The 53,467-nt window shown below is 63.8% G+C and carries 63 protein-coding genes and 1 pseudogene; 36 read left to right on the top strand and 28 right to left on the bottom strand.

The genetic code is table 11. The features are described 5' to 3' along the window. The first annotated feature begins 23 nt into the window (after positions 1 to 23). Both XB14_RS33715 and XB14_RS05350 read left to right on the top strand, forming a co-directional pair. The gene (locus tag XB14_RS33715; RefSeq protein WP_268802267.1) at positions 24 to 146 is read left to right on the top strand and encodes a hypothetical protein; all 123 of its coding nucleotides are present in this window, start codon (positions 24 to 26) and stop codon (positions 144 to 146) included. A gap of 174 nt (positions 147 to 320) precedes the next feature. Continuing rightward, entirely contained in the window at positions 321 to 1,235 is a 915-nt protein-coding gene (locus XB14_RS05350; protein ID WP_077960628.1) for a pyridoxal-phosphate dependent enzyme, read from the top strand. 51 nt (positions 1,236 to 1,286) lie between these two features. On the opposite strand, the gene XB14_RS05345 is transcribed toward XB14_RS05350, so the two are convergent. The 4 genes from XB14_RS05345 to XB14_RS05330 form a co-directional block, all read right to left on the bottom strand. Beyond that, positions 1,287 to 1,904, bottom strand: a complete 618-nt coding sequence (locus XB14_RS05345) for a hypothetical protein (protein ID WP_143348236.1) — start codon at positions 1,902 to 1,904, stop codon at positions 1,287 to 1,289. A 31-nt stretch (positions 1,905 to 1,935) separates the two neighbouring features. Next, positions 1,936 to 2,565: a hypothetical protein gene (locus XB14_RS05340; RefSeq protein WP_077960626.1), complete on the bottom strand. Its 630-nt coding sequence runs from the start codon at positions 2,563 to 2,565 to the stop codon at positions 1,936 to 1,938. Positions 2,566 to 2,952: 387 nt separating this feature from the next. Then, positions 2,953 to 3,972 carry a ketol-acid reductoisomerase gene (ilvC, locus tag XB14_RS05335; RefSeq protein WP_077960625.1) on the bottom strand — a complete coding sequence of 340 codons (1,020 nt, stop codon included), beginning with the start codon at positions 3,970 to 3,972 and terminating at the stop codon, positions 2,953 to 2,955. Positions 3,973 to 4,026: 54 nt separating this feature from the next. Beyond that, positions 4,027 to 4,674: a TetR/AcrR family transcriptional regulator C-terminal domain-containing protein gene (locus XB14_RS05330; protein WP_077960624.1), complete on the bottom strand. Its 648-nt coding sequence runs from the start codon at positions 4,672 to 4,674 to the stop codon at positions 4,027 to 4,029. A gap of 62 nt (positions 4,675 to 4,736) precedes the next feature. Between XB14_RS05330 and XB14_RS05325 the strand changes: the two genes are divergently transcribed. After that, positions 4,737 to 5,015, top strand: a complete 279-nt coding sequence (locus XB14_RS05325; protein ID WP_143348235.1) for a disulfide bond formation protein B — start codon at positions 4,737 to 4,739, stop codon at positions 5,013 to 5,015. Positions 5,016 to 5,085: 70 nt separating this feature from the next. Here the strand turns inward: XB14_RS05325 and XB14_RS05320 are convergent, their stop codons facing one another. Beyond that, positions 5,086 to 5,556 (bottom strand): hypothetical protein, encoded by a 471-nt coding sequence (locus XB14_RS05320; protein ID WP_234803966.1) that lies wholly within the window; start codon positions 5,554 to 5,556, stop codon positions 5,086 to 5,088. A 353-nt stretch (positions 5,557 to 5,909) separates the two neighbouring features. Between XB14_RS05320 and ubiA the strand changes: the two genes are divergently transcribed. Then, a complete protein-coding gene (ubiA, locus tag XB14_RS05315) occupies positions 5,910 to 6,824 on the top strand; it encodes a 4-hydroxybenzoate octaprenyltransferase (protein ID WP_077960622.1) in 915 nt (304 codons plus the stop codon). Between the two features lie 637 nt (positions 6,825 to 7,461). Here ubiA and XB14_RS05305 read toward each other — a convergent pair. After that, positions 7,462 to 8,307 (bottom strand): LysR family transcriptional regulator, encoded by an 846-nt coding sequence (locus tag XB14_RS05305; protein ID WP_077960621.1) that lies wholly within the window; start codon positions 8,305 to 8,307, stop codon positions 7,462 to 7,464. Positions 8,308 to 8,433: 126 nt separating this feature from the next. Between XB14_RS05305 and XB14_RS05300 the strand changes: the two genes are divergently transcribed. From XB14_RS05300 to XB14_RS05260, 9 genes are all read left to right on the top strand, one after another. Further along, entirely contained in the window at positions 8,434 to 9,090 is a 657-nt protein-coding gene (locus XB14_RS05300) for a cysteine hydrolase family protein (RefSeq protein WP_077960620.1), read from the top strand. A gap of 161 nt (positions 9,091 to 9,251) precedes the next feature. After that, positions 9,252 to 9,488 carry a type II CAAX prenyl endopeptidase Rce1 family protein gene (locus tag XB14_RS05295; protein ID WP_143348234.1) on the top strand — a complete coding sequence of 79 codons (237 nt, stop codon included), beginning with the start codon at positions 9,252 to 9,254 and terminating at the stop codon, positions 9,486 to 9,488. A 164-nt stretch (positions 9,489 to 9,652) separates the two neighbouring features. Continuing rightward, entirely contained in the window at positions 9,653 to 10,990 is a 1,338-nt protein-coding gene (locus tag XB14_RS05290; protein WP_077960618.1) for an efflux RND transporter periplasmic adaptor subunit, read from the top strand. An 8-nt stretch (positions 10,991 to 10,998) separates the two neighbouring features. After that, positions 10,999 to 12,942: a MacB family efflux pump subunit gene (locus tag XB14_RS05285; protein ID WP_077961886.1), complete on the top strand. Its 1,944-nt coding sequence runs from the start codon at positions 10,999 to 11,001 to the stop codon at positions 12,940 to 12,942. A 92-nt stretch (positions 12,943 to 13,034) separates the two neighbouring features. Further along, positions 13,035 to 13,460, top strand: a complete 426-nt coding sequence (locus XB14_RS05280) for a hypothetical protein (RefSeq protein ID WP_077960617.1) — start codon at positions 13,035 to 13,037, stop codon at positions 13,458 to 13,460. A gap of 161 nt (positions 13,461 to 13,621) precedes the next feature. Beyond that, entirely contained in the window at positions 13,622 to 14,017 is a 396-nt protein-coding gene (locus XB14_RS05275; RefSeq protein ID WP_077960616.1) for a hypothetical protein, read from the top strand. 231 nt (positions 14,018 to 14,248) lie between these two features. After that, positions 14,249 to 14,554 (top strand): hypothetical protein, encoded by a 306-nt coding sequence (locus XB14_RS05270; RefSeq protein ID WP_143348233.1) that lies wholly within the window; start codon positions 14,249 to 14,251, stop codon positions 14,552 to 14,554. Positions 14,555 to 14,596: 42 nt separating this feature from the next. After that, positions 14,597 to 15,295, top strand: coding sequence for a Type 1 glutamine amidotransferase-like domain-containing protein (locus XB14_RS05265; protein WP_077960614.1), 699 nt, complete (start codon positions 14,597 to 14,599; stop codon positions 15,293 to 15,295). 51 nt (positions 15,296 to 15,346) lie between these two features. After that, positions 15,347 to 15,940 carry a nucleotidyltransferase family protein gene (locus XB14_RS05260; RefSeq protein WP_234803965.1) on the top strand — a complete coding sequence of 198 codons (594 nt, stop codon included), beginning with the start codon at positions 15,347 to 15,349 and terminating at the stop codon, positions 15,938 to 15,940. 25 nt (positions 15,941 to 15,965) lie between these two features. On the opposite strand, the gene XB14_RS05255 is transcribed toward XB14_RS05260, so the two are convergent. After that, positions 15,966 to 16,190, bottom strand: a complete 225-nt coding sequence (locus XB14_RS05255) for a DUF1127 domain-containing protein (protein ID WP_077960612.1) — start codon at positions 16,188 to 16,190, stop codon at positions 15,966 to 15,968. A gap of 93 nt (positions 16,191 to 16,283) precedes the next feature. Between XB14_RS05255 and XB14_RS05250 the strand changes: the two genes are divergently transcribed. Further along, positions 16,284 to 17,201 (top strand): LysR family transcriptional regulator, encoded by a 918-nt coding sequence (locus XB14_RS05250; RefSeq protein ID WP_077960611.1) that lies wholly within the window; start codon positions 16,284 to 16,286, stop codon positions 17,199 to 17,201. Positions 17,202 to 17,204: 3 nt separating this feature from the next. On the opposite strand, the pseudogene XB14_RS33900 reads toward XB14_RS05250, so the two are convergent. Continuing rightward, positions 17,205 to 17,293, bottom strand: a pseudogene (locus XB14_RS33900) (DUF2280 domain-containing protein); the annotation flags it as partial. Positions 17,294 to 17,337: 44 nt separating this feature from the next. Here XB14_RS33900 and XB14_RS05245 point away from each other — a divergent pair. Beyond that, the gene (locus XB14_RS05245; protein ID WP_077960610.1) at positions 17,338 to 17,529 is read left to right on the top strand and encodes a hypothetical protein; all 192 of its coding nucleotides are present in this window, start codon (positions 17,338 to 17,340) and stop codon (positions 17,527 to 17,529) included. On the opposite strand, the gene XB14_RS33495 is transcribed toward XB14_RS05245, so the two are convergent. Further along, the gene (locus XB14_RS33495) at positions 17,526 to 17,687 is read right to left on the bottom strand and encodes a putative metallopeptidase (protein WP_234804027.1); all 162 of its coding nucleotides are present in this window, start codon (positions 17,685 to 17,687) and stop codon (positions 17,526 to 17,528) included. The genes XB14_RS05245 and XB14_RS33495 overlap by 4 nt on opposite strands. A 40-nt stretch (positions 17,688 to 17,727) precedes the next feature. Further along, the gene (locus XB14_RS33080) at positions 17,728 to 17,883 is read right to left on the bottom strand and encodes a hypothetical protein (RefSeq protein WP_179119531.1); all 156 of its coding nucleotides are present in this window, start codon (positions 17,881 to 17,883) and stop codon (positions 17,728 to 17,730) included. A 163-nt stretch (positions 17,884 to 18,046) separates the two neighbouring features. Between XB14_RS33080 and XB14_RS05235 the strand changes: the two genes are divergently transcribed. Together XB14_RS05235 and XB14_RS05230 are read left to right on the top strand one after the other, a co-directional pair. Further along, the gene (locus tag XB14_RS05235; protein ID WP_077960609.1) at positions 18,047 to 18,796 is read left to right on the top strand and encodes an SDR family oxidoreductase; all 750 of its coding nucleotides are present in this window, start codon (positions 18,047 to 18,049) and stop codon (positions 18,794 to 18,796) included. Positions 18,797 to 18,935: 139 nt separating this feature from the next. Further along, entirely contained in the window at positions 18,936 to 19,253 is a 318-nt protein-coding gene (locus XB14_RS05230; protein ID WP_077960608.1) for a DUF6966 domain-containing protein, read from the top strand. A gap of 48 nt (positions 19,254 to 19,301) precedes the next feature. On the opposite strand, the gene XB14_RS05225 is transcribed toward XB14_RS05230, so the two are convergent. After that, positions 19,302 to 19,757: an Lrp/AsnC family transcriptional regulator gene (locus tag XB14_RS05225; RefSeq protein ID WP_077960607.1), complete on the bottom strand. Its 456-nt coding sequence runs from the start codon at positions 19,755 to 19,757 to the stop codon at positions 19,302 to 19,304. A 115-nt stretch (positions 19,758 to 19,872) separates the two neighbouring features. Here XB14_RS05225 and XB14_RS05220 point away from each other — a divergent pair, with 115 nt between their 5' ends. Beyond that, positions 19,873 to 20,856, top strand: coding sequence for a nucleoside recognition domain-containing protein (locus XB14_RS05220; RefSeq protein WP_077960606.1), 984 nt, complete (start codon positions 19,873 to 19,875; stop codon positions 20,854 to 20,856). 29 nt (positions 20,857 to 20,885) lie between these two features. Here the strand turns inward: XB14_RS05220 and ftrA are convergent, their stop codons facing one another. After that, positions 20,886 to 21,908: a transcriptional regulator FtrA gene (ftrA, locus tag XB14_RS05215; RefSeq protein WP_077961885.1), complete on the bottom strand. Its 1,023-nt coding sequence runs from the start codon at positions 21,906 to 21,908 to the stop codon at positions 20,886 to 20,888. 97 nt (positions 21,909 to 22,005) lie between these two features. Here ftrA and XB14_RS05210 point away from each other — a divergent pair, with 97 nt between their 5' ends. Further along, a complete protein-coding gene (locus tag XB14_RS05210) occupies positions 22,006 to 22,437 on the top strand; it encodes a rhodanese-like domain-containing protein (RefSeq protein WP_077960605.1) in 432 nt (143 codons plus the stop codon). A 187-nt stretch (positions 22,438 to 22,624) separates the two neighbouring features. Further along, the gene (locus XB14_RS05205) at positions 22,625 to 23,122 is read left to right on the top strand and encodes a GNAT family N-acetyltransferase (protein WP_077960604.1); all 498 of its coding nucleotides are present in this window, start codon (positions 22,625 to 22,627) and stop codon (positions 23,120 to 23,122) included. A 554-nt stretch (positions 23,123 to 23,676) separates the two neighbouring features. Here XB14_RS05205 and XB14_RS05200 read toward each other — a convergent pair. Together XB14_RS05200 and XB14_RS05195 are read right to left on the bottom strand one after the other, a co-directional pair. Next, the gene (locus XB14_RS05200; RefSeq protein WP_077960603.1) at positions 23,677 to 24,909 is read right to left on the bottom strand and encodes an HlyD family secretion protein; all 1,233 of its coding nucleotides are present in this window, start codon (positions 24,907 to 24,909) and stop codon (positions 23,677 to 23,679) included. A 3-nt stretch (positions 24,910 to 24,912) separates the two neighbouring features. Beyond that, positions 24,913 to 25,386: a hypothetical protein gene (locus XB14_RS05195; protein ID WP_077960602.1), complete on the bottom strand. Its 474-nt coding sequence runs from the start codon at positions 25,384 to 25,386 to the stop codon at positions 24,913 to 24,915. Positions 25,387 to 25,678: 292 nt separating this feature from the next. On the opposite strand from XB14_RS05195, the gene XB14_RS05190 reads away from it, so the two are divergent. Together XB14_RS05190 and XB14_RS05185 are read left to right on the top strand one after the other, a co-directional pair. After that, positions 25,679 to 26,404, top strand: a complete 726-nt coding sequence (locus XB14_RS05190; RefSeq protein WP_077960601.1) for a class I SAM-dependent methyltransferase — start codon at positions 25,679 to 25,681, stop codon at positions 26,402 to 26,404. Positions 26,405 to 26,508: 104 nt separating this feature from the next. After that, a complete protein-coding gene (locus XB14_RS05185) occupies positions 26,509 to 27,057 on the top strand; it encodes a tetratricopeptide repeat protein (RefSeq protein WP_179119530.1) in 549 nt (182 codons plus the stop codon). Positions 27,058 to 27,141: 84 nt separating this feature from the next. Here XB14_RS05185 and XB14_RS05180 read toward each other — a convergent pair whose 3' ends face one another. Then, positions 27,142 to 28,410, bottom strand: a complete 1,269-nt coding sequence (locus XB14_RS05180) for an NAD(P)/FAD-dependent oxidoreductase (RefSeq protein WP_077960599.1) — start codon at positions 28,408 to 28,410, stop codon at positions 27,142 to 27,144. Positions 28,411 to 28,633: 223 nt separating this feature from the next. On the opposite strand from XB14_RS05180, the gene XB14_RS05175 reads away from it, so the two are divergent. Then, a complete protein-coding gene (locus tag XB14_RS05175) occupies positions 28,634 to 30,124 on the top strand; it encodes a hypothetical protein (RefSeq protein ID WP_077960598.1) in 1,491 nt (496 codons plus the stop codon). A 63-nt stretch (positions 30,125 to 30,187) separates the two neighbouring features. On the opposite strand, the gene XB14_RS05170 is transcribed toward XB14_RS05175, so the two are convergent. After that, positions 30,188 to 30,760: an isochorismatase family protein gene (locus XB14_RS05170; protein ID WP_234803964.1), complete on the bottom strand. Its 573-nt coding sequence runs from the start codon at positions 30,758 to 30,760 to the stop codon at positions 30,188 to 30,190. A 21-nt stretch (positions 30,761 to 30,781) separates the two neighbouring features. Beyond that, entirely contained in the window at positions 30,782 to 31,246 is a 465-nt protein-coding gene (locus tag XB14_RS05165) for an Lrp/AsnC family transcriptional regulator (protein ID WP_043622517.1), read from the bottom strand. A gap of 189 nt (positions 31,247 to 31,435) precedes the next feature. On the opposite strand from XB14_RS05165, the gene XB14_RS05160 reads away from it, so the two are divergent. Continuing rightward, positions 31,436 to 32,155 (top strand): aspartate/glutamate racemase family protein, encoded by a 720-nt coding sequence (locus XB14_RS05160; protein ID WP_077960596.1) that lies wholly within the window; start codon positions 31,436 to 31,438, stop codon positions 32,153 to 32,155. Positions 32,156 to 32,521: 366 nt separating this feature from the next. On the opposite strand, the gene XB14_RS33830 is transcribed toward XB14_RS05160, so the two are convergent. The 4 genes from XB14_RS33830 to XB14_RS05140 form a co-directional block, all read right to left on the bottom strand. After that, positions 32,522 to 33,412 (bottom strand): GrpB family protein, encoded by an 891-nt coding sequence (locus XB14_RS33830; RefSeq protein WP_077960595.1) that lies wholly within the window; start codon positions 33,410 to 33,412, stop codon positions 32,522 to 32,524. Next, positions 33,413 to 33,805 (bottom strand): glyoxalase/bleomycin resistance/dioxygenase family protein, encoded by a 393-nt coding sequence (locus XB14_RS05150; protein ID WP_077960594.1) that lies wholly within the window; start codon positions 33,803 to 33,805, stop codon positions 33,413 to 33,415. Between the two features lie 53 nt (positions 33,806 to 33,858). Then, positions 33,859 to 35,139 (bottom strand): FAD-dependent oxidoreductase, encoded by a 1,281-nt coding sequence (locus XB14_RS05145; RefSeq protein ID WP_077960593.1) that lies wholly within the window; start codon positions 35,137 to 35,139, stop codon positions 33,859 to 33,861. 438 nt (positions 35,140 to 35,577) lie between these two features. Next, positions 35,578 to 35,982 (bottom strand): winged helix-turn-helix transcriptional regulator, encoded by a 405-nt coding sequence (locus XB14_RS05140; protein ID WP_077960592.1) that lies wholly within the window; start codon positions 35,980 to 35,982, stop codon positions 35,578 to 35,580. Positions 35,983 to 36,164: 182 nt separating this feature from the next. Between XB14_RS05140 and XB14_RS05135 the strand changes: the two genes are divergently transcribed. Both XB14_RS05135 and XB14_RS05130 read left to right on the top strand, forming a co-directional pair. Further along, a complete protein-coding gene (locus tag XB14_RS05135) occupies positions 36,165 to 37,049 on the top strand; it encodes an SDR family oxidoreductase (protein ID WP_077960591.1) in 885 nt (294 codons plus the stop codon). Positions 37,050 to 37,240: 191 nt separating this feature from the next. Next, positions 37,241 to 37,624: a VOC family protein gene (locus tag XB14_RS05130; RefSeq protein WP_077960590.1), complete on the top strand. Its 384-nt coding sequence runs from the start codon at positions 37,241 to 37,243 to the stop codon at positions 37,622 to 37,624. A gap of 210 nt (positions 37,625 to 37,834) precedes the next feature. Here XB14_RS05130 and XB14_RS05125 read toward each other — a convergent pair whose 3' ends face one another. From XB14_RS05125 to XB14_RS05110, 4 genes are all read right to left on the bottom strand, one after another. Next, the gene (locus tag XB14_RS05125; RefSeq protein ID WP_077960589.1) at positions 37,835 to 39,049 is read right to left on the bottom strand and encodes a multidrug effflux MFS transporter; all 1,215 of its coding nucleotides are present in this window, start codon (positions 39,047 to 39,049) and stop codon (positions 37,835 to 37,837) included. A gap of 262 nt (positions 39,050 to 39,311) precedes the next feature. After that, a complete protein-coding gene (locus XB14_RS05120) occupies positions 39,312 to 40,106 on the bottom strand; it encodes a class I SAM-dependent methyltransferase (protein ID WP_077960588.1) in 795 nt (264 codons plus the stop codon). A gap of 98 nt (positions 40,107 to 40,204) precedes the next feature. Then, positions 40,205 to 40,861, bottom strand: coding sequence for a histidine phosphatase family protein (locus XB14_RS05115; protein WP_077960587.1), 657 nt, complete (start codon positions 40,859 to 40,861; stop codon positions 40,205 to 40,207). A gap of 13 nt (positions 40,862 to 40,874) precedes the next feature. Further along, positions 40,875 to 41,627: a pyridoxine 5'-phosphate synthase gene (locus XB14_RS05110; RefSeq protein ID WP_077960586.1), complete on the bottom strand. Its 753-nt coding sequence runs from the start codon at positions 41,625 to 41,627 to the stop codon at positions 40,875 to 40,877. A 472-nt stretch (positions 41,628 to 42,099) separates the two neighbouring features. Here XB14_RS05110 and XB14_RS05105 point away from each other — a divergent pair, with 472 nt between their 5' ends. The 3 genes from XB14_RS05105 to XB14_RS05095 all read left to right on the top strand — a co-directional run bounded on the left by XB14_RS05105 (position 42,100) and on the right by XB14_RS05095 (position 45,307). Beyond that, positions 42,100 to 43,212, top strand: coding sequence for a hypothetical protein (locus XB14_RS05105; RefSeq protein WP_077960585.1), 1,113 nt, complete (start codon positions 42,100 to 42,102; stop codon positions 43,210 to 43,212). A 501-nt stretch (positions 43,213 to 43,713) separates the two neighbouring features. Beyond that, a complete protein-coding gene (locus XB14_RS05100) occupies positions 43,714 to 44,388 on the top strand; it encodes a MerR family transcriptional regulator (protein ID WP_077960584.1) in 675 nt (224 codons plus the stop codon). 244 nt (positions 44,389 to 44,632) lie between these two features. After that, positions 44,633 to 45,307 (top strand): hypothetical protein, encoded by a 675-nt coding sequence (locus XB14_RS05095; RefSeq protein ID WP_077960583.1) that lies wholly within the window; start codon positions 44,633 to 44,635, stop codon positions 45,305 to 45,307. A 65-nt stretch (positions 45,308 to 45,372) separates the two neighbouring features. Here XB14_RS05095 and XB14_RS05090 read toward each other — a convergent pair whose 3' ends face one another. Both XB14_RS05090 and XB14_RS05085 read right to left on the bottom strand, forming a co-directional pair. Then, positions 45,373 to 45,732, bottom strand: coding sequence for a VOC family protein (locus tag XB14_RS05090; RefSeq protein ID WP_077960582.1), 360 nt, complete (start codon positions 45,730 to 45,732; stop codon positions 45,373 to 45,375). Between the two features lie 32 nt (positions 45,733 to 45,764). Then, complete coding sequence (locus XB14_RS05085) at positions 45,765 to 46,892, bottom strand: ATP-dependent DNA helicase (RefSeq protein ID WP_077960581.1); 1,128 nt, start codon at positions 46,890 to 46,892, stop codon at positions 45,765 to 45,767. A gap of 402 nt (positions 46,893 to 47,294) precedes the next feature. Between XB14_RS05085 and XB14_RS05080 the strand changes: the two genes are divergently transcribed. The 5 genes from XB14_RS05080 to XB14_RS05060 all read left to right on the top strand — a co-directional run bounded on the left by XB14_RS05080 (position 47,295) and on the right by XB14_RS05060 (position 50,929). Then, positions 47,295 to 48,383 (top strand): AbrB family transcriptional regulator, encoded by a 1,089-nt coding sequence (locus XB14_RS05080; protein ID WP_143348232.1) that lies wholly within the window; start codon positions 47,295 to 47,297, stop codon positions 48,381 to 48,383. Between the two features lie 64 nt (positions 48,384 to 48,447). Further along, complete coding sequence (locus tag XB14_RS05075; protein ID WP_077960579.1) at positions 48,448 to 48,888, top strand: hypothetical protein; 441 nt, start codon at positions 48,448 to 48,450, stop codon at positions 48,886 to 48,888. 301 nt (positions 48,889 to 49,189) lie between these two features. Next, positions 49,190 to 49,564 (top strand): hypothetical protein, encoded by a 375-nt coding sequence (locus tag XB14_RS05070; protein WP_077960578.1) that lies wholly within the window; start codon positions 49,190 to 49,192, stop codon positions 49,562 to 49,564. Then, positions 49,548 to 50,099, top strand: coding sequence for an RNA polymerase sigma factor (locus XB14_RS05065; RefSeq protein ID WP_077960577.1), 552 nt, complete (start codon positions 49,548 to 49,550; stop codon positions 50,097 to 50,099). Before XB14_RS05070 ends, XB14_RS05065 begins: the two co-directional genes overlap by 17 nt. Beyond that, entirely contained in the window at positions 50,096 to 50,929 is an 834-nt protein-coding gene (locus XB14_RS05060; protein ID WP_077960576.1) for an anti-sigma factor family protein, read from the top strand. The genes XB14_RS05065 and XB14_RS05060 overlap by 4 nt, the downstream gene beginning before the upstream one ends. Before the next feature lie 145 nt (positions 50,930 to 51,074). Here the strand turns inward: XB14_RS05060 and XB14_RS05055 are convergent, their stop codons facing one another. Then, complete coding sequence (locus XB14_RS05055; protein ID WP_077961884.1) at positions 51,075 to 51,710, bottom strand: TetR family transcriptional regulator; 636 nt, start codon at positions 51,708 to 51,710, stop codon at positions 51,075 to 51,077. Positions 51,711 to 51,801: 91 nt separating this feature from the next. Here XB14_RS05055 and XB14_RS05050 point away from each other — a divergent pair, with 91 nt between their 5' ends. Then, the gene (locus tag XB14_RS05050; protein WP_077960575.1) at positions 51,802 to 52,455 is read left to right on the top strand and encodes an O-methyltransferase; all 654 of its coding nucleotides are present in this window, start codon (positions 51,802 to 51,804) and stop codon (positions 52,453 to 52,455) included. A 70-nt stretch (positions 52,456 to 52,525) separates the two neighbouring features. Beyond that, on the top strand, positions 52,526 to 53,419 hold the full coding sequence (locus XB14_RS05045) for an SDR family oxidoreductase (protein WP_077960574.1): 894 nt from the start codon (positions 52,526 to 52,528) through the stop codon (positions 53,417 to 53,419). The last annotated feature ends 48 nt before the right edge of the window (positions 53,420 to 53,467 follow it).

Genomic DNA, 53,467 nt, shown 5'->3' with positions numbered 1-53,467 from the left:
CTCTTTGACGATTGGAGGAACCCATGTTCCACACGGTCACACGCAGACTTCGCCGATACGACTATACCCTGGCAGCGATCAAGGCGTCGCTCGTCCTCTCCCTGCTCTTCGTCGCGCTCATGACGCTGAGCGGCCTCCTGTGGTGACGGCCGCCGCAAATCCATCCTGTTCCGTGACATGACACCTGGCCAACGCGGCGAGACGCTTCTCCCGAGTTGCGCCGAGGTGGCGATCGGGGGCAAATTGCCTCACGATTCGCCCTGAGGCTCGGTCACATCAGCCGGGCATCCATCGGCATCGCGCACGCAACGGAACATCCCATGCCACTTCATCTCGAAACGCCGCTCATTCAATCCCTTCCGCTTGGCCTTGCCGCGGGGCTCCCCGTCTGGCTGAAGATGGAGGCGCTGCAGCCGCCCGGGTCGTTCAAGATCCGCGGCGTGGGCGCGGCCTGCGAACACCATGCGCGCGCCTGCAAGCGGCGCTTCGTCTCCTCCTCCGGCGGCAATGCCGGCATGGCCGTCGCCTATGCCGGGCGAAAGCTCTCGATCCCGGTTTCGGTCTACGTTCCGGAAACGACGACGGAAAGGGCAAAGACCCTCATCCGCCAGGAAGGGGCAGAGGTCATCGTGCACGGTGCGGCCTGGGATGAGGCCAACGCTCAGGCGCTCGCCTCGCTCGATGCCGAATCCGCCTTCATCCACCCCTTCGACGACCCGCTGCTGTGGACAGGTCACGCGACCATGATCGACGAGGTTGCGAACGCAGGCCTCGCCTTCGATGCAGTGGTGCTGTCGGTCGGCGGCGGCGGCCTCTTTGCCGGCGTTGCCGAAGGGCTGAAACGCAACGGCCTTGGCGACGTGCCGATCCTTGCCGTCGAGACGGAAGGAACCGCATCGCTCGCCGCTTCCGTCGATGCGCGGCAACTGGTGGCGCTTCCCGCCGTCAGCGGCATCGCCACCTCGCTCGGCGCAAGGCAGGTGAGCACGCACGCCTTCGAGCTCAGCCAGACGCGCCCGGTCGAAAGCATCGTCGTCAGCGACGCGGATGCCGCCCAGGCCTGCATCCGCTTTCTCGACGACCACCGCGTGCTGGTCGAACCCGCATGCGGGGCTGCGCTTGCGGTCGCCTATGCCCACGCCGACCGGCTGGCGCGCTTCGAGCGCGTCCTGATGATCGTCTGCGGCGGCGCGACGACGACGGCCGAACGGCTGCAGGCCTGGCAGGAGTTTTGAACATTTTGGCCGCCATCGCGGAGGCCGTCGACCAGGTCGTTGGCGGCAATCTCAAGACGTAACGACAACGTCGATAAATGCCATCAGCATGCGGGGGATCCTGGATGAGGCATCGATCAGGGACGACAGGTCAGCGTCGGTTCCCTGGCCGGCCGCGATGCGGTCCGCTGCCTTCTTCGCCTCTATTGTGAGCGCCAGCAGCTGCTCGAGAAGATCGTTCTGCGTGCGCGGATCAGTAAACAACTGCGTTTGGATCAGCCACTTGAGGTTTTTTTCACTGATCTTCTTCGAAAAGCGCTTGTTTGTCGTCAGCAATGTGAGCGCGTCGATGGCGGTTTTGTAGCTGGAAGCCGCTGATTTCATCGCGCGAAGCAGCTCTTCATTTCCGCCCTGGACGATCGCCACCAGGGCTTTGCCGACCTCACAATTGCCTTCAGCAAGACCGCCTGACGCTTTCCCGATCTCGTTTCCTTCGTCGACCTTTCCCCGTTCCACTTGGAATTTTTCGCGTTTGGACCCGATGGTGTCGAACTGGTCCTTTGCCGTCTCCTCCTTGGTGGCCTCCTGCGCGAAGGCAAAACGAGGATCCGGCAACGAGGAAAAGGTCATACAGAACAAAAACGTGACGCAGCACAGCGACCACGCTCTTCCGGAGCTAAGGCTGCTCATGATTCCCCTCCCCTTAAGAAGCTGGGCGCGATTATTGGGTGTTTCTCTCACAAATGCTTCGTGTGTCCGCGAGCGGGTCGTCGTCGGCTTTATAAAAATTCTTGTCCTTCAACGGTCCGCAATATCTGTCGATGAACTCTTGCCATCCCCTCACAAAACCACCGTCCTCATGCAGGTCGTTGGCGATCACGAACGCACTGTTGAAATCAAACAATCTGTTTGTCACCTCGTCTGCGGGCGCCGACGCGGTTTCTGTAAGCTTGTTTGCCACCAGAATCTGAACCTCATACCGGTTCTTCGCATCGGTGGCGGCTATCGAGCTGGACAGTTGATCGCTCGCAACTCTCGCCGACCACACAGTCAATCCAGTCGCGACGCAGGCGGCAAGCGCGGATATGGCGGCTGTCATGGTCGCCGCCTTCACATGCCACATGGATGGCTTGACCTCGTTCAGCTCGGCACGGGTCGCGCTCAGCTCCGAACGCAGCGTGCCAAGTTGCCTCAACTCGCCTTCTACGGTGAACAATTGATCAAGCGTATCGGCCGCAACCGTTTCGCCCGCCGTGCTCGGCTGGACGTCCAGTTTGTACTTGGAAATAAGCGCCCTGACCTCGCCCTCACTGCGATTTGCCGCGTATTCCCTGATCGGTACGCGTGCCATCTGCCCTGCCCCCAAGGATGTACCAAGATCACTCCGCCAACATATCAGCACTCACGAATATTCACCATTCCTAATTGATCTATGCCGATTTGCACGCCGCCGCAGGACGAACCGGCGCCATGTGCGCGCGCCTTGCACATGAACAGACGTAGGGTCGATGGGCCGAGGATCGTCATGGTCGGCAGCTCCCAGCAGGCGATCAACTGCGAGGGGCCCTTGCTCCGCCAAACGAAAAAAGCCGGAGCGTGCGCCCCGGCTTTCTTCATTCAACCATTCGCGACAGCGCCGCGCGTCGGAAATGACGCGCAAAGGACGCTGTAACGCGTTGGACTTGCTGCATAATTTTATCCTCAAATCGATTCCGATTAAGGAATTATGCAGTAAGGCTTAGTTCTTCGCCTTGTCGACCAGCTTGTTCTTGCCGATCCAGGGCATCATGCCGCGCAGCTTCGCACCGACTTCTTCGATCTGGTGGGCGTCGTTGACGCGGCGGATGCCCTTGAAGCGGGCCGCACCCGACTTGTATTCCTGCATCCATTCCGAGGTGAACTTGCCGGTCTGGATGTCCTTGAGGACGCGCTTCATCTCGGCCTTGGTTTCTTCGGTGATGATGCGCGGACCGGTGACGTATTCGCCCCACTCGGCGGTGTTGGAGATCGAGTAGTTCATGTTGGCGATGCCGCCTTCATAGATCAGGTCGACGATCAGCTTCACTTCGTGCAGGCACTCGAAATAGGCCATTTCCGGAGCGTAGCCGCCTTCGACCAGCGTTTCGAAGCCGGCGCGGATGAGCTCGACGAGACCGCCGCACAGAACGACCTGTTCGCCGAAGAGGTCGGTTTCGCACTCTTCCTTGAAGTTGGTTTCGATGATGCCCGAACGGCCGCCGCCAACGCCGCAGGCGTAGGAGAGCGCGAGGTCAAGAGCGTTGCCCGAGGCGTCCTGGTGAACGGCAACGAGGCAGGGAACGCCGCCGCCCTTCTGGTATTCGCCGCGAACCGTGTGGCCCGGGCCCTTCGGCGCGATCATGACGACGTCGAGCGAAGCCTTCGGCTCGATGAGGCCGAAGTGAACGTTGAGGCCGTGGGCAAAGGCGATCGCAGCGCCGTCACGGATGTTGCCGGCGATGTCGGCCTTGTAGATTTCGGCCTGCAGTTCGTCCGGGGTCGCCATCATGATGAGGTCGGCCCACTTGGCAGCTTCGGCAACCGAAAGAACCTGGAGACCGTCGGCCTCGACCTTGGCAGCCGTTGCCGAACCCGGCTTCAGCGCGATGCGGATTTCCTTGGCGCCGGAATCCTTGAGGTTCAGCGCATGGGCGCGGCCCTGGCTGCCGTAGCCGACGATGGCGACCTTCTTCGACTTGATCAGGTTGATATCGGCATCACGATCGTAATAGACGCGCATTGTTGTGGTCCTTCCCGTTGTTTGTCAGTCGTTTAAGCGGGGTTTCCCCCGCCGTTACCTTTTCGTGCCGTAAAGCGAAAGGAAGGCTGAGACCGCCTGCTCCGCCTTGCGGCCAAAACCCTTTTTCATCTCGCCGGCCTCTTCGCCGAGCAGCATCTTCAGATGCCAGTCGGAGACGATGAGCCCGTAGAGCGCACCATAGGCCTCGTCGGCATCGTCGAACGTCAACAGTCCCGCCTTGCGGCCGGCTTCCAGCAGCGCCGCGGCCCGGCGGCCGATCTGCCGGCGCCCGCGCTCCTGCAGCATGTGGCCGAGCTTGGAGCCGTCGCGGCTCGCCTGGCCGATCGCCAGACGATTGAGCGCCAGCGAGACGTCACCGGCGAGAACCTCGAGCAGATCCTTGGCAAACACGATCAGATGGCGCTTCAGGCTCTCGGCATCGAGCGCCCGGGCGGCGACGTCCTGCGTGCGCACCTTGCTCGCCTGGAAGCCGATCATCGCCGAAATCAGGCCGTCGCGATCGCCGAACCACTTGTAGAGGCTTTCCTTGGAGCAATTGGCCGCGCGCGCGATGCCGGCGGTCGTCAGCGCCTTTTCGCCGCCGTCGACGAGAAGCCGCAATGCCTGCTCGAGAACGGCGCCCTGACGTTCCGTCAGCCCCTCCCCGGCATTCGCCTCCCTCATCGCCACAGCCATCTGCACGTTGCCTCGCTCCCGATCAGTACCGTACGGTACGGTTCGCATTCTTCTAGTGAAGCGTCCCCTTGGCGTCAAGACGATTCTCAAGAAGCGGCAAAATTTCGGCGGTGGCGGAGAAAGACGAGCGCCATAAGCTGAAGAAGCAGACTGGAGAGAGGTCGACGGTGCCGCCGCATCAAAAGGCATACATTCTTGTTGTCGTGGTTTTCTTCATCGCCGCCTGCATCAACCCGGTAAAGCGTTTCCGGCGCGAAAGAGACGCGATCGCTGCGTGGTTCTGGGGGATTGTCGGCGCAGGCGGCGCACTTGTTCTCGCCCGGTTTGTTTACGTCGCCTGGGGATGACGGTCCTGCAACTCATCCTCCCGCGCGCTCTGGCAACTCTGCGCCACCTGCGGTCATCGAAAACGAACCCTCACGGTTCGGTACGAGTAAGTTCGGTCACCAATTCTGGAAATTTCGTATAAATACAACTGCCTAACGAAAAGTATTCCACTCCCGGCCCCAGTTCCTGGCGCGATAGCTCCACCTCGAAGGTGTCTTCCTCGCCCAATCCGAATGTGGCCGCCATGAGAACCAGTTCCCTGATCGGCCCGGGGGGAAACACGCCGCCATAAAGGATTGCCTCCTTTTTCGGAAACTTGCCTTTGATGACCCTCTTAATCTCCAATTCCGCGCGCACCATCCTCGTCGGAACGCCCTCCTCCACCAAAAAGCCCGAGTCTCCGATTGAAAACGACCTAACACGCGCCTCGACCACAATCTTGGCGTTCGAAAGCAGTTGACCGTTTGGAGGGCATGGCTGCATCGCCCCCGCCGGGCGAAGGCAGACAACGAGCGAAAGCAGGGCAAGCAGCGCAGCCAGTTTGAGCGCCGATAGGTTCATGAGCCTCGCAGAAGCGGCTCTATCGTTTGGTCGTAAAATCGAAGCCATCTCTATAATCTCGTAGGTTTCGGTCGGCCGACAGCGAATGCTTCGCGAAAGTGCCGAAAGCGAAGCTACACGGCAAGGTAGAGGAGCGAACCGTCCTGTGGTTATCAACGCTCATCTGCACCGGCGAAATTTCGGCGGGACTGCGGAGAACGAGCGCCATAGGCTCCAGGCGGCCCAAATTGTGGCGGCTTGCCCTTCGACCGGGTGCGACAGTTTCCGCCTTACCTGCCGCCGCACTCGCCCCTATAGTGCCGCCGTCTTGCGGCAGCGACAGGAGCTGGCCGCGTCTTTGGATTGTCCGCCACATGACCGCAGCGAGCCGCCCCGATCTGACAGACATTCACAGGGGCGACTGGGTGGACCGGCGATTGCCGCAGGCGATGCGGCCCTATACCCGTCTTGCGCGGCTGGATCGGCCGGTTGGCATCTGGCTGACGCTCTTTCCCTGTTGGGCAGCCCTTTTTCAGGCCGCACATGGCCTTCCCGGGCTTCGCGATCTTCTGGTGTTCACGCTCGGCGCGTTGCTCATGCGCAGTGCCGGCTCCACCATCAACGACATTGCCGACCGCAAGTTCGACGGGCATGTCGAGCGAACGCGGTTCCGTCCCCTCGCCAATGGGGAGATTGGCCTGCCGCGGGCGATACTCTTCCTGATCGTGCAATTTGCGCTGGCCGCTTCGCTCCTTGTCTTTCTGACCCCCGATACCCGCCTTCTGGCCGTCTGCGTCGTGCCGCTCGTCCTCGTTTACCCCTTCTGCAAGCGCTTCACCCATTGGCCGCAGGCGGTTCTGGGCGCTGCCTTCAACTGGGGCATGCTGATGGCGTGGACGCAGGTTGCCGGACATGTTCCCATCGGCGCCGTACTGATGTGGGCAGGCGCCGTCGCGTGGCAGATCGGCTATGACACGGCCTATGCCTATGTCGATGTGCGCGACGACCAGCGCCTCGGTCTGAAATCGACCGCAATCCTGTTCGGCGCACACGGCAAGGCCCTGATCGCCCTGTTCTACGGTCTGACCGTGGCCGCCTGGTCCGTTGGCGGCTGGATGCTCGGGATGTCGAACCTCTATGCCATCGGCATGGTGGCGATAGCCGCCCATCTCGCATGGCAAGCCTGGCGCTTCGACCTCGATCGCCCCGAGATCAGCTATCGCCTGTTTCTGGCGAACATCCTGACCGGCGTGCTTCTCGCCGTTGCCGCTCTCGCCGGAACTTGGTGAGCACACATGCGGCCTGTCGGATTGCTGGCCTCGGCGCTTTGATAAGCGCGCTTTCGGCTGCCTGGGGTTCAATGACCTCATCCGCACGGTGAGGGAATCCCCCTCATCCGCGCGGTGAGGGAAGCCCTCATCCGCCTGGGCAAAGCGGGTGGCGCTGCGATCAGGAACGCTTGGCGGTCACGTCGATCAGCAGGAAGGCGGTCACGACTGCCAGTCCCGCCGCCGTCGGCCACGACCGGCTGTAGAGCGGCGAGAAGCCTTCGATCAGGAACGTCAGAACAGGGCAGAGCTGCCATCGTCACCATCACCGTGTAGGGATCGCAGCGGCCGATGCCGATTTGCAGGAGGTAGAGTGGCGCAAGCACACCGACCACCGAGACCACGACAAGGGCAAGGGCCAGGGAGCCGGTCCAGGTCACCGTGCTGAGGTCCGCCCCCCATGTCATCGCCAGAGAAGCCGGGAGGATGAGGTAGAAACGGTGCGCGAGGAAGGCTCCGTTCGGCACCGACGCGTCCGCCGGCAACTCTCCACCTGGAAGCCCAGCCGTCGCCCACACCCTCTCTCCCCGCCAGCGGGGAACAGGCCCGGCTGAGGGGCGAAACTTGCACGCCACCGCCTATTCCCGAACACTCCGAGCTACTTCCACCCTCGCATCGTCTCCTCGATGAACGCGGCCACCGCCGCCACGCTCGGCACGCGCGCCCGCTCCGGATGCATCATCAGGTAGACCGGGCGCTCGGCTGCCGTCTCCGGCTCGTCCACCGCCTCGAAGCGCGGATCGCGCAAGCCCGAGACGTCAGGCAGCATCAGCTCGGCGCCGAGCGCAAGCGCTGCCTCCATCAGGATCTCCAGCTTGTCGGCCGTCAGCGCCACGCGCGCATCCGGCCGCAGCCGGTCGAGCACCTGCATCTCCGGCACATGGGCAAGAGCCGGGCCGTAGCGGACGATGGGGGAAGGTCTCAACCCCTGCCCCTTCGGCCGGAACAGGCGGAAGCGCAGCGTGCCGAGGCTCTTCACCCGCACGCTGTCCTCGCCGGTGCGCGCCATGCGGATGGCGATATCGGCCTCGCGCCGCTCGATGCTGAGCATCTGGTTGTCGGCGACGAGATCGAGCGTCAGGCCCGGGTGCCGCTGTTCGAGGCGGGAAAGCGCCGGCGCAAGGATCGCGCTCAGGACGAAGCCGATGCTGGTCACCCGGACCTGCCCTTTAAGCTCCGCCGTGGTTCGCAACAGCGTCGCAAGCGACAGCGACGCCTCCTCGGATATCGTGCGCAGCCGATCGACGACAGGGATGAGCACCGGCGTCGGCGTCAGCCGACCGTCGATGCGGTCGAACAGCGCCGCTCCTACCCGCCGCTCCAGCGCCGCAAGCCGGCGGGAAACCGTCGTCTGGTCGACGCCGAGCGTGCGCGCCGCCTGGCTGAGCGTCGCGCCGCGCACCAGATGATCCAGCAGTTCGAGATCCGCCCATCCTGCATTCATGCAGATTGTCCTCCGAAAATCTCGGATCACTCTGCGTCGATGCAGTCGATAGGATCAACCCCATAGACAGACCGCTTCGACGACGCCAGCCCAGGCAATGACCAGAAACCCACCGCCTGGCGAGGGTTGGCCCCCACCGACCCGCCTTCCGCAACCCATCTCGACACCCCCGTCCGCACCGCTTCCGCACCCGCCGCAACCCTCTTCACACTTGCCGGCGTTACGCTCGCCCCGCCGCCGCTTGGCGAAGCGACGCTGGTCCTGATCGATTATCAGAACGAGTATCTGGCTGGTCCCTTGCGTCTCGCCGAACCGGAAGCGGCGATCGAAAAGGCGCGGCAACTGCTGGCCGCGGCCCGCAAAACCGGCGCGAAGATCATCCACGTCGCCCACAAGGGGGCCGCCGGCGGCATGTTCGACCGGACGGCACATCGCGGCGCGATCGTCGACGCTCTGGCGCCGATTGCGGGCGAAACGATCGTCGAAAAGACCCGGCCCAATGGCTTCTCGGACACCAACCTTGCCGAAGCCGTCGGCCCGGCCGGCACACCGGTGATCTTCGCCGGCTTCATGACCCACAATTGCGTCTCGTCGACCGCCCGCGCCGCCAAGGATCTCGGCTACGGCATCACGATAGCGGCCGATGCCTGCACCACCCGCGACCTGCCGTCAGCATCAGGCACGATTGCCGCCCGCGCGCTGCACGAGGCCGAACTTGCCGGCCTTGCCGACCACCACGGCGCGGTCGTCGATGTCGCCGTACTCACCGCAGCGCGGAGCTGACGCGAGGTCTCGACCGAAGACAAGGAACGACGCGCGCCCGTGACTTGCGGGCGCGCCTCCCATTTGCCGAGCCCGTCGATGGGGACCCGTTCTACTGCTCCTTAAGGACGTGCGTTTCGACCCATGCGTTCAACGCATCCTGCGGTCCGCTGCCACTTGCGATGACCACCGCCATCCGTTTCGGCCGCACCTATGCCTGGGTGCTGAACGGCCTTCATTGGACGGCCTTTCACTGGTTCTGGTTCCACGTGCTGCCGGCCATCCTGCCGACGAGCCTGCTGCTCGCCTGGATCACGCTCCGTCGCCAAAGCACCTGGTGCGCCATCATCGGCCACGGCATGCAGAACGGACTGGCGGTAATCGGCACCTTTCTGACGGTCGCGGGCATCAGGGGTTAGCGGGTCCTTTCCCCGCATCGGCAGGCACCGGCCAGGTGCCGCAGGGGCGCTGCCCTCGTCACATTACGAAAATATAATGATCTCAATGCTTTTCGCCGGGTCCATTCGCTTCTATTTTTGAACCTATCCATTTTGGCATCGGCGATGCCGGTTAGGCGCAAGCGATGAACAAGACAGCCAAGACGGCGCGAGCCGACACCACGCCCCGAGACGATGCGGCGCCCAATATCACCTTCATTCCCGGTGCGGTGAAGACGGTGAAGCGCAGGCGCCGCTCGCGAGCCTGGCTGTGGCTGCCCGTCATCCTCGCCGTCGCCGGCGCCGGCTATTACGGCTGGACGCGCTATGGAGAGAACCCGGCCTCGACCGCAATGGTGACCGAGGTGGTGACCCGCGGCGACATCGAAAACAGCGTCACCGCCGTCGGCACGCTCGATGCCGTCAATTCCGTCGATGCCGGCGCCCAGGTCTCCGGCCAGCTGAAGGCGCTGCATGTGACGATCGGCGACAAGGTCACCCAGAATGAACTCGTCGCCGAAATCGACCCGGCCACCATCGAAAACCGCATCGAGATCGACCAGGCGGAGCTTGCTAACCTCCGGGCCCAGCTGATTTCCAAGAAGGCCCAGCTCGTGCTGAAGCAGGCCAATATCGACCGCCAGCGCAATCTCGTCGAAACCAGGAGCGTGGCGCAATCGACGCTCGACCAGGCGATCGCCGACCTCGCAGCCGCCGAAGCCGACGTCAACGCCATCGAGGCGCAGATCCGCAAGCAGCAGGCGACGCTTGCCGGCGACAAGGTCGATCTCGGCTACACCAAGATCTACGCGCCGATCTCCGGCACCATCGTCGCCAACCCGGCCAAGGCCGGCCAGACGCTGAACGCCAACCAGACGACGCCGACCATCGTCACCATCGCCGACCTCTCGACCATGACCGTCAAGGCGCAGGTGTCGGAAGCCGATGTCACCCGGCTGAAGATCGGCATGGACGCCTATTTCACCCTGCTCGGCCAGCCCGGAAAACGCTTCGCCGGCAAGCTCCGGCAGATCCAGCCGATGCCCGACACGACCAACAACGTCGTGCTCTATTACGCACTCTTCGACGTGCCCAATCCCGAGGGCGAACTGATGATGTCGATGAGCGCCCAGGTGTTCTTCGTGCAGGCTGCCGCCAAGGATGTGCTGATCGTGCCGAGCGGCGCCTTGAGCCATCCGGACAAGGGCAGCGGCGATGCCGCCGGCCAGGGCGACGGCCGGCGTGACGGCCAGAGAAACGGCCAACGTGGCGAAGGCGGCAAGGCGCAGGTGACCGTCGTTACCGCCTCCGGCGCGCTCGAAACCCGCGACGTCGAGGTCGGCATTCGCAACCGCGTCAGCGCCGAAATCAAGAGTGGCCTCGAAGAGGGCGAGAAGGTGGTCGTCAGCACCGGATCCACAGGCGGCGGCACCGCCCGCGACAACCGAAACCAGCGCGGCATGCGCATGCCGCCGATGTTCTGATGTCGGCCATGACCCCGCTTCTCTCGCTCAGGCACGTCAGCAAGACCTATTTCAACGGCGATCTCGCCGTCGAGGTGCTGCATGGCCTGTCGCTCGATATCGAGGCGGGCGAATTCGTGGCGATCGTCGGCCAGTCGGGTTCCGGCAAGTCGACGCTGATGAACATTCTCGGCTGCCTCGACCAGCCGACCGGCGGCGACTACCTGATCGACGGCGAGAGCGTCGCTACCCTCGACAGCGACGAGCTCGCGGCGCTGCGCCGCCGCACCTTCGGCTTCGTCTTCCAGAGCTACAACCTCATCCCGACAGCAAGCGCCAAGGAAAATGTCGAGGTGCCGGCCGTCTATGCCGGCATGTCGGCCCGCGACCGCCACGACCGCGCCGAGGCGCTGTTGGAAGCGCTGAAGCTCGGCGAGCGCCTCGACCACCGGCCGGGCCAGTTGTCTGGCGGCCAGCAGCAACGCGTCTCCATTGCCCGCGCGCTGATGAACGGCGGCCGGGTGATCCTTGCCGACGAGCCGACCGGCGCGCTTGACAGCCAGAGCGGCTCGGACGTGATGGCGCTGCTCCGCGACATGAACCAGCAGGGTCACACGGTCATCGTCATCACCCACTCGCGCGAGGTCGCCGAACAGGCCGACCGGCTGATCGAGATCCATGACGGCCGCATCGTCGCCGACCGTGCCAAGAAAACCCGTGTGAATGCCGAGGGGGCAGCCGCCCTCGCCCGCCATGTCAGCGAAGGCTCGGCCGCGATCGCCGATGTCACCGAAGCGATGAAGATGGCGTTCCGGGCGCTGAAGGCCAATCTGTTCCGCACGATCCTGACCCTGCTCGGCATCGTCATCGGCGTCGGTTCGGTCGTCGCCATGCTGGCGATCGGCACGGGCGCGCAGGATTCGGTCTTGAGCCGCATCTCCTCCATGGGCTCCGACCTCTTGGTGGTACGCCCGAGCATGGCGAATTTCCGCGGCAGCGCCGGCGGCAGCAACGTGACGCTGGTGCCTGCGGACGCCGACGCGATCCTCGAAGTGCCGAATGTCGCCTTCGCCGTGCCGGAGATGACCAGCTCCGTCACGCTTCGCCGCGGCAATGTCGATTATCAGACGACCGCCAACGGCACCGTGCCGCAGTTCACCACGGCAAAATCCTGGAAGATGGCCAAGGGCGAGTTCATCAACCAGAACGACATGGACACCTACGCACCGGTGGCCGTGCTCGGCCAGACGGTGGTGAAGACCCTCTTTCCCGACGGCAACAATCCGATCGGCCAATATGTGCTCGTCAACAAGATCCCCTTCCAGGTGATCGGCGTGATGGCGGAGATGGGCGCCACCTCCTTCGGCAACGACCAGGACGACGTGGTGCTGGTGCCGCTTTCGACCGGCAGCATCCGCCTCTTCGGCCAGCGCAACATCCGCACCATCACCGTCCAGGTGAAGGACGGCTCGGCGATCGACATCACCCAGCAGACGATCCAGTCGCTGCTCGACCAGCGCCACAAGCGCCAGGACACGCAGATCACCAACATGTCGTCCGTGCGCGAGGCCTTCACCGAGACCTCGAACACGCTGAAACTGTTCCTCGCCTCGGTCGCCGCGATCTCGCTCTTGGTCGGCGGCATCGGCGTCATGAACATCATGCTGGTTTCGGTCAGCGAGCGCACCCGCGAGATCGGCGTACGCATGGCGACCGGCGCCCGCCAGCGCGACATCCTGCTGCAGTTCATCATCGAGGCGCTGGTCGTCTCGGCGATCGGCGGCACGCTCGGCGTCGCGCTCGGGCTCGGCACCGGGGCGCTCGCCGGTCAGTTCGGCATGCCGGTCTCCTTCACCATCGGCCCCGTCGCGCTCGCCTTTGCCTGCGCCTTCCTGACCGGCCTCATCTTCGGCTTCCTCCCCGCCCGCAACGCCTCGCGACTGCAGCCGGCGGTGGCGCTGAGCGCGGACTAGGCAAGAGCGACGCTCCTGCCCGCCAGACGGTAGACAAGTGTCGCGACACGACCCAAGATGGCAGGCACTGCACGCTTGGGGGACGATTCGCGATGTGGAAGGCGTTTGCCGTTCTCTACGGGCTGATTTTCATTTTCGGGCTGTCATTGGCTTTCGTCACGCTGTCCCCTGAAATCGCGGTGCAGCTGTCTTCCGCCGACCGAGCCCTGTTCTATGCGGGCCTGGCCGTGGAATTTGCGGCCATGATAGGCGTCTTTGCCTACGCCTTCGACCTGAGAGTCCCGCCCTCGTCATTTTGGCGGCCATTCAGCTGGGCTCTTGCAGGCTGGTGTCTCTACACGTCGCTGGACAAGGCCTGGGACGTCGCCATGCTCATCACCAGCCCGAAACCCGGAGACGAAGGCTTGGTGTCAGCCGTCTTCGGCCTGCTGCTCCTGCTTCTTCTCAACTATTTCGCCTGGCTCGGCGTCTGGCGTTATGGCCGCCGAACAGAGCAGCAGCCGGCCCCCACTGGCTAAGGGTGGAACGCCGGCACGCCACGCACTCCGGGGAACGAATGCGACAGCCGGCGGCATGCAGGCCGGGTGTAAGGCCTTGCGACCATCTCGCCCGTAGAACGATAGACAAGGCGCTCTTCACCACCCAAGCTGGCACCAGCGCAGATACAGGATGATTCGCGATGTGGAAGGCATTCGCAATTTTCTACGTGCTCAGCCTTGCTTTCGGCCTGGTCATAGGCGCGACGCTGCTCCTGGGCTTGTGGGACGAGATGGCATACGGGATCAAGATCCTCGGCAGCGTCAGCCTGGTCATGGCGCTGGCAACGGCGATCGGCCTTGTTGCCTATGCCTTCAACCTGCACGTCCCGCCCTTCGGGCTCTGGCGGCCGTATAGCTGGTTTCTCGGCATCCTGCTCGGCGCCCTGTCGGTCATCAGCGTGGTGCGGTTTGCCGCTCAGTACGAAGGGGGCGATGATCTCGTCACCCTGCTCTGGCTTTCTCTGTCTCTCCTCGTCAATTATTTCAGCTGGCTCGGCGTCTGGCGTTACGGCCGCCGGATGAAGGCCACCGCATAGTTCGCCTTGGGTTCATTCATGGGGCATCTTTCCGCCCGCAAGTGATTCCACTTGAAGGCAGGATGCTCTAGCGTCGACGAGGTGCACCCACCCAGTTTGGCACTCTGCTGCCAGGAGATATGATTGCCGATGTGGAAGATCTTTGCTGTTCTGACATGCGGGCTGACCATAGCCGCCTTCATTTGGTTCGCGCTCATTGTTTCCGAACAGGCCCCAGGCGAAATCAACGTAATGGACCTGATCAGCCTGGTCATATCGGTGCCGGCATCCATCGGCATCGTCTGCTACGCCTTTGACAAAGACCTTCTGCCAACGGCCTTCTGGCCACCTTTCGCAAAAATCCTGACCTTCTGGACCGCTCTCTATCTCGTCGGCGCGGCCTGGATGGACCTGTCCCTCGGCGTCGCCAACTCTGCGTGGAGTGAACTGGCCGCCATGGCGGCACTCTATGCCGCCTCCTTGGCACTTGCCTATTATGGCTGGCTTGGCGTCTGGCGCTATGCCGCCCGCGTGAAGCAGCATCCTTCGTCAAGCTGAGGCCGTCAGCCTGCGAACGATCCTCGAAGGCAAAAAAGCGTAATGCTCAACCTAATCCTCTACAGTGACCAGCTTGTCCCCGACTGCTCGGCGATCGATCAGAGGCTCGCGGAGATGCTGAGGGCACGCGGCGGCGGAAACCGCATCGCCTATGTGGCCTCCGGCCCGGAGCCGGACCGCAGCTTCTTCCTCGCTGCCCGGTCCTATTATGGTCGTTACGGCCTCGACCTCGGCCTGTTCTTCGATCTCGACGAACCGCATCCTGAAGAAGCGGTCGCCGCCCTCTTCGCCTCGGACGCCATCCACCTCTCGGGCGGCCACACCGGCGGCTTTCTCGAACGGCTGAAGCGCAGCGGCATGCGCGCGCCGCTGCGCGATTTTGCGCTCTCCGGCGGTGTCCTCATCGGCGTCAGCGCCGGTGCCATTCTCATGGCCCCGACGATCGCGACCGACGCGCTCTTCATCGGTGAACGGCCCGAGGACATCACAGACGGCGCGGCACTCGACCTCACGCCGTTCGAATTCTTCCCGCATCTCGGCGACGACGAAAGCTACCTGCCCGCACTGCTGCGCTACAGCCTGTCGACCTCGCGGCCGATCCTTGCCTGCAACGATGGCGACGGCATCGTCGTTTCGGGCGGGCGGATCGAGTGTTTTGGAGAGCCCCTGTGGATCTCAGGTGGCGCCGTGCGGACACCGGACGACGTCAACCTTGACGGCTTCTCGTTATCCAAGGCGTGACATGGCCACCCAGTCGCCCGCCCCGAACTCCCAAGGCTTCGAAGGTGTCATTTGACCCGCTACCAGCACATGGAATTGCAAGCGATCATCCGGAAAAGCCCGCTTCTTTCTCCGGTCCTCGATCATTGGAACGAGGTGGCTCTGCCAGATGCCTGGCTTGCGGCCGGCGCAATCACGCAGAGCGTCTGGAACCATGCGTTCGCAATGCCGCCGACGCATGGCATCGGCGACATCGACATCGTCTATTTCGACGGCGAGGACCTCTCCGAAGAGACGGAAGCCCGGCACGCAGCCCGGATCAAAAGCCTGCTCGTGGACCTGCCCGTGCGGATCGACGTCAAGAACGAGGCGCGCGTCCACCTCTGGTACGAAGAGAAGTTCGGCAGTCCGATCAGCCCCTATGTCTCGACGCCGGCGGCGATCGCGACTTTCCCGACGACGGCAACCGCCATCGGCATACGCCCGTCCCGCGACGGGCCAGAAATCTGCGGGCTCGAGATCTGCGCGCCTTTCGGCCTTGCCGACCTCCTGTCGCTCGTGGTGCGCCCCAACAAAAGCCAGATCACGCGCGAGATATACGAGCGCAAGGTCGATCGCTGGCGCGCCCTTTGGCCGGGCCTGACGATCGAGAGCTGGGACCTGTAGCCGGCGGGCGCCCGAACCGACAACGTCACATCGCCCCTGCCCGCGCGGCTTCGGCATGCCGTACGGCGGCCCTGTCCTCGCGCGCCGGAAGCGGCGCGGCCCTGCGCCTTCCAAGCGCAGCCTCTCCGGAGGTCACGCCGATATCGGCCAGGTGCTCCGCATCGAGTTCGCGCAGCTGCTGCAACTGCCAGTACCGCGAGCGCGGCGAGGCGACGAGATAGAGACCGAGTTCCCGGATCATGTCGAACATCCATGTTTCGTTTAACCATGGACACAGTCTGCGCCTCGACAATTCCTAAAAGAAGCTTAGCATTCCTATTCCAAGCATAAGAGAAACTTTGGCATGGGCGCGCTCGATCTCGACTATCTCAAAACCTTTACGCTGGTCGCCGAACTCGGCAGTTTCTCGGCCGCTGCCGAGCGCCTGGGGCTGACGCAGCCGGCGATCAGCCTGCAGGTGCGGGCGCTGGAAAAACAGCTCGGCGTGCGCCTCGTCGAACGGGTCGGCCGCACGGCAAGGCCGAGTGCCGCCGGCGAGGAACTGCTTGCCCATGCCGGCAGCATCGAAGCCGCAACCAGCCGGGCGATCGAGGCTGTTGCGCGCCATGCCAGGGGCGTTCTCGGTCGCGTGCGCATCGGCACCGGCGCCACGCCTTGCGCCTTCCTGCTGCCGCCGCTCCTGGCCGACCTCAAGCGCCGCTTTCCCGACCTCGACATCACGGTGACGACAGGCAACAGCGCCGACATTGTGCGCGCGGTGGACGAGAACCTCATCGACATCGGCCTCGTCAGCCTGCCCGTCTCCGGCCGCATCTTCGAAATCACGCCGCTCTTCGACGAGCGCTTCGTGGCGATTGCGCCGCTCGGGACCGCCCTGCCCGATGCCGTCACGCCCGCGATCCTGGCTGAACGGCCGCTGATCCTCTACGAGCCAGGCGCCAACACGCGAAGGATCACCGACGAATGGCTGGCCACCACAGGCACGACCGTCAAGCCGGTGATGGCGCTCGGCAGCGTCGACGCGATCAAGGAGATGGTCGCCGTCGGCCTTGGCGCCGCCCTCGTTCCGGAAATCGCCCTTCGCCCCGGGGACCGGGAACGCCTGGTGGTGCGACCCGTCACCCCAACGCTCTTCCGCCGCTTCGCCCTGGTGCTTCGAAGCGACAAGCGGCTCGACAGGGCGCTGCGCGAAACGCTCGCCGCGCTGAAGACAACGGCGACTGGACTAGATACGCCCGAGGGCCGGACGCAGGGCCGCTAAAGACGCCGCAGCGACGACGGGCGGGCTGTCGAAGCATGCCAGAGCCTGCACGATGTAGTCTTGACCTCATCGTTTAGTTTTGGTTTGGCCATTGATCAGTCAAAGTGCAGTCAAAGTGCAGTCAAAGGAGCAAGCAGTGACGAAGTACGATCCCGATAGATTGAAACTCCGCATTCAGGGACGCGGCCTGAACACGTGGAACTGGCAGCTACTGCTTGATGGCAAGCAGCTCATAAAATCCGGAACCATCTCGGGCTCAAGACGCAATGCCGAAGTCGCGGCTGAGGCAGTCTTGCGCGATATGTCAACTGCGTCGGATAAAGACTAAGCGACTAGAAGCTGGCAGGTGCCGCATGCATGCGCGATCTGCACTCTGGCGATCTCGGGTTTCTGGTTGGCTGCATCGACCATGGCCCGGACGCCGGCAGCATCTGCACCATAACGTCTGACCACTCCGGCGAACGCCTCGACGTCGTGTGCACGGATGACGAAGACTGGGCGGCCGGGTTGCGGCCGCGATAGTCGGTCAGTGCCGCCTCCCGGCGATCAGCCGGAAGGCGTCGGGCTTCGCCACCACCGACCAGAGCCGCATCTTCACGCAGGCCGTGCAGTTGCATTTCTCCGTGCCGGCGCTGAAGTCGAGGTCCGTCTCGATCCGCACCGCAATGGCGGCTGCCGCCATAGGTCTTCATCATCCCTTCTTCCCTGCCCTCGTTGTCGGCCCGGACTATGCCACCGGGACGATTGAGAATCTGCGCCGTCACAATCACCGATCGGAAATCGGGTGGGCGCTGCCCCGCGCCGGCAGTAGTCAGGGCGCCTCAATCAAGAGAAGGAAAAAGTCCATGACTATGCTGCAAGACAAGATCGTGATCGTCACCGGCGCCTCCTCCGGCATAGGCCGCGCGGTCGCCAGGCTCTTTGCCGCCGAGGGTGCGAAGATCGTCGCCAACGCCCGCGGCGAAGAGCAGCTCGACGCCGTCGTCGAGGCGATCCGCGAGGACGGCGGCGAAGCGATCGCGGTTGGCGGCGACGTCACCGCGGAAGAAACCCATATCCGGCTGGTGGAAGCGGCGCTCAAGCATTTCGGCGGCCTCGATATCGCCGTCAACAATGCCGGCGCGGTCAACGTCATGAAGCCGGTCGCCGAAATCACGCTCGCGGAATGGCAGCAATCGCTTGCCACCAACCTCACCTCCGCGTTCCTCGGCGCCCGCCACCAGATCCCGGCCATGCTTTCCCGTGGCGGCGGCGCACTGGTCTTCACCTCGACCTTCGTCGGCACCAGCGTCGGCATTCCCGGCATGGCGGCCTATGGCGCCCCCAAGGCCGGGCTGATGGGCCTCGTCAAGGGCATCACCGCCGACTATGGCGCAAAGGGCATCCGCGCCAATGCGCTTCTGCCGGGCGGCGTCGACACGCCGGCAGCCGGCAGCAAGGAGAACAAGGAATGGGCGGCCGGCCTTCACGCGATGAAGCGCATCGCCCAGCCGGAAGAGATCGCCCAGGCCGCCCTCTTCCTCTCCAGCCCGATGGCAAGCTTCGTCTCGGGCGCAGCCCTCTTTGCCGACGGCGGCAATGCTGCGGTGAAGTGATTGGGCCGACAGTCACCGCTTGCGCCGGGTAGGTTTGCCCCGGCGCAAGCTCAACCAATCACTCCAGCAGCCGGGCCTGCCAACCGACACGAGCTTTCGCTCGCTTGTGTTGCACCACACCGGACCATAAGATCACAGGATGCAACTGCATCCCGAAATCGCCGACCTTGCCGATCTCCTGCGCAACGTTGAGGACCATTTGGCAAAGCACGACGAAACGGGCTGGGCGGGCATGGTCGGCCGGTGTCGCGTTGCGGTGGAAAAGTCTGACGCCTGGGGATTGCACCGCTTCCTTGCGATGTTCGCCGGCATGGGCTCGCTCAATGATTTGGTTCTTCAACGTGACGGCACGATGCTGACGACGGAGAACGATGCGCTCCGCGAAATGCTGACAAAGGCTTGGACGCTAGCCACGAAACTGCAACGAGACGACGTCGCGCAAGCGCGCGGTGAATGACCACGTTCGTCTGTCCCACGCATTCACGGCCGGCCACACGGCTAGTGCCTACCCCACCGGGATCTCCGTCGTCTCCTTGCCCGTGCGGATCACGAAGGCGGTGTAGTAGCGCGCGACATTGGTCTCCTCGCGGAAAAGCCGTTCGGTGAGCGCGTCGAGCTCGTCCATGTCCTTCAGCCGCAGCATCAAAATGGCGTCGGTCTCGCCGCTGACGCTATAGGCCTGGATCACCGCCGGCTCCCTGGTCGCCATGTCGAGGAAGCGGCGGATATATTGTTCGCCGTGGCGCTCGAGCTCGACGGTGATGATCGCCTTCATGGTCCGGCCGGCCTTGGCCGGATTGAGGATGGCAACGATCCGGTCGATCACTCCCGCTTCATGCAGCCGCCGGATGCGACGCAGGCAGCTCGACGGCGAAAGGCCGACTTCGGCCGCGAGCTCGGGATTGGTGCGCGACGCATCCTGCTGCAGGAGCCTCAAGAGCTTGCTGTCGATCTTGTCCATGTTCGTCCCCGTTTCGCCGCCATGCAATTTTATTGCACAGAAGTGCATATTTTGACCACAACTGCGAACGGCCTCGCGCTAGTCCTTGGACAACCAATTCAAGGAGAGACCAACCATGGCCGTTCTGATCATCCTTTACCGCAAGACGCTCGCGACCCTCGAAGTCTACTGGGATCTCGTGCGCATCATCGTTCCCGTCACCATCGCCACCCATGTGCTGCAGGAGCTTGGCGTCATCCGCGCCGTCGCCCCGGCCTTCGAGCCGCTGATGACGATCGTCGGCTTGCCGCCCGAGCTTGCCTTTGCCTGGCTGACCGGCCTGCTCGTCGGCATCTGGGGGGCGGTCGTCGTCGTCTTTGCGCTGGTGCCGGTCTCGGAGCTGACGACCGCCGACATGACGGTCTTTTCGGCGCTGATGCTGGTGGCGCATGCGATCCCGATCGAGCAGCGCATCATCCAGAAGGCAGGCCCGAGCTTTCTCGCCACCGCTGCGATCCGGATCGGTGGCGGCCTGATCTTCGCAGCGCTTTTGCACCAGGTCTTTGCGCTGACCGGATGGCTTTCGACGCCGCTTGCGCCCAGCTGGATACCGGCGAACGAAACCGCCACCTGGACCGGCTTTGCGCTCAGCACGCTGAAGACGCTTGCCACCATGCTCGTCGTGCTGCTCGCGCTGAGCTGGCTGATCGAGATCCTAAAGCTCGTCGGCATTCTCGGCTGGCTCAACCGGGGCATGGCGCCGCTCTTTCGGCTTGCCGGCGTCAAGACCGAGACCGTGCCCTTTGCCGCCGTCGGCGTGTTGCTCGGCATCTCCTATGGCGGCGCACTGCTGATCCGCGAGGCGCGCGAGGCCAAGGTCGAGCCGCGCCAGGTATTCCTCGCCTGCGTCTTCATGGGTTTCGGCCACAGCCTCATCGAGGACACGCTGGTGGTCGTCGCACTCGGCGCGGATTTCACCAGCGTCTTCTTCGGCCGGCTCGTCTTTGCCATCATCGCCACGGCCATCGTCGCCCGGGTTGTCGCCTCCGCGCCCGACGCCGTGTTCTTCCGCTCCTTCTTCCGCAAGGACGGCGGCGAGCCGGCCCTGTCGGAAGCTTGAAGCCTAACGGATGGAAGCGCGCCGCGGCGTTACTCCGCCGCGGCCGCTGCGGCCAGTGCCGGACCCGCCATCCGCCCGAAGGCGGCGCGGTAGGCGGCGGGCGTCGTCGAAAGCTGCTGGCGGAAATGGTGGCGCAGCGTCTGGGTCGAGCCGAAGCCCGAGGCTTCCGCCACCTGCTCCATGCCAAGTGCGGTTTCCTCCAGCAATTGCCGGGCGCGCGAAAGCCTTTCCCCAAGCAGCCAACGCGCCGGCGTCGTGCCGGTCGCCGCCTCGAAGCGGCGCAGGAAGGTGCGCTCGCTCATGCCGGCGGCCTTTGAAAGTGCCGCGATCGAGAAGTCCTCGCCCAGCCGCGCGCGCATGCGGTCAAGCAGCGGCCCGAGCCTCGCGCTCTCGTGCACATCAGGCACGGCTCGCTCGATAAACTGCGCCTGGCCGCCGTCGCGATGCGGCGGCACGACGAGGCGGCGGGCCACGCGGTTGGCCGCCTCGCTGCCGAAATCGCGGCGGATCAGATGCAGGCAGAGGTCGATGCCGGCGGCACTGCCAGCCGAGGTCAGAACCTGGCCGCCATCGACATAGAGCACGTCCGGCACCACCTCGATGTCTGGATAAAGCACTTTCAGCTTGTCCGTATAGCGCCAGTGGGTCGTCGCCCGCCGGCCGGAAAGCAGCCCTGCAGCCGCCAGCACGAAGACGCCGGAACAGATGGAAAGAACGCGCGCGCCGCGGGCGTGGGCCTGCCGCAGCGGCTCACAGACCGGCTCCGGCACGGGCTGATCGGCGCCGCGCCAGCCGGGCACGATGATCGTCCCGGCTTGGCCTAAAAGCTCGATGCCGCCGTCGGCGACAAAGCGAACGCCGCCGGTCGCCCTGAGTTCGCCGGGATCGACCGAGGCGACGGCGAAACGATACCAGCCCTCGCCCATTTCCGGCCGCGGCAGGCCGAACATCTCGACGGCGACTCCGAACTCGAAGGTGCAGAGTCCGTCATAGGCAAGCGCCACGACGAGCGGGTTCAGGAGCGGCTGGGCGGCGGAAAACGACTTTGGCATGATCTTGAGCATATATGGCAAAACTGCCAACTGCCAGCGCTTTCGAAACGTTGCTACACATCTCCTCGTCAACCGCACGAACCCGAGGAGAGCCCCGATGAGCTACGTCACCGACACCCCCGCCGCGTCCCCCGAAGTCGCTATTGCCCACTTCGCCGGACGCCTCAGCGTCGAGACCGATTGCGCCGACGTCGCCCAGGCGCTGAAGAGCGGCGACCAGGATTTCGTGCTCCTGCACGTGGTCGGCTCGGATGCCGCCTATGCCCGCCGCCACGTGCCGGGCGCGATCCACCTGCCCCACCGCCAGATCAGCGCCGAGCGCGTGGCCGAGTGGGCCGCAGACACCCTGTTCGTCGTCTACTGCGCCGGCCCGCATTGCAACGGTGCCGACCAGGCGGCACTCAAGCTCGCCCGCCTCGGCCGGCCGGTAAAGCTCATGATCGGCGGCATCACCGGCTGGGAGGACGAAGGCCTCGCTTTTGCCACCGGCGCGGCCCCCGGCGAGGCACAGGCGCTGCTCGCCGCTTGAGCAGGCGCGAAGCCCCTTTTGCAGTGCCGCGCGCCTTGCGGAGCGCGCGGCACTGCAGCATTTTTGATCGCGTTTGATTTCGCCCTGAAATCGATCGCGATTGAGGCAGATGATGCGGTTCGGCCGCCCTCTTTCCGGCCTGTCGTAGTCATGCCGGCCCGCTAACCCCTTTGCACGAGTTATCGACATGCCCGTATCACCCCTGACCGTCAGACCCTTTGCGCAGCGTGACGTCGCCGACGTGCTGCGGCTGATGCGTAATCTCGCAGTGTTCGAAGGCTATATCGACAAGTTCCGCGTGACCGAGATGGACCTGATCGAGCACGGGCTTGGCGACAACCCGCGCTTCGGCGTGCTGGTCGCAGACCTCGGCGGCCGCGTCGTCGGCATTGCCGTGCATTACGTCATTCCCTGGACCTACGACCTGAAGCCGACGCTGGTGCTGAAGGAACTTTTCGTCGATGAAACAGCGCGTTCCCTCGGCGCCGGCGCGGCGCTCATCGAAGCCTTGAAACGCCACGCCGCAGCGATCGGCACGCCGCGCATCGAGTGGTCGGTGCTTGCGAGCAATGAAGCTGCAAAGCGCTTCTACGGGCGCCAGGGCGCGATACTGGACGCGATCTGGGAACCCTGGACGCTGCTGATCCAAACAGAGGACGACGGGAAGGAAGCGTCCGGCGTCTGACTTGTCCCTGCGGGCTACCGTCAGGAAAATCCTGACCCGATTGGGTGAAAAAGCTGGGGATTTTCCCGTAACCCAAATTGACTATTAAAATCCCCTTAAAATCCATTGCTTTCAGGCCACGCTTTTGCCACACTGTACTTGCGATTGCGCCACGGAAGTATGCAATCCCCGGAAGAGTATGCATGCTTGCGTTTATATTGCGGTGCAGTTGCTTTATTAATTTGATTGCGCGCTTGAGCCTCCGTCACAACGGGGGCTCAATCATTTTTGGACACCCCATTCCCTGCCTACGACGGGCCGGTGCAGTTGCGCAGCCTGAGCGAAGATGCGCTGCCGCGCATCGCAATTCGTCGGCACATGCGCGCGCTTCAACCGTCAGGATGCCCGCACGGGCTTTAGCGCTGGAGGATCGGGCCGGTCGGCAAGGACAGGGCTGAGCGTTTGCGGGCCGATCGGACGAGGCTGAAGGAAGCCGTGGCCCACCTCAAGGGGAAGATCTGCGCGCGATAGGCGCGCCGGCCGGGATGCAGAACCCCGGCCGGATGTGTTTTGATTCAGTGTCCGCCGAGCACCAGCGTCTGCACCGGCAGCATCAGCGCCTGGATGCGCAGGATCGCCGCATGCACGAGGCCGACCGCATCGACGCCGTGCAGATAGGCCCATTGCAGCGTGCTGATCCCGGGTTCGTCCAGTTGGTCGTGGTTGCTGGTATAGGCGTTGGCGATGCAGCTGCTGCCCGGCGGGACGTCGTCGAGCACGCCGGGATAAAGCGGCTCCATGACCACCGTCAGCGTGCCCGGCTGCGAGATCTGCGTTACGTCGATCAACTGGTCGCTGGCGCGCACCTGGCCGGAAGCAATCACCTCCTGAACCTCGGTGACGACGAGCGGAATGATGGTGAACGGCTTGCCGACGCAGGTCGCCTCGCCGATCATGCCGGGCTTCATCACCTGGGCCTCGATCTGCCCGAAGCCGGCCACCAGCCGCGCGCGGCCCGCGTCTTCCGGCACGAGCACGCCCGCCGGCCTCAACAGCGGGTTGACGATTTCGCCGACCCGAAGCGTGAACTGCTGCAGCGTGCCGGACACGCCGGCGAGGACGGTGGTCTTCGATATATCGACCTCCGCCTGCTTCAGCGCCGCTTCGGCGCTGGCCTTCTGCGACGGCAGCAGCGACGAAAGCTTGGTCTCCAGCGTCTGCTTGTTGGACTGAGCCGCCGTCAGCGCGCCCTTGCGTCCTTCGAGCGCCACCTGGCGGCGTTCGATCTCGCGGCGGGCGACGACATTGGGATTGAGCCTGTTGAGCTCGACCTGGGTGTCGTATTCGTCCTGCGCCTGCTGGACAGCCGCCTGCGCCTGGACGATCACGCCATCGGCGGCAACGAGCTCGGTGCGCGCGACAGTCAACTCGGCGTCAACTTCGGCGATCTGGCGGCGGGCGACCTCGGCGGCGGCTTCCTCCTCCGAGCTGTCGAGCTTGAACAGCGGCTGGCCGGCCTTCACCTTCTCAAAGCGCGTGGCGTAAATCTCCGTGACACGACCATTGGTCTCCGGCAGCACGGCGACGGTCCGGAAGGCCGCGGTCACGTTCTTCGTCGACGGATGGAAGTAGAAGATCAGCGTGATCAGCGAGATCGTCAGCACGATGCAGGCGGTGATGCCCCAGCGCAGTTCGAACCAGACCGAATAGATGGTAATCTCGCGCCCGATCCGCTTTCCCTGGCCGTAACGGCGGAAGAGATAGTCGGGCAGGATGGTCAGCATCGAGCAAAGGATGAACTCGAACATGGTTTATGCCTTCCCTTCGATCGACGGCTGAGCGGGCGATGCGTGGCCGTGGCCGGGCAACGCGTGCGGCTGTGGCTGGCTTGCTACCGGCTCGGCCTCCACGTCCCCTGCCTCCGGTACGGTCGGCTGGTCCACCTTGCCGGCAATCCGCTCCAGCGAGCCGGCGATCGACGATAGCGGCGAGGAGAAATCGGGAAGGTCGATCAGTGCCAGAAGCAGGGCAGCCCCCCACAGGATGTTGTTGTGGGTGAGCAGCGACAGGAGCGCCAGGACCGCGACCAGTTCGAGCTGGATCTTGTTGGTCTTGTGCGCCATGACCTCCGGCAGCGAGTGAAGCCGGAGATAGAGCGTGCCGAGCGCGAAGATCGCGACAATGAGGAAGACAGCGACGGCATTGAGCAGCCAATCGGACTGGCCCGGGGCCGTGATAAACCCCGGAAGATGGTGAATGGCAGCAGGATGGATGGCTTCGGACATTACGCCTCCGCAAATCGGACTGGACCACGAGAATCGAACATTAGCACCCCTCAAGAAAAACGAAATAGAAGCTTGTACGTCTAGCCACAACTTGACCTTGCACCACCGGGCGCCCTATCAAATCGGCTCGCCGGCACCTTGAAGTGCCGCCGGTTTCGAGCAGGATCGAAAGGCACATGCTGTTCCCGCGGTAACGGCATCGCATGACCGCTCGCCCTAACGCGCGCAGGCACCCGCGTCGCCCGGCGCGGCAGGAGCCTGCCCACGCATGACCGCCAGAAGGAGACCGCCCATGGCCCAGAACGTATACGACCAACCGGAATTCTTCGAAGGTTACAGCCAGCTCGGGCGCTCGGTTCATGGTCTTGCAGGCGCCGCGGAATGGCCGGCGATTCGCGCGCTTTTGCCGGATCTTTCAGGAAAGAGCGTCGTCGATCTCGGCTGTGGCTATGGCTGGTTTTCGCGCCATGCTCGCGAGGCTGGCGCTGCCCAGGTGCTCGGGCTCGACCTCTCCGAAAAGATGATCGCCCGCGCCAGGGCCGACACGTCGGATGCGGCGATCGAACACAAGATCGCCGATCTCGACCAGCTGGAGCTGCCCGAAGAGAGTTTCGACTTCGCCTACAGCTCGCTCGCCTTCCACTATGTCGAGGATTTTGGCCGGCTGGTGGCCACCATCCACAAGGCGCTGGTACCCGGCGCCCATTTCGTCTTCACCATCGAGCACCCGATCTACATGGCCTCGCACGATCCCGGCTGGCGCATCGAGAATGGCGAGCGCACCTGGCCGGTCGACCACTATTCCGAGGAGGGACCGCGCACGACGGACTGGCTGGCGAAAGGCGTCATCAAGCACCACCGCACGATCGGCACCACGCTCAACACACTGATCGCAACGGGCTTTGCCATCCGCCACGTCGAGGAGTGGCGGCCGACGCAAGAGCAGATCGCGGAGATACCGGCACTGGCCGAAGAAGTCGACCGGCCGATGATCCTGATCATGAAGGTTGAGAAGTAGGCGCTGCCAACTGCCGGCGCTGTGGCCACCGCCCCATCTTAGAGATGAAACGAATCTCTCACACCGATTTGGTTGCAACTGTTCAACATAGGCATGATAAGCGAATGCGAAACTTCAGGAAGATAGCGATCAGAGCACCACTCATAGTCGTGACGCTGTCCATCGGGTTGAACCTTTCTAGCGGCTTTGCGGCTGCCGAAATGAAAGACGCGCAAGAAGCGTTCATGCGTGCGGATTATCAAGAAGCATATCGCCAGTCCCTGCCGGAGGCAGAGCGTGGCAATGCTGCGGCGCAGAGCATGATCGGATCGCTATACGCTTATGGCCGGGGCGTGCCGAAGGACGACTCTCAGGCGTTTCACTGGTTCAAACGTGCAGCTGATCAAGGCGACCTGAGCGCGCAGTATGCCGTTTCCCAACTGTATGAAACCGGCCGAGGCGTTGAGCGAGATACCCAAGCGGCGGTTCACTGGCTGAAGAAGGCCGCAGAAGGTGGGTTCTCGGTCGCGCAACTGTCTCTTGCGCATCACTACCGCGAAGGCGTGGGTGTGCCACAGGATCGGGAACAGGCGTCGTACTGGGAAGCGAAGAGCGCGCAGGACCCTGCCAATGGAATAGTCGAGGGAGCGTTAGATCGCGCTGCCGAAGACTGAGCAGCATGCCCCAAGCTCATCGGAGCATGCCGGGTCAAGACCAAACACCACTCTGGGGAAGGTTCCGGGCCAGCTTTGCCCCGCTCACCCCTTCTCCTTCAGCGTCTCCTTCTGGGTGATCAGCCGGGCACTGTGCTGTCCGCTCAGATAGGTCCAGAACCAGCTCCAGGCGACGGCGAAGCGGCTGCGGGTGCCGATCAGGAAGTAGATGTGGGCGATGCCCCAGATCCACCAGGCAAGTGCGCCCTTGAGCTTGAAGCGGCCGAAATCGATGATCGCGGCGCGCCTACCGATGGTGGCGAGACTGCCCTGGTGGCGATAGCGAAAATCTCCAGGCGGTTTGCCGCCTGAAAGCCGCGCGCGGATGACGTCGGCCACATAGACGCCCTGCTGCTTGGCGGCGGGCGCAATGCCCGGCACCGGCTTGCCGCCGTCATAGGTGACCGAAGCGGTATCGCCGATGACGAAGACATCGGGATGGCCGGGAGCCGTGAGATCGGTCCCGACGATCGCCCGGCCGGCGCGGTCGGCCGGGATATCCAGCCAGCGGGCGGCAGGCGATGCCTGCACACCGGCTGCCCAGACGAGCGTGCGGCTGCCGACGAACTCGTCGCCGATCATCACCCCCTCTTCGGTGCAGGATGTCACCGGCGTGCCGGTGCGCACCTCGACGCCGAGCCGCTGCAGCTCCTTGACCGCATAGGTCGAAAGATCTTCGCTGAACGCGGCGAGGATACGCGGGCCGGCCTCGACCAGGATCACCCGCGCCTTGCGCGTGTCGATACGGCGGAACTCTTCGGGAAGCGTGCTGTGCGCCATCTCGGCGATGATGCCGGCAAGCTCGACCCCGGTCGGGCCGGCACCGATGATGGTGAATGTCAGAAGCGCATCACGGACATCGGGATCCTCTTCCAGCTCCGCCCGCTCGAAGGCGAGCAGAACCCGGCGGCGGATCGTCGTCGCGTCTTCCAGCGTCTTCAGGCCGGGGGCGAAGGGTTCCCATTCGTCATGGCCGAAATAGGCATGCGTCGCCCCGGTCGCCAGCACCAGCGTGTCGTAGCCGATCCGCTGGCCGTCCCTGAGCAACACGGCCTTTCCGGCCTCGTCGACATCGCTCACCTCGCCAAGCAGCGTCGTAACCTCCGGCCGGTCGCGCCAGAGGCTGCGGATCGGCCAGGCGATCTCCGACGTCGCGATCAGCGTCGTTGCGACCTGGTAGAGCAAGGGCTGGAAGAGATGATGGTTGCGCCGGTCGATGAGAGTGATCCTGACCGGCGCGCCGGCAAGCCGCTTGACGAGCTGCAATCCGCCGAACCCGCCGCCGACAACGACCACGTGATGCCTGTCCTGCATGTTCTTTCCAGTCGGCTTTGCGACCGGCCTTCCGTTGGACGTGCCACAACATTGGGGTTGTGACGGCCAAGGACAAGCGCAACCACCTCATGTCACCCTTGCAAAAAGTCAAGAACAGCGCGATCGCAGGCGCCCATTGACGCCAGAACTTCTAGTCGAGCTTGAGACGCCGCATTTTTGATGGCTAACTAACAGCTGGGCACGCATCCAACCGGCTGGGAAGATGGCGATCAAGATAGCTCCGTATGATCCGGACACGGTCTCGGACATGACCATTATCGATGTTCTCGAGCGCGCGATCGGCCTTCCATCGTCGGACTGGACGCCTCGAGCCCTTGGCGCGCTCTCTAGAGCTGAGTGGGCCGAGGTCTATTATGCCGTCGAGAGCCTCTATGCATGGGTCGGCGGCTACAAATGGATCCGGAACAAATTCACGCCCTTTCGAAAGAACATTCACGTCCCACATATCGATTTTGAGGCAAACGGCGTCTACCTCAACACCTTGAGCCGCACACGGGAATCGCTGATAGCCAGGATCAAGAAATGCCTGCTCTTCTATGAAAAGATCTACCTGGAAGAACCAATCTCGCAGCTGAGATTTGGCCATGGATACGCGCCCGTAGCATCCGGAGAGGAAGAACCGGAAGTCTATCGAATGGCGATGGACACATGGGACGTCGATCTCGACAACCTCCCGGTTTTCCACGCCGACAACGAGAAGAGACGCAAACAATTTGACTATCTGATCCACTATGAGCGCATCCAATACTGGGCCGAGTTTTACGCTCAGATCGCGCCGCTGATCCGCCTGGGGATCGTCGTTCCGGTCTGCAATCATGGCGACCTGTATCAGCTATACCTCCATACCTATCCGTACCTTCATAGCGAGTGCGCCTTCGACAAGGAGGATGGCTTCCGAAACACCGAAGATGCCATTTTATCCAATGCGATCAATCACGTGTACCGCCCCAAGCGCGTCGAGAAGCTTTACCGGAAGCACTATCGGGAAGTCGCCGGCAATCACACACAGCTGCGATATGTCGAGCTCATGCTCGATGAGCTGATCCTCAGGCAGCTCGGGCCCAACCTGATACCGGCGCTGGATCTGTCCAACGGCAAGGTTGCCTTCGAGATCCTGAAGGATCAGCTTGCAACCTATCACAATGCCGACTTCGACGATCACGCGGTGGAAGCAAGGCTGATCGCAAACCATGTGCCAAATCCCGACGCCATCGACCTGCGCGATCTGATGGCGATACGGGACGAGGACGAGATCTTTGCGCGCTGGCGAGCCTGCATTGCGATGGCCGCCAGGCGATCGCGAGCGGTGACATCATCCGCTCAGGCGGACGAGTTCGCAGCCGAGATGCGCGACACTCGCTTGGCATGGAACGCCGACCTCGACACCTATCTGTCGAAAAGCAGCAACCTTGGGAGCGTGTTCAAGTCGACGCTCACCAAGGTTGTCATCGGCATCGCCGCTGCCTCGGGCGTGGCAACCTTCAGCGAAAACCCGCTTGCAGCGGCCGCGACCGGGGCGGCAAGCACAATAGCCTATGACGCTCTCACGACGATCAATGAGCAGCTGGAAAAGCGCAAGACGAGGAAGCTGCGCTTCCAGCTGCAAAGACTGTACGGCGCGTTTGAGGAAGGGCCCGCACGGGAGCCCAACGACGACGACCAGGCACGCCGCAAGCGCAAGCGGCGAAAATAGTCGGGCGCGGCGGGGCAAGCCGCCCGCGCGCCTCACCTTCATGGAGTAAGCACCAGCGCTCGATCATGCCGATGCGGCAAATGGAATCCCCTCGGCCGCATCGACCAGCACCACTTCGTCGCCGAGCGACCATTCGGCCGCGCGCGCGGCAAGGCGCGCCGGTACCATCGGCGAGCGACCGGGACCGGGCGGCACGTCGTAGGTCGCGTGCGCGTCGTTGGCGAGGATCACGGTGAAATCCTTCGCCATCGCCGTGCGCGCCGTCGCCGCCAGGCACATTTCCGAAAGCATGCCGCAGATCGCGATCGTCTCGACCTTGCGCGCCCGAAGCTGGTCTTCGAGATCGGTGCCGTCGAAGCCGTCGTCCTTCCGTTTGCGAACGACCACCTCGCCTGCCTTGGCAGGAAAGAACAGCTGCCAGCCATCGGTCTCCGGTTCGTCGACGGCGCCCTCGGGCCCATCGTTCTGCAGGAAGATCACCGGCACGCCGGCCGCGCGGGCATTCTCCAAAAGCAGACCAACGGCCCGTTGCAGGTCGACATGGCCGGGCACGGCTTCGGGCCCGGAAATGAAGGCCCGCTGCACATCGACAACCACCAGCGCATCGGCAAGGTCATGGCCTAACGTCTTGCTCACTGCATCATTCGTCATTTCGCCTCACACCGCATAATCGACCGGCACCGCCGTGCCGCTCTTCAGGATTTCCATCGAGATCGAGGCGGAGACATCGAAGAGCTCGACCTTGCGCACGATCTGCTTGTAGACCACGTCGTAATGCTCGACACGCGGCAGCACGACCTTGACGATATAGTCATGATTTCCGGTCAGACGATGGGCCTCGACGATTTCGGGGATATCGCTGATCGCCCGGCGGAAGGTTTCGATCCATTCGTCCGAGTGGTGCGCCGTCTTGATCAGCGCAAAAACGGTGGTCGGCACGCCCATGCGCTCGCGATCGAGCACGACGATGCGCCTGGCGATATAGCCCGCCTCCTCCAGCCGCTGGATGCGGCGCGAACAGGCCGACAGCGACAGGTTCACCCGCTCCGCCAGTTCGCCGACGGCCACACTTGCATCCTGCTGCAGCAGCGCCAAAAGCTTCCTGTCCCTATCGTCGAGCACGCCGATTCCTCCCATGATCTGAAAATCAAACGCCTCATAATTGCACATTCATCAGCACATGCGCAAATTGTTCGCGCAAATGATTGCTTTGGCTCCCATCAAAGCGAACCATTGCCGCCGCCCCTGAGGCATAGTTCTTCTCATCAAACGGCGGTCGCGACGGACGGCGGCGCCAGCGGACAGAGAGGAATGGTTATGCGCAAGATCGGTCTTATCGGCGGTATGAGCTTCGAAAGCTCGGCGGTCTACTATCGCATGGTCAACGAGGCCGTTCGCGAGCACCTGGGCGGCCTGCATTCGGCCGAGGTGCTGCTGCACTCCGTCGACTTCCAATCGATCGTCGACCTGCAGAAGGCCGGTCGCTGGGAGGACGCCGCCAAGCGGCTTGCCGATGTCGCCCGCGGTCTTGAAGCGGCGGGCGCGGACTGCGTGCTGATCTGCACCAACACCATGCACCTGATCGCCGATCAGGTTCAGGCAGCGATCGACATCCCCCTCCTCAACATCATCGACGAGACGGCAGCGCGCCTGAAGGCCGCCGGCAGCCGCCGGCCGCTGCTGCTTGCCACCCGCTACACCATGGAGCACGGCTTTTATGCCGAGCGCATGAGAAGCCACGGCATCGACATTATCGTGCCGGATGCGGACGGCCGCACCCTCGTGCACGATGTCATCTTCGACGAGCTTTGCGCCGGCAAGGTGCTGCGCTCCTCCCGCCGGGCCCTGATCGAATTGATCGACAAGGCCGAAGCGGAAGGCGCGGACGCCGTCATCCTCGGCTGCACCGAGATCTGCCTCACCCTCGACCCAAGAGCCCTGCCGCTGCCGGGCTTCGATTCCACCGCGATCCACGCGGAAGCTGCCGTCGCGTTCGCGCTCGCCGGCATGGAAATGGCGCGGGCGGCTTGAGCGCGGCGCTCAGGCCTTGGGATCACATATGAGGGGACTGCAAAGTCCACCCGTCGGCTTTGGCCCGTCCTCCTTCGTCGCCAGGTGCCCGAGCATGCTGGTCCAATGTAGAAGCCGCAACACCCCGGAGCGCGTCATCCTCGGGCTTGACCCGAGGATCGATGAACGAGTTCCCTCACGGATATGGCTTGATTTGTTCACCCCAACCACGAGGCGGCGGCGTGCTTCACGCAAGAAGTCTGCCAAGCGCCGCTACCCGCAGCGCAAGATCGAGTTGATAGAGACGGTTCGAGCTTTCGTAGGCCTGGGCATGGATCCTCGGGTCAAGCCCGAGGATGACTCATTCGGGTCAAGCCCGAGGATGATTTAAGGGTTGCGCGCAAGCGGTCGCAGAAAGATGCGCTCGTAGCTCACGAACGGCGGATCGTCGGCGTAAAGCGCGTTCGCTGCCATCCCATCGGGATCCGCGGCCACATCGCTGCGATAGCGCAGATACGCCGGCTCGTCCGGAAAGGTGAACAGCGCGACGGCGATGTCGCCGGCTCCGTCTTCGCCCACCCCCGGAAAACTGGCGCCAACGCCCTCAGGTTTTTCGCGCGGCACGAAATAGCCGTGATGCGTCCCGCCGTGCCGCTCGATCAGCGTCATCCAGGTTTGCGCATAGGCCTCGAATTCCGCCAGGCGGCCCGGTTTCAGCCGGTAGCGGATCTCGCAAGTGACTGTTGTTTGCACCATAGCGGACCGATCTCCTGTCATCCGGTCTTCGCGGTCGACGATCGCGTTGATGAAGCGCGTCTTCTCAGCGGTGTAGCGATCGCCGTCATATCGATAGGCCTCGGCGAGGCGTGCCTTCAGCGCCGCGTAGGCCAAGGCGGTGTCCGCATGGCCGCGCAGATGGTCGCGGAAGACAAGACGCCGTCGATGGGTCTCGTTGTCCGGCGGGCAGAGATAGACGCGCCGCTTCGGCTCGACCCCCTGCAGCATAAAGGCCCAGACATCGTCGTCGTACCGGTTGCCGCGCGCCTGGTAGCCGGCCGCAACGAGCAAGGCGCTGGCAGCCGCAATGTCGGGCAGCCCCCTCAAGGTGACATCGATGTCGATGACGGCCTTTGCCGCCATGCCGGGAACGGCCGTGCTGCCGATATGATCGACGGCGATGACCAGCGCATCCAGGATGCGCCTGAGATCCTGCGCGATCTCCCGGTAACGCTGCGGCCAGTTGGGATCATAGGCAACGATTTCCACCCGTGTCGCCATTCAGAGCTCCGTCTCGTGGTCGATGCCACCCTTTCCCGGACGCGGCCCACGAAGGCCGATACAATTGCCCCAGGGGTCGCGCACCTGGCACATCCACAGCCCCTCCTGGATCGCCATCGGCCCGCGATAGAGAACCGCGCCGAGCGCCTCGAAATGGGCGAGCGCCCGATCGAGGTCCGCGACCGCCCAGTAGACGACGGAACCGGCAGCACCGCTCGCCACCTTCTCGTCGGCCTGGACGATTTCGAGATCGATGGCGCCGATCCGCAGATAGGCAAAATCAAAGGCGGCAAGAAACCGGCGTTCAACGCCAGGGAATGCGCGCTGATACCAGGCAAGACCCGCCTGCGTATCGGCCACATGCACGAGAATGGCCGCCACGCCGTCCGTCATCAAAATCCTCCATCCGCCATCCGGACCGCCTTGATACAGGATTCGCTGCGGCCTCAGGCGGAAATCGCCGGGGCGGCCGCTTGGCCGTGCTCGTCCGAGCCGACACCCATCGCCTGCCAGTCGCATTCGGCAAGTCCTGCCGGCTTGAACGGGTCGACCAGCGTGCCCGAGACGATCGAGGCAAGCAGCGCCTGCATCGGCGGGGTGCGCGCGACCGTCGCGACCAGCCGGTCGCGAAGCCAGGCGAGAGCCGTCGAGTCCGACTGGTAGAAGGGCGTAAAGAGAAGCGACAGCAGCTGGAACAACGCGACGTGGTTGCGGCGCGCCGTGGCATAGGCGGCAAGTGCGGCATCGAGATCGCCATGCGTGTCGAGCGCATGCGAAAGTGCCGCGACATCGAGCAGCGCCATGTTCGCCCCCTGCCCGAGCTGCGGGCTCGTCGAATGGGCGCTGTCGCCGACAAAGGCGATGCGGCCGGAGACCGGCGGGCGCATCGTGCGGTGCGCATAACGCGCCAGCGTCAGTTGCTCCCAGTCTGAGATCTGATCGAGCAACGGCGCACAATCCGGCCAGTAGCCGAGAATGCGCGCCTTCCAGCGGTCGAGCCCGGCCTGCCGTATCACGTCCGCATCCGCCACCCGTAAACTCCAGAAGAAGGCGACGCGGTCGCGCTCGCCCATCCGCGCGCGGCCCGCCGGCAGGATGCCGATCATCACCTTCGCCCGGTCGTAGCGCTGCACCAAAGCGTGCGGATCATGATTGAGGCCGTCGCTGCCGAGCGTCGCCCAGAAGGCGCCATAGGCAAGCTCGCGCACCTTGGGCGCGGCGGTCGAACCGGCAGCGAGCGCCGAGCGTGCGCCGCTCGCATCGACCACCAGGTCATAGGCGCCCGCCTCATGCCCTTGCGCATCCAGCAGCACGGCCTTGCCGCCTGCCATGCGAACCTCGGTCAGCGTGACGCCGGTCTTGACCGGCAGCCCGGCCGCAACCACGGCGTCATGCAGCGTGTTGAAGAGTGCGGCGCGCTGCACCGCCAGTCCGAAGCGCCCGCCGGTGAGCGCGTCGTAGCGCACGTCGAGCACGGTGCGCCCGGACCTGGCATCGGCGCCATAGAGCCGATCGATCCGACTGCCGAGGGAAAGCATCGGCTGCAGCAGGCCGAGCGTATTCAGGACGGTCAGTCCCGTCGGCTGCAGCATCAGGCCGGAGCCGACCGGTGAGGCCACGTCGAAGCGCTCCAGCAGCTCCACCCGGTGGCCGCGCCGCGACAGCATCAGCGCCGCGGCCAGCCCCGCCGGGCCGGCGCCCGCTATGCCGATATGGAGTGTCTTCATGGTTCCCCGAGGTGACGCAGGTGATTGGCGAAACTATAGGGAAAATCAAGGTGCTAGGGCAAGGTCGCAACACCGGGACACGACGTCGCGCGTGACGCTTGACGCAACGTGATCCGATTGTCGCGCAGGAACGACTGCCCCTCATCCGGCCTGCCGGCCACCTTCTCCCCGCAGGCGGGGCGAAGGAGACGCGTGGCACCCGCTCGTCTCATCCTCACTCCCGCCAGTTGTGTCCCCGTGGCAAGGATCGGCGCGCCTTCGCTTCCCCTGACGGTGGCTCCGTTCGCCAACGCTCCGAGCGGGGCAAGTCCCCTCTCCCCGCCTGCGGGGAGAGGGTTAGGGTGAGGGGCAACCCCCGCTCACGATCGACGGAAACGAAAGAGGAAGGCGCGCCACAGCGCGAACGAACTGGCGGCTCACCACTGCCGGATGGACGCCCTAACACTCCGCGTCATAGACCGCGCGCGCCGCGCGGATCGCGCCGTGGTTTTCCACCGACCAGTCGACGAAATGCTTGAGCAGGCCGAGCAGCGAGCGGCCGAGATCGGTCAGCGCATATTCGACGCTCGGCGGCTGCGTCGGGTAGACGGTGCGGTGGATGTAGCCGTCGCGCTGCAGGTCCCGCAGCGTCTGGGTCAACATGCGCTGGGAGATGTCGGGGATCAGCCGTCGGAGCTGCGAGAAGCGCAAGGGGCCGTCGGCCAAGGACAGGATCATCAGCGAGTTCCACTTGCCGCCGATATTGTCCATGACGTCGCGCACCGGGCAGTTTTCCATGTCCATCGGCACGCCGCAGACGATCGCCACGCGCTTGCCCTTCACCTCGCCTGTCAGCTTGTTCATAGGCGGTACCCTTCCTGTAACCACGAGAGAAAAAACTGCCTCCTTTACAGCGGTACTGCGATTACGAGATAAGAGCAAGTCTCAAAAAGAGAGCATGTCCCGACGCGTCTCCCAGGCGACGGGATGAGGAGCCGACGGGGCCTGCGCGCGCCAACTCGGCCAAACGAGGAAAAGGAAAAGACATGTCCGATACATTGCTCGTCACCGGCGCAACCGGAAAGCTCGGCAAGCTCGTGCTCGATCAACTGCTGGCATCCGGCGTCGCACCGGCCCGCATCATCGCCACCAGCCGCGACATCGCCAAGCTCGCCGATTACACCGCCAAGGGCGTTCAGACCCGCATTGCCGATTTCGACGACCCGGCCTCGCTCGACGCGGCCTTTGCCGGCGCCGACCGCCTCCTGATCATCTCGACCGATGCGCTGGACCAGCCCGGCAAGCGGCTGAAGCAGCATCTCGCCGCCGTCGCCGCTGCCAAGAAGGCTGGCGCCAAGCACATCCTCTATACCTCGATGCCGAGCCCAGAGACCTCGGTCATCCCCTTCGCGCCCGATCATCTCGGCACCGAAAACGCCATCAAGGCGACCGGCATTCCCTATACGATCCTGCGCAACGGCTGGTACATGGAAAACCTGTTCATGGCGCTGCCGCATGCGCTTGAGACCGGCCACTGGTATTCCTCCTCCGGCGAAGGCCGCCTCGCCCACATCGCCCGCGCCGATGCCGCCAAGGCCGCAGCCGCCGCACTCGCCGCCTCCGTGAGCGAGAGCCATACCTATACGCTGACCGGCGGCGAGCTGCGCAACACGGACGAGATCGCCGCCCTCGTTGCCGCAGCGACCGGCAAGCCGCTCGAGGTCGTGCACATCTCTGACGAGGCGCTCGCCGGCGGCCTCAAGAGCGCCGGCCTGCCCGACTTTCTGGTTCCGATCGTCGTCTCCTTCGACGCCAACACCCGAAAGGGCCATATCGGCATGGTGACGGACGACCTTTCAACGCTGACGGGCCAATCCCCGGCAAAGCTCGCAGCGTTCCTCGACGCGAGCAAGGCGGCTCTTGCCGGCTGATCGGCTCGCTTGAAATCGCAGGGGTCCGGCCGTTCGTGCCGGGCTCTTGGACTTTGACGAAGGAGAGACTGACGGCGTCTTCCGCCCTGCAGCAGGATCTTGTCCGTCGCCGTCGCGGCGTTTGTTCTTGTTATGTTCACGTTTATGCGCTATGCATTCCTCCACCTTCACCACCGGAGAAAGGGGACATCATGAGCGCTTATGTGACCGTGGGTGCGTTGGACTGCGCCCGCTCGAATGCCTTCTATGACGCAATCCTCGCGACCATCGGATGGAGCAAGCACGTCGATTTTCCGGACTGGCGCGCCTATTCCGAAGGCGGAAGCGGCAAGGGCTTCGTGCTGTGGGTCTGCAAGCCTTTCGACGGTGAGCCGGCGACCGCCGGAAATGGCTCCATGGTCGGCTTCATGGCCAAGTCGCCCGCTGAGGTGGATGCTTTCTACCAGGCGGCCATGGCCACTGGCGGGGCGGACGACGGGGCGCCCGGGCCGCGTCCGCATTATGGGCCCGACTGGTACTCCGCCTACATGCGCGACCCATCCGGAAACAAGATCTCGGTCGTCTACAACGGCTAGAGCATGTCGCGCAAAAGCACGCAGCAGTGTTGCGATTGCGACAGATCGATAACGTAAAGGACACCGAAGAAATCCGAAGGACCGACGCGCTTTTGACATGCCGTCGCGAAAATTCGGGACGGCTTTCCTGGGGCTTGTTTCCCAGGGGTGTCTGGACGGACCGTGCGCAGGGCCGCGCCTGCCGCACGGTCCGCCCGGATTTCGCCCCGCCTACCGTACAGCCTCCACCGGCGCGGCATCCGCCCGCGCCGCGATCTGCGAGAGAACCAGTGCGCTGATGCCGGCGAGAAAGAATCCAGCCGAGAGGTTGAGCGTCGTGCCGTCATAAAAGGCGCCAACACCGATCGCAAAGAGCGTCGCGATCAGGCTCGAGCCCGAAGCGATCAGCGACGCGCCGAGCCCCGCCACCTGCCCGAGCGAGCGCATGGCCATGGCGTTGAGGTTGCCGAACAGCACCCCGATCGCAAAGAAGGCGGCGAAGCCGAGCGCCAGCAGCACGCTGAGCGGTGGCCGCCCGTCCCAGAGGCTTGATGCCGCGAGCATTGCGAGCCCTGCCACGGCAAGGCCGATGAAGCCATGGCGCGCCATCGCCTCCGCGCCAAAGCGTTGCACGAGCTTTGCATTGAGAAACGAGGCAAGGCCGATGCCGGTCGCGAGCAACGCAAAATAGAGCGGGAAGGTCTGACCGATCCCGTAGGCGTCGAAGAAGAGATCGGCCGCCGTACTCAGGTAGAGAAGCTGCGCCCCGAAGACGAGCCCGGTCGCGACGATCAGCAGCGTCACACGGCCGTTCGACAGGATGCGCCGGCCGTTCGCAAGCAGAAGCCGCGGGCGAAAGGCAATGCGTTTGTCGGCCGTCAACGTTTCCGGCTGCCGCATGACCAACCACACGCCGAGAAGACCGGCTGCTGCGAGATAGACCGCAAAGACGCTGCGCCAGCCGCCGATCGCGATGATGCCCTGCGCCAGGCTCGGCGCCAGCATCGGCACCAGGATGAACAGCGTGAACATGAACGACATGACGCGGGCCATGGCGTCGCCCTCGAACTGGTCGCGGATCATCGCCCTGGTCGCAATCTTCGGCCCGGAGACGCCGACCCCCTGCAGGAAACGGCCGAGGATGACCATCTCGAGCGAGCCGGCCACCATCGCAATGACGGTGCCGAGCGCATAGACGCAAAGGCCAAGCACCAGCGCCCGCTTCCGCCCCATCGCATCGGAGAGCGGCCCGAGCAGCAGTTCCCCAAAGGCCATGCCGAAGATGAACAGCGAAATGATGTGCTGGGTGGAAAGCGGCGGCGCGACGCCGAGATCGACGCCGATCTGGCGCAGCCCCGGCAGCAGCGCGTCGATGCTGATAGAGGTGAGCGAGGTCAAAAGCGCGTAAAGAACGATGCGCTCGCGAAAACTGGTGGGAGATGTCATTGGCCGCACATATGGGAGAACTGAGGCTCAACCTATAGCAGTCTTGCCGCAAGATGCGTGCGGCGATCGAAAGATTCGTCCGCAAATTTTTGAGCGATTTCCTGCCAGGACGGGCGTGAAAAGCTACCGCGCCGACCACCCGAGCATCGGATTGCAGGACTAGAGCATCCTGCCTTCGAGTGGATTCATTTACGGGCGGAAAGATGCTCTAGAATCAAAGTGCTAGAGCGTCCTTTGCGCGTTCGTATGAACGCACGGCGCTCTAGTCTTTAACGGCAAGAAACAAACCGCTTTCCTTCTCTACGTTCAATACGCCGCCGCCTTCGGCGAAGGCAGAGCGGATCGCTTCCTTGAAGGCAGAAAGCTGATCGTCGCCGGCTTGGTCTCCCGGCGGAAAGGAGGTCAGGGCCAGGTACACGTCGTTCGGATCGGTCACGACCATATGGGCGGGATGGAGGTAGCACCTGACATTGCCAAACCGCTCCTGAAGCAGCGTCTCGGCGTGCGTGAACCCGAAGGCGGCGGCGGCCGGATCATACGGTGTGCCGCCGAACGTCGTCGTCAACTCGTAGAGGCGGCGCATATTGTTCGTGCCGTTGGTGGTGATCGCGAGGAAACCTCCAGGCTTCAGGATGCGAAACATATCGGCGACCGCCATCGCCGGATCGGCCAAGTGATAGAGCATGTGCATAGCGACAACGCCGTCAAAACGCTCATCCTCGAACGGCAACGCCGCCGCATCCGCCACGCTGCCATTCACCGATTGGAACGGCAACGACGCGCAGCGTTTCATGGCTTCATCGACCATGCCTTGAGATAGATCGGTCAGGGTGAGATCGAGATTGCGAGGGACGGCGTCCGTCACCGCCTCCCAAAACCATGCCGGACCGCAACCGACATCCACGATCTTGTCGCCGGCCTTCAACGGAAGATGGCTTGCGATCCATGGGAACCACGGGCGATCAGATACGGTGTACTCGGATGCAAGACGCGCTCGTGCTGCTAGGTTCTGGCTGTTGCCATACTGTCTTGCATTGCCCGTTGTCAGTGATGTCACCTCGACCTCCTCGATCGTTCTGTCCGCTCCTGCTGCTCCTCGCCCAGATCGGCCAGCCGCAAACCACCCCTGCCAGCCCTTGAGAATACTATTTTTAATCAATGATTTGAAACGGCAGCACCGTTTTCGGCGTCATGCCGCAGATGCGAGGCATCCGCCAGGCTGACGACGGCCCGGTTCCGGAAGAAATCGTCCTGGCGCAGATGGGTGATGCTTCCGGATTTCGCCGGAAAGCTCAGGAAACCACTGGCCTCGACCGGAACCTTCATCCAGGCGGCGATCACCAGCGTCAGCGTGAAGCCGTGGGTGACGATGATCTGCGTCCGGCATTGCCTGGCAACGATCGCCTCGACGAAGGGAAAGACCCTGAGCGCCACGTCGCGGCGGGTTTCGGCGCCTTCGATGCCACAGGGGTGATCGAGCCTGTCGTCATCAGGCGCCGGCACGTAGCGCGCGTCGAGCCAGGCCTGCGGCTTGCCACCGGCCTCGCCGTAGCTGATCTCCCGAAGCGCGGCGCTTGGCGTCACGGGGCGCACAAGACGATTGCCGATCGCCGCGGCCGTTTCAGCGGCGCGCAAAAGATCCGAGCTGAAGATCTCCACGTCGCGGTCGCCGACCAAGGCTGCCAGCCGTTCGGCGGTCGCCTCCGCGTCCCCTCGACCACGCGCCGTCAGGCCCGTATCGTACCAGCCGCCCACCCTGCCCTCGACATGATGGACGGACTGCGTGTGGGTGACGACGAAGAGCTCCTTCATGAAGGAGACCGTCTCAGACGTCCTGGCCGCAGGCGCGGCGGAAGCGGCGCACAGTTTCGGCCATGCCGTATTCCAGCGCATCGGCGGTCAGACCGTGGCCGATCGAAACCTCGGCAAGGTTCGGAATATGCCTGGCCAAGAGCGGCAGGTTGGCGACCGTCAGGTCGTGGCCGGCATTGACGTCGAGACCGAGCTCGGCCGCCATCGCCGCCGTGCGGCCGAGTTCGCCGGCGATCTTCTCGGCCTTGTCAGGGTCGTCATAGCAGCCGCCATAGGGGCCGGTGTAAAGCTCGATGCGGTCGGCGCCCGTTTCCCTGGCGATGCGCAACGCCTCCATGTCCTCGTCGCCATCGGCAAACAGCGAGACGCGGAAACCCTTCTTCTTCAGCCGCCCGACGACATGGCCGAGCAGATTGTGGTTCTTGCGGAAGTCCCAGCCGTGGTCGGAGGTCGCCTGCGCCGGATCGTCGGGCACCAGCGTCACCTGTTCCGGCCGGTGCGCTTCGACGAGACCGAGGAATTCCTCGTTCGGGTAGCCCTCCATGTTGAATTCCGTCTCCGGGAAAGCGCCGTCGATCAGGTCGCGGATCGGCTGCAGGTCGGAAAAACGGACATGGCGCTGGTCGGGCCGCGGATGCACCGTCAGGCCGGCGGCGCCTGCTTCCAGAGCGATGCGCCCGAGCGCGGTAACGGAGGGCCAGGGAAGATCGCGCCGGTTGCGAAGCATTGCGACGGCATTCAGATTCACGGACAGTTTTGCAGGCATGTCTGAACTTTCCAGAGGCGGGGCCGGTCACGGCCCGGATGCGGGCAATGTGGATGCAATGTTCTACTGCATATTTACGGAAAGCAGAAACGGTTTGAGATCGAGATTATGAAGCAATTCCAAGGAGTACCGCGCCGGCAGCCGCGACGATTGAACGCGGGGCGTTTGCCCGTCTTGTCTTGATCGAATCTTGACAATCGATCCTTCTAATATGCAGGAAAGCTCAAGCAGAAAGGGCGAAATTTCGCCCCTGAGACCATCCGCGGCAGCGCGAACGGTCGCCGCTCAGATCTCTCAAGGGGCAACGGACGCAATTTTTACGTTTATTTCAGAAAAAACTCAAATTTGGCGTCTAATACCCCTGACAACCACCATTTTTGGCCTTAAGTTTCCGAATCAGATCGAATGGCCCTGGCCCGCGCCGCGATCGCCTTCTTAGATTTTAGATCCCATGACCCTGGAGCAAACACCGATGACGACGGTCGAAAGACCCTGCGATGAGACGATACGGCGGACGCTCCGTCGCATCCTCGAAAGCAAGGCTTTCGCGCGCTCCGAGCGCTTGCGGGCGTTCCTCGCCTATGTCGTCGAAAAGGAGATGATCGGCGAAGGCCCTCAGCTCAAGGGTTACTCGATCGCCATCGACGTCTTCGACCGGCCGCAGGCCTTCAACGCCGACAGCGACCCGCTGGTGCGCGTGCATGCCGGCAAGCTGCGCAAGCTCCTGAAGGCGTTCTACGAGGGCGACGGCGCCGACGAAGAATGGCGCATCGCGATTCCCAAGGGAACCTATGTTCCGGAATACCGTCACCTACGGACGGAAATGGAAGCGGAGGCCGTCCCCGCCGCTCGCCAGCCGAAGCCGGCCAAGCGGCGCTTTGCCGGACATCGCCCCGCCTGGCCGCCGGCACCGTTTTCCTCGCCGCTGTCCGTCTTGAGCGTCCTGCCGCTCCTGCTCTTTGCGCCGATGCCTTCGCAGGAAATGACGCTGGACCTCGACGCCCAGGCCAAGCTCTTCAACGCCCGCCACGCGACCGAACGGGTGCTGCCCTCGGTGAGCGTGAAGATCATCGGCGCCGAAAACAGCGATGCGAAAGCCTTTGCCACAGCACTTCGGCTCGCCGCCCAGCGCCACAAGACGCTGGCGCGCGCCACCGACGGCGATACCGGCCGCCCCGTCTCGCGCAACTCCGCGCTCTCCTTCACCGTCCAGGTGACCTGGTACGACGCGCCGGCCCAGGGCATTCGCGTCACGCTTTCCCATGACGGCGAGAACGTGCCGATGCGCCAGGACTTCATTACCTGGAAGCGGCTCGAGACCGAACCGGACCTGCTTTTCGAGAGCATGTCGCTCGCCGCCGAACTGTTCTCGCTCGATGGCGAGATCTACGAGCACGCGCGCGAAGAGCAGATCGAAAGCCCGCTGATGGGCTGCATGGCCGCCACCCAGCGCTATCGCAAGCACCTCACCCGCGACACCTTCGAAACCGCCTGGAGCTGCCAGCAGAAACTCTCGCCGCTGCGCGGCGACGAACCGCTGTTCATCCTGAGCGCCAACAGCCCGCTCAAGGTGATCGGGCACTGAGCATGCCCGGCGGGGCCGGCAGGAGCCGGCCCGCATGAAACGGCTACGCACCCCAGTCCGCCACACGCGTCTGCCATGCTACTGCAAGCTTCCTTTGAGCGTAGCCGATTGAAGGACAAAAACATGCAGGAATTCAAAGTTCTACAGCGACCTTTGCGCGTCTGATAAGACGCGCGGCGCTGTAGGGACTGGTCATATTAGCGATTCGCGTATACGGTGCACGCATGCGTTGGGAATGGGTGCCTGGTTGCTCGTCAGGCAAGCATCCTTGTCCTGAGTAAGCCGCGCCTTGCGCGCGGGGTGCCCCAACCGAGCAGCAGGTATTGTCGTTGTCGATCAACGAGTGCCTCACCGCGCGGATCCGTCCGCACCTTTGAGACCCGGCGATCGCCACCGCTTCCGGACGCGGATTGCGCGCACCCCTGGGTCGGTCTCGATTCAGGAAACAGGCAGAAACAGCGCGCCGACAGACGCGCAGGCTGTAGACCGGGGACAATCGACATGCCGCGAGACCACTGGAAATTCGAGGGCGTGCTGGCCGCGCCCGATCGCGTCGGCTTCCTGCCCGACTTGCCGCTTCCCCACCACGACCCCACCACCCCGCTTGCGATCGCCGACATGGCCGACGCCTTCGGCGTCACCCACCGAACGCTGCATTTCTACGAGGAAAAGGGGTTGCTCACCGCCGCGCGCATGGGGCCGATGCGGGTCTATAACGAAGACCACATCCGCCGCATGGCCGTCATCAACGCCTGCCGCGAGATCGACATGCCAATCTCGGCCATCCTGGAACTGTTGACCGGGCTTGCGGGCACGGAGGAACAGGCCGACGCCGACCGGCTGTTTCGCGACGCGCTGCTCGCAAGGCGCCGCGAACTCGCGGCACAGCAGGCAAACCTGCGCCGGCAGATGCAGCGCATCTCCGAACTGCTCGAAACCACCGACGGAGGCGAAGCCACCGACGCGGAAGGCCATGTCCACCTCTCGCCGATCGAAAGCGAATGCCTGACCTTCATGGCCGATGGCTATCCGGCGGCGCGCATCGCCGGGTTGATGGACATGGACGTCGCGGCGGCCCTCACGCTCGAAGCCGGCATCATCCGCAAATTCGGCGCCAACAACCGCTTCCAAGCGATCGCCAAGGCCGTGCTGTCGGGCATGATCTCGGCGGAATAGCGAGGACACGGCACCAGACTGCCGTCACCGATCTCATCCTGGCCCGCATTCTCGCGCGTTACGCGGATAGTAAGGCGCTGCGCCTCGCGTCGAGACGTTCTCTCGCAGGCCGCCCCCCCGTAAGGAGCGCCGAACATTCGGCAGGTCCGCTCGGCACAATTCTCTTGAACGGTCGACATTGCGGTGTCGTCATCACCAGGTGCGTGTTACGAGGACGCCTGAACAACACGGATGAGATGCCCCGATGCTTCCCTGGATAGAACTGGACCGCGCAACCATTCCCGGCGACGGCGATGAATTGCGCCTGAAGCAGCGCGGCCAGGAATTCTCGATCATGCTCGGCTCGACCGAGCTGATGAACAGCCGGCTGAGCGGCTCGGAAGAGGCCTTGGCGACCCTCGCCCACGAACGCATCGCCGGCCGAAAAAACATCAGCATGCTGATCGGCGGTCTTGGCATGGGCTTTACGCTCAGGGCAGCCCTTGCCGTGCTTCCCGACGATGCCCGGGTGGTGGTAGCCGAGCTTGTACCGGCCGTCGTCGACTGGGCGCGCGGGCCGATGGCCGATCTGCACAAGGGCACGCTCGACGATCCGCGCGTCGAGATCCATGTCGGCGATGTCGGCGCGCTGATCCGCTCGAAGAAGGCCGCCTATGACACGATCCTGCTCGATGTCGACAACGGTCCGGATGGCCTGACCCGCCCCTCCAACGACGGCCTCTACAGCCATCCCGGACTTCGCGCCGCGCAAGGCGCACTTCGACCCGGAGGCGTGCTTTCCGTCTGGTCGTCGGCGCCCGACAGCGCCTTTACGAGGCGCCTGCGAGAGGTGGGTTTTGCCACCGACGAGGTCAAGGTGCGCGCCAACGGCAAGCGCGGCGGCGCCCGCCATGTGCTGTGGATGGCGACCAAGCGGTAACGCTGTGTCTGCACCCGCCGTTTCATGGCAAAGCCGGCACGCGCCATGGGCCACGTCGCCAGCAGTCACACCTTGCGGAAAGCACGGCTCGAAACCGAGATCGGGTTGCCTGACGGATCCTTGGCGTTGGCGAACTGGTAGCCGGCGGCCTGGTGGATGGCTCCGAACACCAGCCCTTGTGCAGCACTCAGCTCACAAAACGCGCCAACATCGCGCATATCGAACACGAGCTTGACCAGCGACTGGCCGCGCTTCTGTCCCTTCGATGCCGGATGGATCATCAGGCTGGCGCCGCCATCTGCCGGGACCAACTCGACGATCCGGTCACCGGCCTCACGCAATGCCTGAAAGCCGAAATGCGTTTCATAAAAACGAACAGTCGCTTCCACGTCATGGGCGTAGAGGATGATCCGGTTGATCGACAATATCCCCTCCCCGACAGTAAGTTTCCTCGCCGTCAGCGAACGATGGTCAGCCGCTCCGCAGCCCGCGTAATGGCGGTATAGAGCCAGCGCTCGCGCGTGTCGCGGAAGGCCCAGCTCTCGTCGAACAGCACGACATTGTTCCACTGCGAGCCCTGCGCCTTGTGCACCGTCAGCGCATAGCCGTAGTCGAACTCGTCGTAGCGCTTGCGCGTCGTCCATGGGATCTCGCCCTCGACATCCTCGAAGGCCGTCTTCAACAGCTTGATCTTGGCGGCACCGCGATCCATATCGTCGTCTTCAGGCCGGATCATCAGGTTGATGCCCGGCTTCACGGTTTCCTTCGAAGAACTCATCACCTGCCACAGCGAGCCGTTGAGCAGGCCCTTGGCCGGGTCGTTCCTAAGGCAGACGAGCTTGTCGCCCGATTGCGGATACTCGCTGGTGAAGCCTTTCAACTCGCGCAGACGCTGGTTGTAGCGCCGCCGCGTCTTGTTGGTGCCGACCAGCACCTGGTCGGCTTCGAGCACCAGTTCCTGGTTGACCTGGCCCCGCCCGATCACATGTGTGGTGCCATAGTCGCCATGCATGATTTCCTTGCCCTCACGCACCTGCATGGCGAGCTGAATGATCGGATTGTCGCGCGCCTGGCGGTGAATGTCCGTCAGCAGGTAGTCCGGCTCCTGATTGGTGAAGTAGCCGCCGCCAGACACCGGCGGCAGCTGGCCGGGATCGCCGAGCACCAGGATCGGGGTACCGAAGCTCATCAGGTCCTTGCCGAGCGCCTCGTCCACCATCGAGCATTCGTCGACGATGATGAGGGCAGCTTTCGCGACCGGGCTCTGGCGGTTGATCGAAAACATCGGCGCGATCGAGGTCTTGCCGGTTTCCTCGTCGGAAACCTCCTCCTCGCCGCGTGGCCGGTAGATCAGCGAATGGATGGTCTTGGCGTTGCTCGCACCCTTGGAGCGCAGCACCTGCGCGGCCTTGCCGGTGAAGGCGGCAAACAGCACGTCGCCGTCGACATGCTCGGCGAAATGCCGGGCAAGCGTCGTCTTGCCGGTACCGGCATAGCCGAACAGCCTGAAGAGCGGCGAGCGGCCCTCTTTCAGCCATTGCGAAACGGCCTTCAGGGCCTCGTCCTGTTGCGGTGCGAATTGCATGAGGCTGAGTGTCAGGATTCGGGCGGCACACGCAAGCCCGGAATTGCGCCCGGGCAAGAGGCTGCGGAGCCGCCAGCGTCGCAGCGACGGCGCTGCGCACGAAATTATCCCGTAGAATCAATGCAGCGCCTGTTGACCGTCCCTGCCGAAGCGGCTTTCGCCCGACGGTATTTGTTCACGTTTTTTTCTCATTCCGTCCCCTTCCTTGACGGCGCGCGCTTTCCGGGCTGTCGATCCTGTGGCACTTTCTTGCTCTGCCCCTTGAATGCAACGCCGCATTGTTGCTAACGAGCGTGACGTGATGGCGCCCGCGCTTCTGCTGGCGAAGACCATCGCTTAAAGCCCGTCAAGGCCGGCCCCGATGGCCGTTCCCGCCTTTCCGGGTCATGCCGGAGAGTGCCCGTGACAACCGACAAGCCAGCTGCGCCGCCCACTCCGGACAAGGTCGGCATCGGACGGCTCACGCCCTGGCTGCAATGGAGCCTGCTTTTGGCGATCTCCATCGTCCTTGCTTCCTTCTTCGAATTCATCGGCCTTCCCGCCGGGCTGCTCATGGGGCCGATGCTCGCTGCAGTGCTCGTCGGCATGAACGGCGGCACGATCCGCCTGCCGCGGCAGCTGTTCTTCTGCGTGCAGTTCATTCTGGCGATGATGATCGCCGGCGCCATGACGCCGGGAATGCTCGTGACCTTCTCCGGCAACTGGCCGCTGTTTCTCGCCGTCATCCTCTCGGTCATCGCCGTCAGCACGCTCTGCGGCTGGGTGATTACCCGCATGCGCATCCTGCCGGGCACGACGGCCATCTGGGGCTCGTCGGCAGGCGCCGCCTCGACCATGCTCTTGATGGCCGACGCCTATGGCGCCGATGCCCGCCTCGTCGCCTTCATGCAGTATCTGCGCGTGATCTTCGTCGCCAGCACCGCGACCGTGGTTGCGCATATGTGGGTCACCGGCACTGAGGCCGAGCAGACGACCCACTGGTTCGCACCGATCGACGGCCTGCTTTTCCTCGAGACCATCGCCGTCGGGCTTGGCGCAGCGCTCGCCGGCCGCTTCCTGCGGGTGCCTGCCGGCGCCTTCCTGCTGCCCTTCCTTCTCGGCGCCGTGCTCAATGTCTCGGGCGTCATGACCACCGCGCTGCCACAATGGCTGCTGGCGATCTGTTTTGCGGCTCTCGGCTGGAACATCGGCCTTGGCTTCACCCGCCAGATCCTCATCCATGCGCGCCGCGCCCTGGTGCCGACGATCATCTCGATCGTCGTCTTGATCTCGTTTTCCGGCCTGCTCGCGCTGCTCCTGATCAGGGTCGTCGGCATCGATCCGCTGACGGCCTATCTCGCTACCAGCCCCGGCGGGCTCGATTCGATCGCGGTCATTGCCGCCTCGAGCAATGTCGACCTCTCCTTCGTCATGGCGCTGCAGACCGCCCGGCTGCTGATCATCACCATGATCGGCCCGGCGCTCGCCCGCTTCGTCGCCGACCGGGCTTGAGAACCTTGCGGACCCTGAAAGGAAAATTCTTCGAGAGGCGCCGGCACTTCCGGGAGGGACGTTTATGACGACGCTCAGAATTTATGGCCCACCAGGAGAAGCACTCCCTTTCGATCTGCGCGATTTTCTGCAGGTCCTTGCTCCGCATTCGCTTTCGGCTTCCTGGCGTGTCCTGGCCGTTGGTGCAGGTTACCGGTGGTTCGACGCCACCGGCCCAGGCGGCGATATCCTCGATCAAATGGCGCAAGCCGGCGAGCCGGTCGACGGCGGCGCACTCCATGCCGCCGCTCAAGATACGCTCCAGGTCATCTGGGGAGAGTTTTCCGGCTTCCTGCCGTCTGCCCCGCATCGAACCTGGGTCACCATTCGCGCGATAGACAGCACCTTCTACGAAGTCACGACCGACGACGCGGCCGTTGTGGAGCGCATCGAGACAGGCTTCGACGACGTGCGCCGCTTTGACGCGATCTGGGCGGCTGACGATGGAGCCAGCGCCGGCGCGTAAAACCTGCCGGTAAAGATCACGGTTACCCTGGGCGCTGCCGGCCGCCGGCATGCCGTTGCCGCCGATTCCAGGCCCGCGCTCGCCTGCACGGGGCAATCTCGCCACGCGAGAACGTCAGTCGCTCGCGATACGCCGGAAAGCAACCGACATGCGCTGCACGCGCACCAGTTTTCCGGGAATAAATCCTGTCCGTGCCGTGTCTTACGGGCGGATCTGCATCATGCGGCTCTCGCGGAAACGGGACGAGGAGGCATTCGCCCGCTTCCGGACAGGAAAACCATCTTGAGGAAGGACAATTGCCATGAGAACGTTTGGACTGACGATCGCCATGCTGCTTGCCACAGGCGCCACGGCCTTTGCCGCGCCGCCGGTCAAGGAAGTGGACTCGGCCAAGGGCAAGGTACTGGCCGGAGAAAACGGCATGACGCTCTACACCTACAAGGACGACCATGGCGGCGTGTCCAGTTGCTATGACAATTGCGCCAAGAACTGGCCGCCGTTCATGGCCGAAGCGAGCGCCAAGGCCGACGGCGCCTACACGATCGTCGAGCGCAAGGACGGCAGCAAACAGTGGGCCAAGGACGGCATGCCGCTCTATTTCTTCGTCAAGGACAAGAAAATGGGTGACATTACCGGCGACGGCGTGAAGGGCGAATGGGATGTCGCAAAGCCGTAATGGCGACGGCGAGGGTGCGGGGGAACACCCCGCATCCGACCGGTTCGAGGAGGATGTGCTGGCACTGGTGCCGGCACTGAGGCGCTATGCCCGCTGCCTGGTGCGCTCGGATCCGGATGGCGAAGACCTGTTGCAGGATTGCGTCGAGAAGGTGCTTTCGCGCCGCGCGCAGTGGCGCGGCGTCAACCTGCGCGCCTGGGCCTTTACCATCATGACCAATCTTGGCCGCAACCGGCACCGCTATGTAACGATGCATCCGCAGGTGGCGCTGGACGAGGATCTGGGCCTGCAGGCCGAGGACCACGAGAGCGACCCGCTGGAGCGGTCGCGGCTCGAACGGGCGCTGAACGGGCTTTCCACGGAGAACCGCTCGGTGCTGATGCTCGTGGTGATCGAAGGTTACCGCTACCAGGACGTGGCCGAGATGATGGCCATCCCGATCGGCACCGTGATGTCGCGCCTGTCGCGCGCGCGGCGCCAGCTTGCAGAAGCCATGAAGGACGACAACGTGATCAGCATGCGGAGACCGAAATGACGGAAGGCCACAACACCGTCTCCGAAGACGACCTGCACGCCTATGTCGATGGCGCCCTTGGTCCGCGCGAGCGGCTGCGGATCGAGCAATGGCTCGAGCAGAACCCCGCGCAGGCCGAAGAGGTCCGGCAGTGGCGGGCGCAGGCGGTCGAGTTGCGCGCGCACTTTGCAGGCTATGCCCGCAGCGACGCCGGTGACCGGGCGCTGCTTTTGGCTAACGGCAGCGAACGCCCGCAACAGAACCCCGCCAAGGACGCCCGATCCTTCGCCGGCATCGCGCGCGCCGTTGCCGCCGGGCTGGCGCTCTTTGTTGCCGGCGGGCTCACCGGCCTCTACGCGCCCACCCTGCTCCCTACCGATCGCGAGATCCAGCCGATCGCCGCTGCCGACAGCCTGCCGCGCCAGGCGCAATCGGCCTTCCTGGTCTATGCCAGCGAAGTGCGCCATGCCGTCGAGGTCGGCGCCGACGACCAGACCCATCTCGCCACCTGGCTTGGCAAGCGCCTCGATCATCCGCTCTCGATCCCTGATCTCTCCTCGCTCGGCTTCTCGCTGGTCGGCGGCCGACTGCTGCCGGTCAATGGCAGGGCCGGCGCGATGTTCATGTATGAGGATGGCACCGGCCGACGGCTGACGGTGCTTCTCGGCCGCAACGACGACAACCGCGAAACCAGCTTCCGCATCGACAGCACCGACGGCGTCGAAACCTTCTACTGGATCGACGGCCCCATCGGCTACGCCGTCACCGGCGAGGTGCCGCGCGATCTGCTGCAGCAGGTCGCGGATGAATGCTACCGGCAGTTCGAAAAGAGCGAGGCGACGAAGAGCTGAGGGGTAACCCGGCCAACGCCGATCAGGCTTTTTTGGCAAGGTATTTCAGAGAGTTACAGTCGAGCTCGCACATTCGCCTCACCCTGCGTGACCCGAGACGCCCTGCGCTCAAAATCGCCGGGACGCTCACAATTGTCGGGATGCATCAGGTGCCGGCGCCCTTCGCCACGAGATAGGCCGAGAACATGTCGGCCATCGCATCCGCATAGGCCTCGATCTCCGCATCACTGCGCGCCACTCCTGAAAAATCCTTCCCCACCGTGGTCATCGTCGTCATGATCAGGTCGCCGGCAAGCTCCCTGATGTCGGCGGGCGCCGTCGGAAGAAGCTCGATCATGAACCGATCGATGAGCGGATCGTTGGCCTCCTTGGCCTCTCGCGCCTCAGGCGCATCGCGATAAAGGGGTGCCGCGTCGCCCAGGGCGACCCGAACGGCCGCTTCCTCGCATTCCGACCGCAGGAAGGCGTGAACCAGGGACCGGAGCCGATCGAGCGGTGACCGCGACCTGTCGCTGAGGATCGTCGCCAGCAGCCCCGACGTCTGCCGCCATTCGTCGCTTTGCAGCCGAAACAGGATCGCTCCCTTGTTGGGAAAATACTGGTACAGCGAGCCGACGCTGACACCCGCCCGCTCCGCGACGCGGGCGGTGGTAAATCGCTGCGCGCCCTCCTCCTCCAAAACCTGAACAGCCGCCTGGAGAATGGCCTTCACCAGCTCGTTCGAGCGCGCCTGCTTGGGCGCTTTTCTTGAAGAAATACAGGTGCTTGGTCTGCTTACCATCGAGGTTGCCTGCAATGCGATTAGCGAATGCGACGAATTATTCGTATTTTCCTTCGGGAACGCAAGCCCATCGAAAACGAAGGAACGTCCGATGACCACCCTTACCAGCCAGCCTCTCAAGGGCCTTCTCGACCGCCTGTTCGACGAGGCCGATGCCGCAACCAGCCCCGCAGTCGCGCAACTGCCCGCAAGCGAACGCGAACGATTGCTGCACGGCAAGACCGAATATCTACAGCTCTACGGGCTCTTGAAGGATCTGTGGCTTCCGGTTTCGCGTGAGACCGGCAACCTCCTCTACATGCTCGCCCGCGCGGGCCGCGCCCGCCGGATCGTCGAGTTCGGAACGTCCTTTGGCATTTCGACGCTCTTTCTCGCCGCCGCCCTGCGCGACAACGGCGGCGGTCAACTGATCACCAGCGAATTCGAACCGTCGAAGGTGGCACGGGCAAGACAGAACCTCGCCGCGGCCGGCCTCGACGATCTCGTCGAGATCCGGCAAGGCGACGCGCTGACGACCTTCGCCGATCTTCCTGACGCGATCGACCTGGTGCTGCTCGACGGGGCTAAACCGATCTACCTCGACGTCTTCAAGCTGATCGAGCCACGCTTGCGTCCGGGCGCCCTGATCATCGCCGACGACGCCGACAGTTGCCCCGAATATCTCGACTACATCCGCTCAGGCCCCGGCAACTTCCTGTCGACCCCGTTTGCCGACGACATCGAAGTGACGATGCGCCTCGCCTGATCGGCACCATCGTTTTCATTGCCTGACGACGCGTGGCCCGCTCACGGCTGCCACATCAAGGAGAACATCAATGCACGTATTCGTAACGGGCGCGACCGGCTGGGTCGGATCGGCCGTGGTCAAGGACCTGATCGAGGCAGGGCACAGGGTTTCCGGCCTTGCACGCTCCAGGGAAAAGGCCGCAACCCTCGCCGCAACCGGGGCTGCGGTCGTCGAAGGTGGCCTTGGGGACGCGGCCATCCTGCAGCGGGCTTCAGGGCAAGCCGATGCCGTCATCCACACGGCATTCGGGCACGACTTCGTCCATGGCCCCCTCGACCAGGATTTTTCCAGCTTCATGGAAAGTGCAGCCGAGGATCAGCGCGTCATCGCGCTTCTGGGCGAGGTTCTCGCCGGATCGGATCGGCCGCTATTGGTAACCTCCGGTCTCGCAGGGCTGCCGCCAGGTGCGACCGAAGCCGACGTCCCAAATCCGGTCGTGCCACGCAAATCCGAAATGGCCGCCCGCGCCCTTGCCGAACGCGGCATTCATGCATCGACTGTCCGGCTTGCCCCTTCCGTGCATGGCCTGGGCGATTACGGCTTCGTCGCCATCATCGCGCGCCTGGCGCGTGAGACCGGTGTCTCGGCGTATCTCGACGACGGCGCCAATTGCTGGTCAGGCGTCTACCGTGGTGATGCAGCACGGGTCTATCGCCTTGCGCTTGAAAGCGGCATGACCGAGAGCGTCTATCACGCCGTGGCGGACGAAGCGGTGCCGTTCAGGCAGATTGCGGAAATGGTGGGTCGACACTTCGGCCTGTCCGCCGAGGCCCGTCCTCGGGGGCATTTCGGTTGGTTTGCAAACATGGCGGGCGGCAGCATGGCCGTGTCCAGCGCCCGTACACGCGCCCTGCTCGGGTGGAGCCCGGCTGGCCCGGATCTTCTCTCCGATCTGGACCAGGCAGCCTATTACGCCCCCTGACCCCACCTCAATCCAGGGCTGGCGATGGCAGGACCAGACGCAATGTTC

Source organism: Ensifer adhaerens (genome assembly GCF_002007205.1).
Classification (GTDB): Bacteria; Pseudomonadota; Alphaproteobacteria; order Rhizobiales; family Rhizobiaceae; genus Ensifer; species Ensifer adhaerens_D.
The sequence above is the reverse complement of the archived record's forward strand: the minus strand, read 5'-3'. Positions and strand labels throughout refer to the sequence as shown.

What these genes read in the sequence shown, in the direction of transcription:
- XB14_RS33715 (WP_268802267.1), top strand. Translation starts at nt 24, where the DNA reads ATGTTCCACACGGTCACACGCAGACTTCGCCGATACGACTATACCCTG.
- XB14_RS05070 (WP_077960578.1), top strand. Translation starts at nt 49,190, where the DNA reads ATGAGAACGTTTGGACTGACGATCGCCATGCTGCTTGCCACAGGCGCC.
- XB14_RS05135 (WP_077960591.1), top strand. Translation starts at nt 36,165, where the DNA reads ATGTCCGATACATTGCTCGTCACCGGCGCAACCGGAAAGCTCGGCAAG.
- XB14_RS05060 (WP_077960576.1), top strand. Translation starts at nt 50,096, where the DNA reads ATGACGGAAGGCCACAACACCGTCTCCGAAGACGACCTGCACGCCTAT.
- XB14_RS05130 (WP_077960590.1), top strand. Translation starts at nt 37,241, where the DNA reads ATGAGCGCTTATGTGACCGTGGGTGCGTTGGACTGCGCCCGCTCGAAT.
- XB14_RS05195 (WP_077960602.1), bottom strand. Translation starts at nt 25,386, where the DNA reads ATGTCCGAAGCCATCCATCCTGCTGCCATTCACCATCTTCCGGGGTTT.
- XB14_RS05175 (WP_077960598.1), top strand. Translation starts at nt 28,634, where the DNA reads ATGGCGATCAAGATAGCTCCGTATGATCCGGACACGGTCTCGGACATG.
- XB14_RS05050 (WP_077960575.1), top strand. Translation starts at nt 51,802, where the DNA reads ATGACCACCCTTACCAGCCAGCCTCTCAAGGGCCTTCTCGACCGCCTG.
- XB14_RS05110 (WP_077960586.1), bottom strand. Translation starts at nt 41,627, where the DNA reads ATGCCTGCAAAACTGTCCGTGAATCTGAATGCCGTCGCAATGCTTCGC.
- ilvC (WP_077960625.1), bottom strand. Translation starts at nt 3,972, where the DNA reads ATGCGCGTCTATTACGATCGTGATGCCGATATCAACCTGATCAAGTCG.
- XB14_RS05320 (WP_234803966.1), bottom strand. Translation starts at nt 5,556, where the DNA reads ATGAACCTATCGGCGCTCAAACTGGCTGCGCTGCTTGCCCTGCTTTCG.
- XB14_RS05265 (WP_077960614.1), top strand. Translation starts at nt 14,597, where the DNA reads ATGCTCAACCTAATCCTCTACAGTGACCAGCTTGTCCCCGACTGCTCG.
- XB14_RS05210 (WP_077960605.1), top strand. Translation starts at nt 22,006, where the DNA reads ATGAGCTACGTCACCGACACCCCCGCCGCGTCCCCCGAAGTCGCTATT.
- XB14_RS05280 (WP_077960617.1), top strand. Translation starts at nt 13,035, where the DNA reads ATGTGGAAGGCGTTTGCCGTTCTCTACGGGCTGATTTTCATTTTCGGG.
- XB14_RS05275 (WP_077960616.1), top strand. Translation starts at nt 13,622, where the DNA reads ATGTGGAAGGCATTCGCAATTTTCTACGTGCTCAGCCTTGCTTTCGGC.
- XB14_RS05095 (WP_077960583.1), top strand. Translation starts at nt 44,633, where the DNA reads ATGCTTCCCTGGATAGAACTGGACCGCGCAACCATTCCCGGCGACGGC.
- ubiA (WP_077960622.1), top strand. Translation starts at nt 5,910, where the DNA reads ATGACCGCAGCGAGCCGCCCCGATCTGACAGACATTCACAGGGGCGAC.
- XB14_RS05295 (WP_143348234.1), top strand. Translation starts at nt 9,252, where the DNA reads ATGACCACCGCCATCCGTTTCGGCCGCACCTATGCCTGGGTGCTGAAC.
- XB14_RS05250 (WP_077960611.1), top strand. Translation starts at nt 16,284, where the DNA reads ATGGGCGCGCTCGATCTCGACTATCTCAAAACCTTTACGCTGGTCGCC.
- XB14_RS05230 (WP_077960608.1), top strand. Translation starts at nt 18,936, where the DNA reads ATGCAACTGCATCCCGAAATCGCCGACCTTGCCGATCTCCTGCGCAAC.
- XB14_RS05200 (WP_077960603.1), bottom strand. Translation starts at nt 24,909, where the DNA reads ATGTTCGAGTTCATCCTTTGCTCGATGCTGACCATCCTGCCCGACTAT.
- XB14_RS05305 (WP_077960621.1), bottom strand. Translation starts at nt 8,307, where the DNA reads ATGAATGCAGGATGGGCGGATCTCGAACTGCTGGATCATCTGGTGCGC.
- XB14_RS05100 (WP_077960584.1), top strand. Translation starts at nt 43,714, where the DNA reads ATGCCGCGAGACCACTGGAAATTCGAGGGCGTGCTGGCCGCGCCCGAT.
- XB14_RS05220 (WP_077960606.1), top strand. Translation starts at nt 19,873, where the DNA reads ATGGCCGTTCTGATCATCCTTTACCGCAAGACGCTCGCGACCCTCGAA.
- XB14_RS05125 (WP_077960589.1), bottom strand. Translation starts at nt 39,049, where the DNA reads ATGACATCTCCCACCAGTTTTCGCGAGCGCATCGTTCTTTACGCGCTT.
- XB14_RS05140 (WP_077960592.1), bottom strand. Translation starts at nt 35,982, where the DNA reads ATGAACAAGCTGACAGGCGAGGTGAAGGGCAAGCGCGTGGCGATCGTC.
- XB14_RS05350 (WP_077960628.1), top strand. Translation starts at nt 321, where the DNA reads ATGCCACTTCATCTCGAAACGCCGCTCATTCAATCCCTTCCGCTTGGC.
- XB14_RS05160 (WP_077960596.1), top strand. Translation starts at nt 31,436, where the DNA reads ATGGTTATGCGCAAGATCGGTCTTATCGGCGGTATGAGCTTCGAAAGC.
- XB14_RS05190 (WP_077960601.1), top strand. Translation starts at nt 25,679, where the DNA reads ATGGCCCAGAACGTATACGACCAACCGGAATTCTTCGAAGGTTACAGC.
- ftrA (WP_077961885.1), bottom strand. Translation starts at nt 21,908, where the DNA reads ATGCCAAAGTCGTTTTCCGCCGCCCAGCCGCTCCTGAACCCGCTCGTC.
- XB14_RS05065 (WP_077960577.1), top strand. Translation starts at nt 49,548, where the DNA reads ATGTCGCAAAGCCGTAATGGCGACGGCGAGGGTGCGGGGGAACACCCC.
- XB14_RS33830 (WP_077960595.1), bottom strand. Translation starts at nt 33,412, where the DNA reads ATGGCGACACGGGTGGAAATCGTTGCCTATGATCCCAACTGGCCGCAG.
- XB14_RS05085 (WP_077960581.1), bottom strand. Translation starts at nt 46,892, where the DNA reads ATGCAATTCGCACCGCAACAGGACGAGGCCCTGAAGGCCGTTTCGCAA.
- XB14_RS05145 (WP_077960593.1), bottom strand. Translation starts at nt 35,139, where the DNA reads ATGAAGACACTCCATATCGGCATAGCGGGCGCCGGCCCGGCGGGGCTG.
- XB14_RS05185 (WP_179119530.1), top strand. Translation starts at nt 26,509, where the DNA reads ATGCGAAACTTCAGGAAGATAGCGATCAGAGCACCACTCATAGTCGTG.
- XB14_RS05205 (WP_077960604.1), top strand. Translation starts at nt 22,625, where the DNA reads ATGCCCGTATCACCCCTGACCGTCAGACCCTTTGCGCAGCGTGACGTC.
- XB14_RS05115 (WP_077960587.1), bottom strand. Translation starts at nt 40,861, where the DNA reads ATGAAGGAGCTCTTCGTCGTCACCCACACGCAGTCCGTCCATCATGTC.
- XB14_RS05270 (WP_143348233.1), top strand. Translation starts at nt 14,249, where the DNA reads ATGGACCTGATCAGCCTGGTCATATCGGTGCCGGCATCCATCGGCATC.
- XB14_RS05225 (WP_077960607.1), bottom strand. Translation starts at nt 19,757, where the DNA reads ATGGACAAGATCGACAGCAAGCTCTTGAGGCTCCTGCAGCAGGATGCG.
- XB14_RS05150 (WP_077960594.1), bottom strand. Translation starts at nt 33,805, where the DNA reads ATGACGGACGGCGTGGCGGCCATTCTCGTGCATGTGGCCGATACGCAG.
- XB14_RS05290 (WP_077960618.1), top strand. Translation starts at nt 9,653, where the DNA reads ATGAACAAGACAGCCAAGACGGCGCGAGCCGACACCACGCCCCGAGAC.
- XB14_RS05255 (WP_077960612.1), bottom strand. Translation starts at nt 16,190, where the DNA reads ATGTTCGACATGATCCGGGAACTCGGTCTCTATCTCGTCGCCTCGCCG.
- XB14_RS05285 (WP_077961886.1), top strand. Translation starts at nt 10,999, where the DNA reads ATGACCCCGCTTCTCTCGCTCAGGCACGTCAGCAAGACCTATTTCAAC.
- XB14_RS05045 (WP_077960574.1), top strand. Translation starts at nt 52,526, where the DNA reads ATGCACGTATTCGTAACGGGCGCGACCGGCTGGGTCGGATCGGCCGTG.
- XB14_RS05235 (WP_077960609.1), top strand. Translation starts at nt 18,047, where the DNA reads ATGACTATGCTGCAAGACAAGATCGTGATCGTCACCGGCGCCTCCTCC.
- XB14_RS05340 (WP_077960626.1), bottom strand. Translation starts at nt 2,565, where the DNA reads ATGGCACGCGTACCGATCAGGGAATACGCGGCAAATCGCAGTGAGGGC.
- XB14_RS05180 (WP_077960599.1), bottom strand. Translation starts at nt 28,410, where the DNA reads ATGCAGGACAGGCATCACGTGGTCGTTGTCGGCGGCGGGTTCGGCGGA.
- XB14_RS05075 (WP_077960579.1), top strand. Translation starts at nt 48,448, where the DNA reads ATGACGACGCTCAGAATTTATGGCCCACCAGGAGAAGCACTCCCTTTC.
- XB14_RS05345 (WP_143348236.1), bottom strand. Translation starts at nt 1,904, where the DNA reads ATGAGCAGCCTTAGCTCCGGAAGAGCGTGGTCGCTGTGCTGCGTCACG.
- XB14_RS05055 (WP_077961884.1), bottom strand. Translation starts at nt 51,710, where the DNA reads ATGGTAAGCAGACCAAGCACCTGTATTTCTTCAAGAAAAGCGCCCAAG.
- XB14_RS05105 (WP_077960585.1), top strand. Translation starts at nt 42,100, where the DNA reads ATGACGACGGTCGAAAGACCCTGCGATGAGACGATACGGCGGACGCTC.
- XB14_RS33080 (WP_179119531.1), bottom strand. Translation starts at nt 17,883, where the DNA reads ATGGCGGCAGCCGCCATTGCGGTGCGGATCGAGACGGACCTCGACTTC.